We start from the raw sequence: 42,378 nt of genomic DNA, 5'->3' as shown, positions 1-42,378 counted from the left end.
TCTGTCCTTTTTCTTTTGTGTAAACCCAACACAATTTCCTTTAACAAGGATTAACGATGATTGAGACTTCTTCACTATTATATGCCCTACATTTGTACTGTAGATTTTTTTTCATAGATTTTGGATTTAGTTAACGAACTGATTAAGGGTAAGGACAGGTTTCTCAATCTGTCCTTTTTCTTTTCATAACTTTCCTTCAGTCCTTTCCTTTTTACGCAAAACTTTGTACCTTTTATCGTGTAACTAACCAAGACTGAACGATGGATAATCTGTTTTTGAAATACATGGGTACACGGGAAGGAAAGCAAGCCAAACCTGCTAAAAAGGTGGGGATACCGGGGCCTGTTATTACTATTTCGAGAGAATATGGTTGCCATGGTAAACGCATAGCCGAAAAGCTTTCTGAAATTCTAACCGATAAAAGCCATGCAAGCGGAGAAAACAAACAGTGGAGGTGGATTAGTAAAGAAATACTGGAGCAATCGGCCAAAGAGTTAAAACTGTCATCTTCCCTGGTGAAAGAGTTAAGTGACTACAAACACAGCAGTTTTTTTAAAGACCTGGCACTATTTTTCAGCGAAGACTTCTACCCTGGTAACGCCACCATCAAAAATACCATTGCCAAATATATTTATGACGAGGCCGAACAGGGCTACGTTATAATTGTTGGACGAGCCGGCGAAGCCATTACCAAAAGCATTGATCGCTCCTTTCATATTAAACTGGAAGCACCGCTGGACTGGCGGGCTAAAGTTGTGGCCGAAGAAGAGCACATGAGTTTAAGCGAAGCGAAAAAAGAATGCCTCATTCAAGACAAAAGGAGAGCGATGTTTCGTGACTATTTCGAAAAAGGCCGACAGGATGTTGACTTCTTTGATGCCAAATTGAATTGCCGCGCTTTAAGCGACGATGAAATACTCGAACTACTGGTTATTATAGCCGAAACCAGAAGGTTTGTATAAACCCATAAAGCACCAGTGGCCGTTCATAAATGAACGGCCACTGGTGCTTATTTCCATAGCAAACTTATTCATCTTTAAGCAGCGTTTTCTGTATAATATAAAACAATACCAAACTAGCGCCACCAAACAACAACATCATCGACAAAAACGCCATTTCTTCGGGCATGCCTGAATTCTGGCTAATGCTATTGCCTACAATGATACCCAACGCAACACCTACTAGTAACATACCATACTTTAAGCTTAAGTAATGTTTGGGCTTACCATAATCAAATATCGATGCCTCCTTGCCTGCTGCAATCAATGCTGTGCGTTCCATGCGCCTGTTTCGATAATACGACAAGGAAATAATAACGGCCGCAATACTTCCAAAAAAGACTAAGGGTACTAATACTTCTTCCATAATTGTATATTTTAACTATTTTACATTTTCAACTTCTCTCCCGGAGCGTTCACCTATTGGACGCCAACCATCGCCAAGCGGTTACAAAATTTTTTATTCACTCAATAAACACTGTAAAAAACTATATATCTTGCCATTAAAACCGAATAAGAGTAAATTACAAAACAAAGTGTAACCTACCGCTACACGGTGGCGTCTTATTTGATGAATGAGTGACCCAAGCGACATAAAACTAGTTAAGCTGATACGAGCTGGCGATGTTGGTGCCTTTTCGCAAGTGATAGATAAGTACCAGCACATGGCCTATACACTGGCTAACAGCATTGTTAAAAACCATCAGGAAGCTGAAGAAGTGGCTCAGGATGCGTTTTTTAAGGCCTACCGGTCACTCAACAAATACAAGGGAGATGCTGAATTCTCGACCTGGCTCTACCGGATTATCTATAACACGGCTATTTCTAAACTAAGGAGTCGAAAAGCCGAAACAAAATCACTGGATAGCCCGGAAGCAGATAAACAGAGCCTGTTGAACTTTAGCGATAACCTTAACCGACTAGAGCAGCAAGAGCGGAAGCTCATTTTGAAAAAAGCACTGAAATCTCTTAAGGAAGATGATGCCTTTGTTATTATTCTTTACTACTATAAAGAACTCAGTATTGACGAAATAGAAAAAGCGACGGGCCTGTCCAAGTCCAATGTGAAGATTAAGCTGCACAGAGGCAGAAAGCAATTACAAAGTGCATTGGAACGATTACTGAGTGAAGAATTGAAGTCGTTTATTTAGATGAGAGGTCATGAATAAAGAAAACAAACATAGCGCCGAAGAAACGGATAAGATGATTAAAAATCTGTTTAACGATTTTAGTCTAGAAGAAGCACCTGAATCTATCAAAACAGAAACAATGAACCGGGTGTTTAGCGATTGGACTGAAAATGCAATTGACTATCAGCCCATAATTAATAAGAACAACCGTTGGTGGATAATCGGGGGTTTTGCGGCCCTGCTGGCTATCAGTTTCTTATTCGATGCCTCGGTTATTATTAACTACTGGAACCAAATAAGCTCCAACAACTCCTTTATCGACTTCTCCCAGCTATCGGGCAACCTTGGGACAATAAGCACTGCCATGCAGAAGATGCCGTCCATCGTTTATTTTACAGCCGCCGGCATCATCATACTTATTGGCATTGATCGTTTCTTTAACCGGCTGGCCAATATTTAACAGATATACATCTAAAATAAAAGGGCGAATCGTGATGATTCGCCCTTTGCTATTAAAATATTTCGAACTGATTAAACTATTTGAAAATAACTTAGTAATACAAAAATGTAGTGAGCTGAAACACCGGCAAACAATCCTCCCACTGTGTGAGCCAATAGAGCCTTTGAGGTTAATTCACGAAACTTGAGTGTGTCGAGCATAGCGGTGTGCGTACTTAAGTAACCACTCCAACACATTCCCATCGCTGTGAATACGGCTATTTCGTTGCCACCTACAATACCCTGAGCAATAAAAGCTTTCACCATAGATAAAGCTGCACCCACAGCCCCCAATGAAGTAACAGGAAAAGCAATCAACTCTGGATACTCGAAGCCAAACAATGCTTCAAACAGCCAGTCGATAGAGCCAGCCAGTTTGGGCAAAATCGGCACTCCTTCATAGGCCAGGCCCTGGTAACCAATAGCCGCATCGGCCGGCTTAAAAGTAATAACCATTACCATGGTACTAATTACCAACACTCCGGGAATAATGGCCAGACCAAGATTTACACCTGATTTACCACCATCAAGCATAGCGTTTAGAAAACGCTGAAAAGTACTTCCTTTCGATTCAAAAGATATTTTTTCCTCATCGCCTTCCCCATCAATCGTTCTGTCTGGAGGGATACAGCCTTTTATGAGGTATTGCATCAGTCGGGTAGAAATGACTGCGCCTATCACTGCGCCAGCTAAACCAATCATCGCCCCCGAAAAATAGCCAAGTCCGGTCATAAAAGCCAGTACAATTAATCCCATTCCAAAAGCGGTTCCGAAATTTGTTAAAGAGATCAGTTCGTGCGTTTTAAAATACCGACTGAAGTTCTTGTCATTAGATAAACTGATGATAGCCGGGTTATCCGAGAAAAAAGTCATCAATCCCGCCAGCGCACTCACTCCAGGCAGATTAAAAAGTGGTCGCATCAGAGGAGCCAGCAACACTTCCAGCAATCGAACCACCCCAAACTCAATCATTAAACGCCCTAAAGCCCCGGTTAATACGGTAATCCCCATAATAAAAAACACCGTATTCATCAGCAAGTCGTGGGCTGTACGCATTAATGTATTAAGCAGGTTGGTCACACCCATTACATGACCAAGGTAGCCAAAAAAGGCTCCAAAGAATAATAAGAAGAAGAGCGCCTCGTAGCGGCGTCGTTCAAGATAACCTCGTTCCTTTAATTTTTTTAACGCACTCATTTTGTCTTGTTTTACCGTCCAAAAATAGACATGGGTTCAGCGCGAAAACAAGACGAAAATCACCATTTAAAGATTTTTTTCATGAAATAAATCAAGGTTTTTTAATGATTCATCCGCACTTTTTAACATTAAAACATGGGCGAGGCTACGCAAACTGCAGCATATCAATTAAATTTGCTGCTCACAAAAAAACTACAGAAGAGTACCAAATGCAAAACATTGAACCATTTAAACGCTGGGAAACACTTTATCAGGCTCATACCGATCCCCACTCGCTTTTCTATGGAGAGGTGTATGATGAGTTTTTATGTCGAAATACCATCTACAATCATTACATCCATCCTAATTGGGACGAGTTTGGGTCCAATACACTCTATCTGAAAGTACTATTTGTTAGCTACGAGAAACAGTTTGCCATTATTGAACTAATGGGCGAATGGAATGATTGTCTCTATAATGACATCATGCACCTCAAACGCACAGTGATCGAAAATATGGAAGCTTTGGGCATCAATAAGTTTATATTAATTGGTGAAAATGTGCTCAACTTTCATTATTCGGATGATTCCTATTACGAAGACTGGTTCAACGATCTTGATGATGGCTGGATAATGGCTGTTAATTTCAGGCAGCACGTACTGGAAGAGTTTGACAAAATAAACCTCAACTATTACATCTTGTATGGCGGAAAGCTCAACAGTGTAAAATGGCGCACACAATCCCCGCTAACCCTTTTTACAGCGCTTGAACAGTATGCAAACAGCGCTTTAAACCCCTGATTTCAATTTTCCAGTAAGGAATGCACAAAAAAAAGCCTGTCTGGGGAGACAGGCAAAGAAACATTCTAAGAAAAAAAATTCTAACCTAAACCTCACACACATCCGAATGTTTCTATATTTGGGGACCAGGAGAGCCGTGTAAATATTAGATTCGAAAGCTAAATTACACCCATAATAGCAGGGTGTCAAGTAGACAAGATGAAAAAAAAAGAATTTTAACACTTTTTTTTCAATTAAGTACTTATCTGCCACTGCTTCTTTCATAAAGCGAAGGTGTTTTGTTATTTTTGCACAAAATGAGAGAAGTGATATATCCGGATAGTTTCGAAGACAAAATAAAGTTTACCCGCATACGTGAACTGGTTAAAGAAAGCTGCATGAGCGGCTTAGGGCGTGAAGTGGTTGATGCTATGAACTTTAGTACCAATTTTGAGGAGATTGAACTCAACCAATTGCGCACCAACGAATTCAAGCGTGTCTGCCTGGAGGAAGATAATTTCCCCAGCGGCTATTTTATAGATGTCAGGGAACCGCTGAAACGGATACGGACAGAAGGGCGATTTATGGACGAAAGTGAACTGTTCGACCTGAAACGCTCCTTAAGCACTATCAATGATATTTGTCGATTCTTCAACAAAAAAGAAGAGGAAGACTACCCCAAGCTAAAGGAACTGGTAGCCGAAGTGGCCGTTTATCCGTTTATACAAGATAACATAGACGGTATACTCAACAAATTCGGAAAAATTAAAGACACCGCCTCTCCCGAGCTGGCCCGCATCCGTAAAGAGATATTTAACAAACAAAACAGCATATCGCGCAGGCTAAGCGCCATCCTGAAACGGGCCAAACAAGACGGCCTGGTGGATGCTGATGTAACCGTTTCTATTCGCGACGGACGAGCTGTTATACCTGTTCCGGCGGCAAACAAGCGCAAACTGGGAGGTATAGTACAAGATGAGTCGGCCACCGGTAAGACCTCTTTTATTGAGCCCGCCGAAGTGGTGGAGATCAACAACGAACTGCGCGAGCTCGAATATGCGGAGCGCAGAGAAATGACGCGCATTTTGATTGAAATGGCCAATGTGATTCGCCCATACATTGATGATTTACTGCAGTCCTACCAGTTTATGGGTACCATTGATTTCATCAGGGCTAAAGCGCGCTTTGCCATCAGCATTAATGCCCTGCTGCCCAACTATAAAAATCAGCAGAATTTTGACTGGCGAAATGCCGTGCATCCGCTCCTCTACCTGCAGCATAAAGCTGTTAATAAAGAAGTAGTGCCCTTAACTATTGAATTATCCGATCCCAAACAGCGTCTGCTGCTGATATCGGGGCCCAATGCGGGTGGTAAATCCGTTTGTTTGCAAACAGTGGGTCTGCTGCAGTACATGTTCCAGTGCGGCTTGCTGGTGCCGGTTGATGAAGGTTCTACAATGGGTATTTTCAAGCACCTGTTTATGGATATGGGGGATGAGCAGTCCATCGAAAACGACCTGAGTACCTACAGCTCCCACCTGTTTAACATGAAACTCTTTTTACGGTATAGCCAGCAGGAAACACTGATACTCATTGATGAGTTTGGTACCGGAACGGAACCCATGCTGGGTGGCGCCATTGCTGAAAGTGTGCTGGAGCAACTGAATAAACAGAAAGTATACGGTGTTATTACGACGCACTATACGAACCTGAAACACATGGCCTCGCTCACCGAAGGCATCGAAAACGGAGCCATGCTCTTCGACACCGGCCGGATAATGCCGTTGTATAAATTGCAAATTGCCCAACCGGGCTCCTCCTTTGCTTTTGAAATAGCCCGAAAAATAGGCCTACCCGAAAATATTTTATCCAGTGCCAAAGAGAAAATCGGGCAAGAACATGTGGACTACGACAAAAACTTGCGCGAGATTGTGCGCGACAAGCGCTACTGGGAGCAGAAACGGAACACCATCCGCATCAACGAAAAAAGACTGGCGGATGTATTGGAACGCTATCAGCTGGATTTGCAGAACATCAAAAACGAACGAAAAGAAATACTTGACCAGGCTAAAGCAGAAGCACAGCACCTGCTGTCGAACGCCAATAAGGAGATAGAAAATACCATCCGCACCATTAAAGAAACTCAGGCCAATAAGGAAAAAACCAGGCTGGCCCGTCAGAAACTGGAATCTTTTAAAGAGCTGGCAAGCGACAAAAAGCAGAAAGATGAGCAGATAGAGCGAAAAATTCGTCAGATTGAGGAGCGGGAAAAACGCAAGGCCAACCGCCAAAAGAATAAGGCAGATGAGGAAAAGGTAGCGGCCAAGCTGCGCCCTAAAAAGGTAGAAACGCCCATACAGGTGGGAGATAATGTGAAGCTCAAAGGCCAAAACACCCCGGGTGAGGTCATGAAAATTCAAGGTAACGAGGCTACAGTAGCCTTTGGCAGCTTGAGTACCACCGTCAAAATGAATCGCTTGGAGAAAGTAGCCGGTAATGCTGTTAAACGGGCAAACATTGCTAATCCGACCGCATCCATATCTAATGTAGGTGATAAAGTAAGAGAGCGCAAATTGAATTTTAAACCGGATATAGACGTGCGCGGCAAACGGGCGGAGGAAGCCATACAGATGGTTTTGAACCACCTGGACGAAGCGGTTATTTGCGAAGTGTCGGAGGTGAAAATACTGCATGGTAAAGGCAACGGCATCCTGCGCCTGATGATACGAGAGCAGCTGGATACACTGCCTTTTGTCAGCTCATTTCGCGATGAGCATGTGCAGTATGGAGGCAGTGGCATCACCATTGTTGAAATCGGGTAACGGGAGTTCTTAAGAAGGACGGTAGCCGCCTTTCATAAGGTAGGCAAGCAGGCCCCTCACCCGCCGGATGCTTTCTCACAGAATATCTGTATAATTCATCCCCCTTCGCCAAGGGGAAAATACACCTACTTGAAGGATTGAATTATACCTGATAATAATTATAGGCATTTATCATTGTTGATAAGTGCCTTTTTTTATTTCTTAGAGTTCAAATACTAAATCTGCTAAACTATGAAACATCTTCTTCCCCTCAGCCTGATGCTGATGCTATTGGCATTCGCGTCATCGGCCTTTAGCCAGAACACAACGCTTGAAAGCATTCTGCAAACCAATGATGAAAACCTGCGTCACCGGCTCGACCGACTTGAAAAAATGGTAGACGACCTGATGTGGCATGAGCGACTGGGCGACATTGCCTATGTTGATAAAGTGTACATGTATGGCCCGCCTAAATGGAAAGAGAAAAACCCCACAGCACTGGGTGCAGGCAATCCGGTAAAATTCTGGTCGTACCTCTTCTTCCCCAAAAATCTGGATACGAATAAAACATACCCGCTGATGGTACTACCCCATGGCGGCGTTCATGCCGATTTTACGACCTACTACACGCACATTGTGCGCGAGCTGGTAAGCCAGGGATATGTGGTGGTAGCCGCCGAATACCGCGGCAGTACAGGCTATGGTAAAGGCCACTACGAGAAGATTGATTATGGTGGACTGGAAGTAGAGGATGTATATTCCAGTAAAAACTACATGCTCGAAAACTATTCTTTTATCGACAAAAACCGGGTAGGTATTATGGGCTGGAGCCACGGTGGCTTAATCACCCTTTTCAATATTTTTGAGCACCCCAACGATTATGCGGTAGCTTATGCCGGCGTTCCGGTGAGCGACCTGGTAGCCCGCATGGGATATTACGACGACGAATACCGGGCCTTGTATGAGGCCGACTATCATATTGGCCAGTCGGCCCACCACAATGTGGAAGAATACCGCCGGCGCTCACCGGCCTGGAATACTCATAAGTTTAAAAACACCCCCTTGCTTATACACACCAACACCAACGATAACGATGTGCATGTGCTGGAGGTGGAGCACCTGATTAAATCGCTGAAAGCCGATAATAAACAGTTCGACTACGAAATATACCAGGCTGTGCCGGGCGGTCACTCGTTTGACCGAATGGATACCAAAAAAGCCAAGGAGATACGGGTGAAGATATACAAGCACATGAACCAGCACCTGAAGCCAGAGAAACCATTTAACAACCTGCAGGATATCCAAAAGGCCGGATACAAATTTTAAACAAGTAAGGGTTTCTCCATACAATGAAGGTTCTATGGGAAACCCTGCTCCTCGACCCTCTCAATGACCTTGCGCCAAGTTTTGCATTTCGCATAACGGTGGTCACCATGAACTTCAAAATAACATTTTAAATATTAACCTTAATCCATAGAAATGAAAGAGCTAAAAACAAAGTCAGAAGGCGTTAACCATTCAGCAGTTGATATAGGAAACCTGGATGACATTAAGGATTACACCTATATCCATCCGAAAACTCATCAAGAAATAAAAGGGAAAGTGTTTGTTGGCGAACAGTTAAACTCCAGCAGTGCCGAAATATCTTTCACCACCTTGCCTCCTCATGCTGAAATGCCCTTTTTTCATCAGCACAAAAACAATGAAGAAGTATATGTAATATTAAAAGGCTCAGGCCAATTTCAAGTGGACGATTCGGTTTTTGACGTCTCCGAAGGCACTGTCATACGAATTGCTCCCGAAGGAAAAAGAATTTATCGAAACAATTCTGATTCGCCACTATCCTTTCTTTGCATTCAGAATAAACAAGGATCGTTGGAGCAGTTTTGCGTTGAAGACGGCTTGCTGGCTGAGGGAACGAAGATGTGGACAGAATAAAACAATCAGATAGCTCCTGGTTTGACCGTTTGGGTAATTAAGCACCTGCTATGAAAACACAAGCCTAAAGTGCATAACTCACGTAAGCCATGCAACCTCTTGTTGCATGGTTCGTTCGCTACAAAACAAGAAAGCTGTTGAGCTAAATAAACTATTCAATGAAAAAAACCACAAAACTATGAAGCATAAAACACTACTGGTTAATGAAAAAGAAGTAAAAGGACACACCTGGTCGAAGGCCGAGGAAATAGAACATTGCAGAAAGAAATTAATTGATGCTGAGCACGTCAATAAGTTGTATTGCGATGTCTATGAAATCCCGCCCGGGAAAGCCAATTGGCCACTTCACTTTCATACTTGCAACGAAGAGGTTTTCTATATTACTGAGGGACATGGAGAGGTCGTAACAGAAAATGGCGTATCGAAGGTTAAGCCGGGCGACATTTTAAGGTTTCCGGCCGGAGAAAAGGGGGTGCATCAATTGAAGAATACCTCAGATAGTGAAACACTAAAATATTTAGACGTTGGAACAAATGTCTTTCCGGATGTTGTATTTATGCCCGCCGATAAGCAGATTGAGTTATTTGAAGGGACATCCGGACAGGATAAAATTTGGTCGTATAACGATTAGTAAAAAATAGCTACAGACCCTCTCCTTTCGTGTTTCTCCCTAAAGGTAGAATTATCGCACAGATTAACGGCCTCAGGAGAAAGCACCGAAGGCGATGGAGATATTTTTGCAGATACAGTCAATCAATCGTCACCTGCGCCCAAACAATCGCCTCCTGAACTCGAGCAATAACCATCTACACTGAAACAATGGCTGTTGACAGCCAAACAAACGGCATTTATATACAGGCAATGGCAGGCTACAATGGCACAATGACTATCTGCAGAGACGCAAACGGCCCTTACATTCCAACATAGCAAAAGCAGTATAACTGCTGAATAGGAAAATGGCAACTACCAAAACCTGATAACACTACCTCCCCTTTTGGTGTGTAAAGTGGAGTGTTTTTTCTGTTAATAACTTACCACCAAACAATAATCATGTTGTTAATTATTGTAACTTAAAGTGCTCATTAGAGCGAAATAAAGGATGGGATTGTTTATATGGCAGTTGCGATAATAGCGAACTAAGCTAGTTAAACAAGGTATGACACCATTAATTGCAGTTCCCATAGCTCTTTTGCCTATTCTCATTAATAACTTTAATAACATCAGAGCCATTCGAACTGAGATAAAATCAAGAGGTAATATGTAGCATGAAATAACGCTCACGTAATCCGGGTCAATACATCGGGCCTAACTGAAAAGCACTCCTACAATCCGTTAGAAAAATAGAATTAACGATGATAACTAAACTGACAAGGTTACTACTAATATTATTCTTTGGTCCAATGTTCAGTTATACTGCAACAGGACAATCAAAAATAAAAGGACGTGTTCAGTCTTCGATCTCACAATTAAGACCAATTACGGAAGTCTATATCAAAATACTCAATATAGATAGACCTGTTATCGACCGAATGGTAATGGCAGACAGTTTAGGATATTTCCAATTTGAAAATCTAGAACTGAATAAAACCTATAGACTTGAAATTTCTGCTTTTGGATATGATAGGCAACTATTGGAAGTTGAGACAACTAAAACAATCAATGATACAACATTAGTAATAGAAGCAAGTTGTGAATATAGCAAAGAACAAGCTGACAATGATTGGAAAAATGGGATGGCAAAATTACTAATTATCGGTTCTATTGCACCAATAGCAAATACACCTGAAGACAAATTATTTGAGAAGAAATATGGTGTAGAATTTTATGATTTTGGCTGTACACCACCTATTGATGAATGTATTAAGCTGTATAATGAGGGAATATTTGAATTATTGGACAAGAAATTTGAAACTAATTGGAGAAATAAAATCCGAACAGATGTAGAATATCTATAAAACATAACGCTTTACAACAATACTACATAAAGCCCTGCGTTCGCAAGCACCCACAAATAGGCACCATTAACTAATCAAAAACAAAAAGATGAATGAACCAGATTATAGAATAGAAAAAGATACAATGGGTGAAGTAAAGGTACCGGCTCAATGTTATTGGGGGGCTCAAACGGAACGTTCTCGCAATAACTTTAAAATAGGTCCGGAAGCCTCAATGCCCATCGAAATAATTCATGCCTTTGCTTATTTGAAAAAAGCAGCGGCGATAACAAATCATGAATTAGGTGTGTTGGCAGCCGATAAAAAAGAGCTGATAATAAATGTATGTGATGAAATTATTGCCGGCAAACATGATAATGAGTTTCCCCTAGTAATATGGCAAACCGGTTCGGGTACGCAATCCAATATGAACATAAACGAAGTGATTGCTAATCGGGCACACGTGTTGCTGGGTAATCATTTGGGCGAAGGTGTATTGTATATTCATCCCAATGATGATGTGAATAAATCACAATCGTCCAACGATGCTTTTTCATCTGCTATGCATATAGCGGCCTATAAGATGGTAATGGATCATACTATTCCGGCAATCCATGCACTGATGGATACATTGCACAGTAAGTCGCAAGCTTTTAAAAGCATTGTTAAAGTGGGACGTACACACTTTATGGATGCTACGCCTCTCACCTTAGGGCAAGAATTTTCAGGTTATGAACAGCAACTGATTAATAGTATCAGGGCCATTAAAAATGCGTTGCAAATGGTTCGTGAGTTAGCCTTGGGAGGAACCGCTGTTGGCACAGGTCTCAACACACCAAAAGGATATGATTTATTAGTGGTGCAAAAAATTGCTGAACTCACCGGTATCCCATTTATTAGTGCGCCAAATAAATTTGAAGCTATTGCCAGTCATGATGCGATGGTTGAGTTATCAGGCGCATTGAAACGTTGTGCGGTTTCGTTGATGAAAATAGGGAATGATATTCGTATGTTGAGCTCTGGTCCCAATTGCGGTATTGGTGAAATTATTATACCACAAAACGAACCGGGTTCATCTATTATGCCCGGAAAAGTTAATCCTACTCAAACTGAAGCCTTAACCATGGTGTGTGCCCAGGTAATGGGAAATGATGTGGCAGTTTCCATTGGTGGTTCAAACGGCCACTTTGAATTAAATGTTTTTAAACCGCTTATTGCCGCTAACGTATTGCAATCGGCCCGTTTGCTTGGTGATGTTTGCCTTTCGTTCAATAATAAGTGTGTAACAGGTATTCGTGCCAATACCCCTGTGATAAACAAACATCTTGAAAATTCCCTCATGCTTGTAACGGCTCTTAATTCACACATCGGTTATGAAAATGCCGCTAAAATTGCGAAGAAAGCACATGCGGAGCATAAAACATTACGGGAGGCAGCGATTGAACTTAACCTTTTAACCAATAAGCAATTTGATGAATGGGTGAAACCGGAAGATATGTGTGGAGCAATGGACTAATTGATGTTTTAACACTTAAGAATCACACTATATTTAGAAACAGGCAAAAATAAGCTTGTAACAATATCTAGTAATCAATTAGATTGCAGTAAATTAAAAGCTTTTTAGGCCCATTTTAACTTTCTGATAATTTAGAGGAAAAGGGCAACTCAGGCAACCACTATTCTTATACCAACCATTAGCGGCAATTCCCCAAATAAACCTATAGTATTGATTTCTGAAGCGAAGGTAAAAAAGAGGGATTAAGACAGGTGAAAGTAAAAAAGCATAACCCATTAAATAATGATATTTATTTTTAAATTAGTCAGCATTAAGTATTTAATAACCAACTATGAATAAAAATGTTATATCCCTTAAACCATAAATTATGAATAAAGCACAATTATTAGTCTTAACATTATTTCTTTTTGTAAATCCAATACACTCACAAGTTTCAGAAATTGAAAGAGAGGCGTTAATCGCATTATACAATTCTACAAATGGTTCAAATTGGAAACAAAATACAAACTGGAATACCATGGTACCTGTTTCTGAATGGTTTGGCATTACCGTGGTTGAGGATCATGTAACCGAAATTGATTTGCCCAATAATCTGTTAGAAGGCTCTATTCCATCTGAAATTGGAAACATTACAATGTTAAAGTCGTTAAATATTTGGAGAAATAAATTATCTGGTACTATCCCTCCTGAGTTGGGAAATTGCATCAACCTTACAGAGTTATTTCTTGACGAAAATGCATTAACTGGACAAGTTCCTTCTTCAATTGCAAATCTAACTTTAATGACCAATTTTTGGTTGGATAATAATAAACTTTCAGGAGACATCACTGACTTATTTTCGAGTTGGACTAATTTAATATATTTTGGTATTGGTGGAGGAAATAATTTTACAGGATCTCTAGACTTAAGTAATAATTCTTCCTTAATAGCATGTTGGGTAGACAATACAAATATCTCATTCTTAAATATTAAGAACGGAAATAATATTAATATACCAAATGATAGCTTTAAAGCCAATAATAACCCGAATCTGACTTGTGTTATTGTCGATGATATACAATTTAGTGCTTCAGCTTGGTTAAATATTGATGCAACATCATCTTTTAAAAGTAGCACTTCTGAATGCATTTCTACATCAATTGAAGGTAATCAAAAATTAAATGTGAAGGTATTTCCGAATCCTACATCTGCCATCTTGCACATTGAATCTTATGAAGATGTAAAAATGATAAAAGTTTATAATTCTCTCGGGAAACTAGTTATTGAGAGTAAAACATCAGATAAAATCAATCTTTCAAATTATACATCAGGCATTTATTTCGTCAAAATAATAAGGACTAATAATAGTTCAATTAATTTTAAAATAATAAGAAAATAAAAGCCCATACCAATATACATTATTCATAGTCACCCGTTGGGATGCTAACGCGTCATGCACTTAACGAATACCCGTATAAACCTATAGTATTGATATAAAACAGATGATCAATACTTTTGAAAACGCATTGATTTCTGCACCTAATGTAAAAAGAATCCATTAGGACAGGTGAAATTTGAAGAAAGCCTAAATTACTAAACCCTTAAGATGACGACGATTATATTAACCTTAGTCAGAATTAACATGAAGACGCCTTAACCATAATAATAAAAATGAAAGTAATAATACAATCAACGATAACATGCCCAAATTGCGGACACAAGAAAGAGGAAACAATGCCAAGGGATGCTTGTCACTTCTTTTGCGAGTGCGAGAACTGCAAAACAGTTTTAAAACCATTAGAAGGTGACTGTTGTGTATATTGCAGTTATGGAACAGTGAAATGTCCATCAAAACAAGGGAAAGAATGTTGCTAATACTAAAAAAGAAAGCGAATATACATTGAACACGGTCCACTCCATCCGACTGAACCGTTAGACACAACTTGGAAGGTATATAATTCATAACTATTTTTGATTATGAAACGAGTTCATTGTAGTAAGAAATTTGGAGATTATATTGGTACAATTGACAAGAACCTTCCTCCAGACAGTATGGAACTAAAATCAAACGATTGGAATGCTCATTTATTCTAGAAAGAAATATTTGATTTTCGTTCATGCCTTGACTCACTATACAGTCATTATAGATACAATAATGAAAAAAGACTTACAAAACATAAATTAAATTTTCGAAGAAAGGTTTAAAACACAATCAGCCTATGACAATTTGGAAATTGGAATTGATATGTACGAAATGCTTTCTATTGGACATAGACTAAAATTCTACAAAACAAACAACAACAGAAGAGTCATTGGCAGAATAAACGATTTTGCAGGAAACTTTAAATATCACAGCAAATATAAGTATGCAAGTATAAGTGATATGAATGTCATTTATGAAAATGGAATCATCAACACAACTCCAATTGAACTGACAATTAATAATAAGAGATTTTGGACTTCTCCAATTGAAGAAATGCGCAAAATACTAAAAACAGCATTATACAATTACTAATTGTCTATAGTAGCGTATCCATTGGTGCCTGCACTTTGGTTTCAATGGATAAAGACAGAACATCTGATTTATACCCTTCTAAACCAGTCACCTACACTGTTTTATTTTTTTCATGTCTCGCCCATAATCGAAACTCCTTTACACAAAGGTGTAGCAAGTCGCTACGCCGGGCGCGATATAAAATAGAACTATTTTTTGTATGACTTATTTGTTGAAATAATTTCGCAACGGACCGTGAACTGGACCTACTATCAATAATTGAATATTGCTAAATACTATTTTCATAACTTTGCCATGAAAAGATTCTATAATTATTAATTAAGCACACAACTATGTTAGACAGATTGTTTTTGAAATATTTAAGTAAAAAAGGCAAAATAGCCTACTGGGTGGGTCAGCTTTTGTTGGATGCACTTTGGGCTTTTTACCTTTTCGCCATTGCCGGTTTATCTATGGAAGAAGCAGAAAGCTTATTGTTTATTGGAATTATAGTGGTCCTCATAGCCTGGGGTGGTGTCTGTATCCTTGTCTGGAAAAAGGAGCAGGAACCCGTGTGATAATTACTATAATTCTACAGATTATCAGGCACACAGTCAATGAATATTTTTCTTAACAACCTGCATTCCTCATAATGAATCGTTACCTACTACTATTACTAAGCACAACACTCTGTTCACTTTCCGCCAACCTGTTGGCCCAGCAACATTTACCAGCATGGGAGTCTACCTTTTCTGAAAACAGAATTGGCTGCATTGAACTGGGAGATGATGCAGAATCGTCAATCAGTAAGCTGAAGCACTATTTTACGGTACAGCTCGACAGCATTCCTTTTGGCTCCTTCAACAATGGAAAGCATGAGCCAATCTATGTTGTGCGGGATGATCAGCAAAACATCCAATTTAAGTTTATAGTTGGGAAACAATCCCACAAAATTGACTACCTGGAGTTATGTTGCCCATCCTATACTTCAAAAAATGGTTTAAAGGTTGGATGTACAGTACAAATGGTTAAAGAAATATACAAGAAACTTAAGACTACCTACTTCTACGACTATGGCTTACATATCTATCCGAACAAAACCAACTATGCATTAAAGATCAATGACGATAGTTGGTTAAAGTTAGGTTATGAGCCGTTTACTTATGAAAATGCTACAATGGACTCCATCCCCAACGAGTTGGTTATTGACCGGATTGCGATACTTGATAAAAGCACTCGTAGCAAAAAACGAAAATCAAATAAAAAGTCACAAGAATAATGGTGATTCTTAAAAACAGCTAACTGCCAACTATGGCATGAAGGCATGTACATAAAAATCGCACCTCTTTTGGCAAGCCATTAATGAGGTGCGATTTTTATATTTCTGCTTTAGAGGTTTAGTTAATTAGCTCATCAATGCTCACCTTACGTTTCGTATGGTCGGTGTCATAATCAAAAACCATTTCGCCATTGGGTGCCAAGGCAATCGAATTTAAATCGTACCATACAATGGCCTTACCTACCTGCACCCCATTCAGGCACTTTACGAGATAAGAATTGGCCTGCGGCTGGGTAATCTGCAGGTTGCTGTTGTTTTTTATCTTCATGGAAAATAATGAAACATTACGCCCCTTATAGGTTTCAACTTTTACCACTCCACCATCATTCACAACAAACTGCATACTTAGTAAACCTTTGTAGACCTCAGGATTGTTTTTATAGAATTCAGGATTGTACTTATTCATCAGGTTGCGAACTGTTAACCCCGAGATGCGCCCACCATTTTGCGCCAGCAACTGCAAGGTAGAAAACAGGGCCACCATGTGGCGATTCACATCCAGCTGCTGGTAGTTTCGCATGTTCGCCTCAATTTGATCTTCGGCACTAAAGTTGGCATTCGACAGCATGATGGGTACCTCCTTGGTAAGACCTTCTATCTCTCCGACTACTCCGCGTACAACCACTTCATTTTTGCTATCCACCGTAATACGAGGCTCAAAATTCACCTTATCAGTCGGAAAAGAAAGCAGGTCAATCTTGGTTCCATCGGCCTTGTATTTACCATAAAAAGCCAGCTTCTTGCCTTCCGGAGCTTCAAAGGTGAGGTTTTCGCTGAGAATAGGCTGAGCATTTTTAGATAGTCCCAGAATAAGGTGTGCAGCTTTCGGACTGCGAGCCAGCTCCCGTCTGTTCATATTTACAGAGCCGGTGTAATTAATCAAGGCATACACATTTCCTTCTTTACCAACATTAAACGCCTGAGTAAACAGATTATCGCTACAGCTAACAGGCTGAAACCATTCCAAGGAGCCCCCCTGATCGAAGGTGGCAAACCACAAATCGCGCGTTCCACCAAAGGCTGCATAGTCACGGTTGCCGATAGTAATGGCCTCTGTAAACCAGCCCGACAGCATAAACTTGCCATTATCGGCCACCGTGCGATCGGCGATAAAAATCTTGCCTTCATTGCCCTTCTCCACTGAGCGGGCTATCATCTGCCAGATATTATTCAGGCGACTATCATTATTGATCTTAATGGCCAGCGGCGTGTACTTTTCGTACTCGGGCATTACCGAACCAATGGGTGCATTGATGTAGGTTGGATCGGTAATGGTATACCGGCGTCCGTCCACCATTACTGAGTAGCCTTCAACAGGCTCTGAAAAAGCTACAGCTGCCGCCATGTGACTGAAGTAGGTCAACGCCACGGCATCGAGCCCCAGTAGCTCATTTACGAGGCGCGTAAACAGCACAGTGCGGTCTTCACAGTCGGAATAGGGATAATAGAACAACTCATCAGGAAAAAACATCTTTTCCCGATTGAACTGGTCGCGATCGGTTTTATACTCGAATGCATGCAAATAATTCAAAAGGTAGGTAACCGCCTGTGTTTCGCTTTTACCTTCGAGCCGGGGAGTTATGTACTCATACAATGCTTCCTTCACCGAGGCCGACATGGCCGCATTCAAATACACTGTATTAACCGTTTGCGGATAGCTATCCAAAAAGGCCATTACCGTTTTATCCATGTTCAGCTGCAAAGGCTCCTTTTCGTTGGGCAGTGTTGTCTTTCGCACCACTGTATTCGACTCATCAGTATAATTAAGAGCAAATGGCAGGTGCAGGTCTATTTTTTTGGTGGCACCTCCAAAGTTTTCAGTGTAGGTCATCATATTGGCAATGCCCTTCTTATGGCTCATCAGGTAAAAGTTACTGCCATCAATGCTGTAGTATGGGTGCTCGTATACTTCCTGCATAAAAGGTAGCAAGAGGTATACTGAACTACCGGCATAGCCAATTTTCGCCTGATACCCCGCCTGGTTGAGCATGGCCCAACACCACATAGCGCGGCTATTTCTGGCATTAAATAACTGACTGGCTGTTTGTTCCACCAACTTATAGACGCCCCAGTCATTCAGATTCTTATCTTCGGCATAGCTGACCAACGATTCGATATACACCTGGTAATAAGTGGCCGTAAAATCGTCCCAGTAAGCAGCAAAAGCGGTTGGCTTAACTGCTGATATGGATAAGTTGCGCATGCGCTTATCAATCGCTAATGGGGCCTTACTGCCAAAAAAATCAACACTAATAGCTGATGCATAAGCTTCCGCTTCTTCGGGAATGCGAAAAATAGGTGTAATCGAATGAGCGGCGGCTTCGGCAATGACCACCTCTGGTTTTACCGGGGCAGGCGGTGCCACCGGTTCCAGTTTATCACTGGGTTTCACCGGCGTGATATCGGGTTTGAATTCGGGCTGCTCAATGGGCTTGGGCACCTCAATCGGCTTTACTTCTGCAGGTGTAGGGTCTACCTCTGTAAATCCCTTCTTCAGGTAGCGCTTAAACGCCATGTTCATCTGTTTAAGATGTGCATCATACTCTTCCTGCATCCGTTTAAGCGTCGCTTCATAATCCTGGTTCATTTGTTGAAGACGAGCATTGTATTGCTCATCCATTTTTTTAAACGGATCGTTCTTATCAATCTGTCCGGTAACACTATTCAGAGCACATATAAGCACACCTACTAACAGCAATAATCGTTTCATAGCATTGTATTTGATGGTTAGAACCTTCACCCTGCCGGGAGTTGCAAAGTTAAGCGAATCAAAAACTGTTCCAAGAACTATTTTTTTATCATACCTGATATTCCGGTTTCATTCATCATTTTTCGTTGTTCATTGTTACAGTATTAAACACACAAAAAAAGATGCCTCATCTTTACGTGACAGTCATGTACAAAAACCAAATTAAAAAAATATAAACACTACTATGAATAGAAAAGGAGTTTCTTTGGCTATTGCTATTGTCATTATTATTATAGCAGTTGTATTTGTTAAGGCCATAACTTCGTCAAAAGACAAGGTTAGTAAGGCAAGTGCCGAAAAGGCCGGCTTGCTGGTTGATGTGATGTATCCTGAACCAGAAACCATTGAGCAATTTTACACAGGCACTGGCAAACTTAGAGCCGTCGATCGCTTTGAGATTGTAGCCCAGGTAGAAGGACAACTTTTGCCATCGGCCCGCAGTTTTAAAGAAGGAAACAGCTATCGAAAAGGCGATCTGATGCTGGAGATTGATCAGCAAGAGTTTTACATGAACCTGTTGGCTCAGAAAAGTGAATTTATTACCCTCACCACGTCTATTCTGCCCGACCTCAAATCGGACTATCCGGATGCTTATCCCTTATGGAAAACATATGTTTCTTCAATCGACGTTAATGCACCACTGGCTAAGATGCCAAAGGCACAGAGCGAACAGGAACATTTTTACCTGTCGGGCAAAGGCATCTTAAGTAAATACTACTCGGTTAAATCGGGTGAAGAAAAACTGGCAAAATACAGCATCCGAGCACCATTTACGGGAGTGGTAACAGCGGTAAAGGCAGAAGCTGGTAAAGCCGTGCGCCCGGGCTCCGAACTGGGAACCATGATTAGTACAGCCAATTACGATTTGGAAATTACCATTCCGCTAAGCAGTATGCAACAGATAAAAGTGGGAACAGTGGCCCACCTGAGCTCATCGGATATAGCCGGCAGCTGGACCGGCAAAGTCGTGCGAATAAGTGGCGATATTGACGAACAGTCGCAAAGCGTCAAAGTATTTATCCGCACACAAGGCCAGGAGCTAAAAGAAGGCATGTACCTGAATGCCGAGATAGCTCAAAAACCCCTGGAAAATGCCATCAAGATTCCGCGTAAAATGGTGGATGACAATAACCGTTTATTCATTGTCGAAAACAACGCTTTAAAAAGTATCCGGGTTAACGTGATAACACGACAGAGCGACTATGCGATTGTTACAGGTTTACCAACTGACACGCCTGTTTTGGCAACTGTTGTAAAAAGTGCCTATGATGGCATGCCGGTGCGAGTAAATGAGTAAAAACTGCTAAGTAGTGGCTGTCGGCTGGTCACATGGCTCACTCTGTTCTCTGCCAAAGTAAGCGCTAGCTGAGAGCGCACAGCAAGAGCCCATTAGTAACTAATGACTAACAACTACTGACAAATAAATTAAAGCGAATGAAAAATCTTATAGCCTACTTTATGAAATTCCCGGTAGCAGTCAACCTCATCATGGTGATGGTCCTGTTATTTGGTACTTTCTCATTAATTGGCATCCAAAAGAATTTTTTTCCGAACATTGCCCAGCGCTACATCTATGTAGACATTGTGTATCCGGGGGCCTCGCCCGAAGAGGTTGAAGAAGGTGCTATTCTTAAAATTGAAGAAAACGTAAAAGGCCTCGAGGGGATGGAGCGCATCACGTCTGTGTCGCGCGAAAACAGTGGCACAGTGACCATCGAAATGCTAAAAGGCACCGACATGGACGAAGCGCTGATAAAAGTCAAAAACGAGGTGGAACGCATCGCTTCTTTTCCGGTGGGTATCGAGTCGGTAGTCACCTACAAGCACGACGATGTTAACTTCTCCATTAACTATGTTATAACATCCAACGAAGGGAAACAGGTCAGCCTCAAACAACTCAAATCTACGGCCCGCCAAATGGAACATGACCTGCTACGCAAAGAAGGCATTTCAAAGGTGACCATTGGCGGCTACCCCGATGAAGAAATTGCCATTCTGCTAAAAGAAGATGCACTCGAAGCATATAGCATTACTTTTACAGAGATAGCCCGTGCGGTAGCAAAAACCAACCTGCTGATGACGGGCGGCAGCATTAAAGATGGTGAAGAAGAACTCTTTATCCGGGTGCGTAACCGCGAGTATAAAAGCGAAGGCCTGGAAGACATCGTCATTCGCAACACAGCTGAAGGAGGCATTATTCGCCTTAAGGATGTAGCAACCATTAAAGACCAATGGGCCGATGCACCCTCCGAAGTCTATTTCAATGCAAAGCAAAGTGTTGTCATCACTATTCAAAGTACCTTCTCCGAAGATGTCATCACCGCTACCGATGCGGTTAAAGAATACATCGAAACATTTAACTCCAGTCAGGATTTATACACCGCCACTGTAATACGCGATTCCAGCGACCTTTTGAACCAACGTATTAACCTACTGGTAAAGAATGGTGTTATTGGCATCCTGCTGGTATTACTGTTCCTCTCCCTGTTCTTGAATCCCCGAATTGCATTTTGGGTGGCTATAGGTATCCCCTTTTCCATTTTAGGTATGTTTATCATTATTCCGGCTACCTCAGTCACCATTAATATGCTGTCGCTCTTTGGATTGATATTAGTTCTGGGGATTCTGGTTGATGATGCCATTGTTGTTGCCGAAAATATTTACCGGCACTGGCAAATGGGCAAAACACCAATACGTGCCGCTGTTGATGGCACGCTGGAGGTAACACCCGCAGTAGTGTCTGGTGTTCTAACCACCATGATGGCCTTTTCTGCCTTTATCTTTTTGGATGGGCGCATGGGCGATATGTTCAAAGAGATTTCCATTGTAGTAATAGCCATTCTGTTTGTTTCACTGATAGAAGGACTTATAATTTTGCCCGCACACATTGCTCACTCCAAAGCCTTGAAAAAGGGCTACAAAAGCAAATGGGTAAAGTACATGGGCTGGGCCGAAACAGGGCTGCTTAAACTGCGCGACATCACCTATAAGCCAGTGGTTGAAAAAGCCATTCAGTACAAAACCATCACCTTTGCCGTGTTTACGGCCCTCTTTATTATTTCAATCGGCATGGTATCGGCACGCTGGGTCAATGTCACGTTCTTTCCACAGGTCGATGGCGATAACATTACCGTGAGCTTAACCATGCCATCAGGTACCGATGAGTCGGTTACACAAAAGCAGGTTGATAAAATAACCAAGGCCATCTGGCAGGTGAATGAAGAGATGCGTCCTTTGCAACCCAACAATCAGAACATTATCAAGCAAACTTTTCAGCAGTTTCAGGGCATGGGTAGTAAAGCCACCGTACAGATTACCCTGCTGGATGGCGAATCGCGTAACTCCACCACCGACGATGTAGTGTTGCGCCTGCGCGAAAAAGTAGGCGATATCCCCGGGGCTGAAGCCCTACTGTTTGAAGGTTTTAATCCTTTTGGTAAAGCACTGGTGATTTCGTTGCTGGGCGATGATAATGAGGTACTACGTGCCGCCAAAGAGGAACTGAAACGTGGACTTAATGCAATGCCTGAAGTCACCGATGTGTCAGATAACACACCTATTGGTTACCGTGAAGTGGAAATTGAGCTAAAAGAAAAAGCTCATCATTTGGGCATCAGCCTGCAGGATGTTATCGGGCAAGTACGAGAAGCCTTTTGGGGAAATGAAGCGCAACGTTTACAGCGCGGAAAAGATGAAGTAAAAGTTTGGGTGAAATACGCCGAAGACAACCGTCGTTCGATAGGGCAACTGGAAGATATGAAAATAAGGCTGGGCAACGGAGCCGCCTATCCGCTATCTGAACTGGCTACTTTAAAAACAGTTAATGGCTTTTCCAACATCCAGCACCTCGATTTTGAGCGTGAAGTACAGGTTGAGGCCAACCAGTCGAACCCAAACGCATCCTTACCCGATGTGATCAGTAAAATTGAGTCGGAAATCCTTGAGCCAATCTATGCCAAATACCCCGGCGTAAAAGCCGATTACGAAGGACAGAAACGCGAAAGTGCCAAGGTGGGTAGCTCCATGCGAAAAGTGATGCCCATCATTCTGCTGCTTATGTTCTGTGTGGTTATACTCACCCTTCGGTCTGTCACCCAATCGATACTGGTTTACATGATGATTCCTTTAAGCCTGGTCGGAGTGATTGTAGGGCACTGGATTCATGGCATGTCCTTAAGCCTTATGTCGGGCATGGGTGTCATTGCTCTTATCGGGGTAATGATTAACGACGCACTGGTGCTGATTAACGCCTTAAACATCAACCTTAAGGAAGGCATGAACTATGAAAAGGCCTTATTGGATGCAGCCATGTCGCGCTTCCGCCCCATTTTATTAACTACGCTGACTACCATTGCCGGTATGGCGCCCATGCTGCTCGAAACCAGTATGCAGGCCCGCTTCCTGATACCAATGGCTATTTCAGTCAGCTATGGCATGGCCATGGCCACCACCACAACCCTCATTTTGCTCCCTGTAATGCTGCTCATTGCCAATGGTACCAAATTAAAATGGCAACAGCTACTCGGCAGAAAAGTGACACGGGAAGAAATTGAACCTGCAATCAAGGAAATGAAATACATCGAAGAATATGAAGACTAAATACATCACACTAATATTATTATTACTGGCTTACCTGTGCACTAATGCACAGGAAGTGCCAGACACCAGTCAGCAGCTAACTTTGCAAAAAGCGATAGAAATTGCTCTGGTCAATAATTACGACATAAAAATTGCCAGTGGTGAATTACAGAAAGCCAAAAACCTGAATTCGATTGGCAATGCCGGACTATTGCCCTCGGTGAGCCTGAATGGAGGAGCCGACTATTCAAACAAAGACACCGAAATAGAGCTGTTGAGTCAGGGCAGTGACGGAGCACCCTCGAAGGTGGTGATTGAGCAGGACAATGCAGGGTCAGCCACATACAATGCCAATGCCCGCATTGATTATACCTTGTTTGATGGCTTTGGAAACATCTACACTTACAAAAAACTGCAGAGTGCCGACGCCTTGCAGGAAACCATTTTCAAACAGCAAACCGAAGCAACCATAGTACAGGTAGCCCAACAATATTATCAGCTTTGCCGGGCCCAGCAAAACCTGTATCTGGCCAAGGAATCGATGCGTATTTCACGGGAACGCTGGCAAAAAGCCATGGATAAAAAAGCCTACGGGCAGGCAACACAGCTCGACATACTCAATGCCGAGGTGGATATGAACAATGACAGCACCATAGTTTTGCAAACAGAACAGTCCGCCATCCAAAGTATGAAAGACCTTAATTTACTGCTGGGAGTTCCTATTCAGAATACTTACGCAGTTGATAACTCCATCTCCTTTCGCAATGATTTTACTTCGGAAGAGATTCTCGCCGCTGCATTGTTGCATAATTCCAGACTCCTTACCCAGCAGCAGCAAGAACACATCAGCAGCCTGGATGTAAAACTTGCGAATGCCGGAAAATACCCGACCCTTTCGGCCTATGGACAGTATGGCTATTTCAGGCAGGATAATGATGCCGGCCAGCTGCTTTACAACCAAAACATGGGCACCACAGCTGGCATCAGTTTAAAATTTAATGTTTTTAACGGGCGTCAGCAACGTACACGCGAAAAAAATGCCCGCCTCGATTACATGAGTGCTCAGGAACGCACCTCGCAGGTAAAATCGGAAATTGAACGGGATGCATCCAATGCATATACTGACTATATTTATAAGCGAAAAATTGTTGAACTACAAAAGAGTAGTTTGGAACAAGCCCGATTAAATTTTGGGCAAACCAAAGAGCTGTTTCAGCTGGGACGAGTCACTTCCATTGAGTTTCGAACCGCCCAGCAAAATTTATTACGCGTGGCCGCTGATTACAACGATGCCCAATACCAGGCCAAAACAGCTGAATTTTACCTGTTACAATTAACCGGCCAGCTCATTCAATAGTTAAAGCATGATGATTCGGAATATTCAATTTAGAAACAAGCGCCTTAAACTGCTGCTAACACCATTTATTCTGTTAGGCATCATCCTGATAGCGATGACGCTCACTGTTGTTTTTCAATACAGAACGCTGGAGGAAATCAGTCAAATGCCCTTTGAGAGGATGCTGGTTGGCTTTATTGAATCATTAGGACTCGTATTTCTGTATAACTACATCGTACGGAAATTGAATGTGAGCTACCCCTGGAAGCGCAACTGGCTCATCCGCTCCATTATCGACTTTGGGGTCACCCTCATTATTCCAATTATCATCATTGGTAGCATCAATTTTGCAATTAACGAAGGTTGGATGCCCAAACATCACGAAGAAGAACAGTTCCGGCTCATTGTATTTATCATGCCGCTAATGGTTAGTGCCTTGTTAATGATTGTGGTTGAAATGATTGTTGCAACCGAAGAAAGAAATCAACTGGAGTTTAAACTGACTCAACTGGAGAAAGAACAGATTAGCACCAAATACACCGCTTTGAAGGAGCAACTCGACCATCATTTCTTATTCAACAACCTCAGTGTTTTATCGTCGTTGATTTATGAAAGCACCGAAAAAGCAGATAAATTCATTCAGGATTTTGCAGCTATATACCGCTATGTGCTCTCCATTAATAAGCAAGATTTGGTGACTTTAAAAGAGGAACTGGATTTTATCCGAACCTACCTGAACCTCTATAAATACCGGTACGAGGAAGGGCTGAACTTTCGGGTAAACATCGACGATCAGCTCGAAAACAGACTTCTTCCTCCACTCTCGTTACAGGTAGTAATAGAAAATGTACTGAAACACAATGTTGTATCAAGGCAGCGTCCGCTAACCATCACTATTGAAACTAAAACGAACAGCCTGCTTATTAAAAACAATATACAGCCAAAAACTGAAAAATATGAATCGACCCACACCGGCCAGCAAAATCTCATAGAAAAATTTAAATTGCTGCATGGTGAATTACCGAACTTTACCAGCGACGGAAAGCATTACGTTTCGCAAATTCCATTAATACCACCAACTCATGACTGATGTTTTAATAGTTGAAGATGAGATGCCATCGGCACGTAAATTACAGGCCATGCTCAGTACGCTTGCCCCTGACTTTAGGGTTGTTCAAATTCTGGATTCTGTAGAAGCCACGGTTGACTTTTTACAATCGAACACCGTCGACCTCATTTTTCTGGATATCCACCTGGCCGATGGCAATAGCTTTCAGATATTTGAACAACAAAATATTACGAGTCCCATCATCTTTACCACGGCTTATGACCAATATGCCATTCAGGCCTTTGATCACAACAGTATTGGCTACCTTCTAAAACCATTTGGAAAGGATAAGCTACAAATTGCCATTGACAAATACTTAAGTCGTGTTCAGCAAACCAATGAAACAACAATAGACTACCAGTTATTGGGCCAGGCTATTGCCCGGCAACAAACTCAACCAGAATACAGAGAACGATTTTTGGTGCATTACCGGGGCAAATTAAAGACCATCCCGGTTAATGAGGTGGCCTATATTTATGCCGAAAACAGAGGCGTATTTATTTGCACCCACGAAGGCCGTGTATTTGACATCAACCTAACGCTTGAGCAATTGAACGATGAGTTGAACCCTAGGCAATTTTTCAGGGCCAACCGCAAGTTCATCGTCAGCGTACTGTCCATTCTGGAGGCCCATATCTACTCTAAAAGTAAGCTCAAACTGGAGTTGCGTCCCAAAGCCAATTGCGATGTTATAATATCCAGCGAGAAAGCCTCTAAATTTAAGCAATGGCTGGCTAAATAAGCAAACATTTTATGGTGGTGCTTGTTAATTAGAGCAAGGCTTTATGTACATACAAGCCTTCTGTTTTTAACAATTAATGCACATCATATATGGGATTCTTCAGTGCCTTACTAAAGAAAAAAGAAAAGCCTTTAAACCTGTCTATTAAAACAGGCATAACATGTCCGCCGGTTACAATCTTGTATGGAACCAAAACCGGCAATGCGCAACTGGTGGCCCAACAAGCCCACAAATACTATCACCAGTGTGGCATTGAAAGCGAATGCCTTAACATGGAGAAATACGACGTAGGCCGATTACCTGCTGAAAAACAACTTCTAATAGTGGTTAGTACCGATGGTGAAGGTGAACTGCCACCTAACGCCCGACAGTTTTATGCCTTGCTGCAACACGAAGAAATGCCGTTGTTACCGAATCTGCGCTATGCTGTGTGCGGACTTGGCGACTCCAGCTACGACAATTTTTGTGGCGCTGGTAAAACCATCGAAAAGCAACTGCAAAAATTGGGAGCCCAACCAATTATTAATCGGGTAGACTGCGATCTGGACTTTAAAAAACCCGCTCTTCAATGGATACAAAATAGCTATGAAACCATAGCCGGTGTTAAAAAAGAAACAGAAATCCTATCGAAAGCAGAGTTAGCTGTCCCTGATTTTATTTCGACCACGCTAACCACACGCATTCAACTCACTAAAGGCGAAACACAACAAGCGGTCTACCATGTCGAGTTGGATAATGCCAACAGTAAAGTAGCTTATGCGGCCGGCGACTGCATTGAAATTGTTCCAACCAACCCGCTTAAACTTGTCAATCAGATTATTGAAGTGCTCAATTTAAGCAAATCGCAGGAGCTTATCACCTACAACCACAGTTTGGAGTATGCACTATTGTATCAATTTGAGATCACACGCTTGACCCGACCCGTTATCAGGCGTTTTCTAAAAATAAACAGTTCCGCTCAACTAAAAGAGCTCTACAACAACAAGGAGGCACTCCGCTCCTACATCGCCACATCAGATGTGCTTGATTTAATAAAGGACTACCCATGTACAATGGACGCGGATGAGTTCGTCGGCATCCTTCAGCCCATCCATTCCCGGTACTATTCAATTGCATCGGGAGCTATCGCTCAACCAAATCAGATAGATCTAACGGTCAAAACCATTCGCTTCACGCAAAAAGAAAGAGACTACGAAGGAGCAGCTTCAACTTATGTCAATGAGGGATTGGCTGAAGGAGCTACCATTAACTTTCGCCTGGTGAGCAACCCCTCCTTTCACCTGCCTGAAAACCCCGAAACCCCAATAATTATGATAGGCGTTGGAACGGGCATTGCGCCCTACAGAGCCTTCCTGCAAGATTTATCAGCTCGGGGAATAAAAAATAAAGCCTGGTTAATCTGGGGAGATAAGCACCAGACCAGTGACTTTTTGTACGAAGATGAGATCATCGATTTTTATAAGGATGAAACACTGGCCTTTATTAACACAGCATTTTCCCGCGATCAGGCACAGAAGGAGTATGTGCAGCAGCGCTTACTTGAGTACAAAGAAAGGCTGCTGGAGTGGCTGGATAAGGGGGCAATTATCTACCTCTGTGGTCATAACCGAATGGGCGATCAGGTGAAAACCACTCTGCTGCAAATATACAGGACCGAAAAAAATATGACTGAAGAAGCAGCCAAAGCCCTGCTGAAGCAGCAGCGTGATCAAAATATAATCCGCGAAGACCTTTATTAAAACGGCACATCACTATTAAAACCAGGACCTTCTGGAAATTCGGGGAGCTGATGGCCACCTAGCTGGGCAGCACTCTCCGACTCCACAGCCTGATTCATTTTTGAGCCAAAGGTTTGTGACGGTGTGCTTTGTCCAAAGCCGTTATCCTCAAAATCAACATCCTCTACATCCTGGAAACGAGCTAACTCAGCACGGAAACGCAGACGCACATCGGCCGTTGGTCCGGCACGGTGCTTGGCAATAATAATCTCTGCCAACCCTATCAGGGAGTTACCTTGTTCATCCTCTGTTATTCGGTAGTATTCAGGTCGGTGAATAAAGCATACCATATCGGCATCCTGCTCAATGGCACCCGATTCACGGAGGTCAGAAAGCTGCGGTCGCTTACCTTCAGCACCGGCACGTCCTTCAACACCCCTGTTTAACTGTGACAGCGCAATAATTGGCACATCCAGCTCTTTGGCCAGTCCTTTAAGGTTTCGGGAGATTAAACTCACCTCTTCCTGACGCGAGCCCGGATTCATACCGCTGGCATTCATCAGCTGCAGGTAGTCAATAATCACACACTTAATATCGTGCTGCTTCTTTAAACGACGACATTTAGCACGTAATTCAAAGACCGACAAACCGGCCGTATCATCTACAAATATTGGCGCATCAATGAGGTTTTGAATTTTATGGTCGAGCTGCTCCCACTCATATGGGGCCAGATTCCCCTTCTTAATTTTGTCGGCCGACAACTCAGTTTCCGATACGATTAAACGGTTAACGAGTTCCACATTCGACATCTCCAAAGAGAATATAGCCACCGGAATCTTATGGTTTAAAGCCATTTGCCTTGTCATGGATAATACAAAAGCCGTTTTACCCATGGCCGGACGAGCAGCAATAATGATCAATGCTGAGCCCTGCCATCCGGATGTAACCCGGTCCAAAGCTGTGAAACCAGAAGGTACACCACTTAAACCATCAGTACGCTCCGAGGCCGCTTTAATACGGTCAATCGCATCCTGGATAACCGGGTTGATTTGCATCGCATCGCGCTTCATACTGCCTTGCGACAGCATAAAAAAGGTGCTCTCAGCCTCTTCCAGCAAGTCGTTTACATCAATGCCATCATCGTAAGCCTTACTCTGTAAGTCACTGGATATATGAATCATCTGACGCTGCAAATATTTTTGCCAGATGATGCGAGCATGGTATTCGATGTGCGCTGCCGATGCCACCTTACTGGTTAGCTGAGTAATATAGAAGGCACCACCCACCTCTTCGAGCTTTCCCATCTTCTTTAGTTGCTGGGTCACTGTGAGCATATCCACCGGCTGCTCGTGCGCTTCCAAATCCATAATGGCCTTGTAAATATGCTGGTGCGCCTCCTTGTAAAAATGGTCGGGCTTTAACAGCTCAGATACATTTAAAAAGGCCTCTTTTTCCAACAATAATGCACCCAAAACCGCTTCCTCCAAGTCTGTTACCTGAGGTGGTAGTTTACCCATTTCAATACCTGCAATCGGTTTTTTGCGATTCGAATACCTGTTATCTGCCATAGCTTAATTTGGAAAAATTCAGAGCCACAAAGATACAAATTGCATCTTAACAAGCTGCATTTTTACCTCAATTCATCATGCCATGAATTGGCATTGGGTGAGGTTTGAAAAAGGTAAATCAGCGGCAAAGCCTGCAGCTACAAGCAATAATCAAGGTAACAACAACATTTTATAAACACCCGTTTTTTTTCTCAGGTGGAACTAGTTTCTTTGTATAAAATGCATTTGACATGATTTGTTATCCCAACGCCAAAATTAATATTGGTCTTAACGTAGTTGAGAAAAGACAGGATGGCTACCACAACCTGGAGACCATCTTCTATCCGATTCCTTTAATGGATGCCCTGGAAGTCGTTACAAATATTGAAACAACGGAGCCCTATATATTTAGTTCCTCAGGCATTAACATTGATGCACCGCCAGCTGATAACATTTGCATCAAAGCATTTGAGCTGCTAAAAAAAGACTATGATCTCCCTCCGCTAAAAATTCATCTGCATAAAATGGTCCCCTTTGGTGCTGGTTTAGGCGGTGGATCGGCTGATGGAGCTTTTATGCTCACACTGCTTAACAAAGAATTCAAGCTCGGCATTGATGAGTCTCGCTTAGTAACAATAGCTGCTCAATTAGGCGCCGACTGCCCCTTTTTCATCAAGAATACACCAGCTTTTGCCACGGGCATCGGCGACATGCTTCATCCCATTCAGCTTGATTTAACAGGATACTACATCGCCCTGATTAAACCTCCCGTTCATGTTTCAACACCAGAAGCCTACCGTGGTGTGAGTGCTCGTCCATCGACTGCCGCGCTGAGCGAATTAGTTCGCCTGCCAATAGAACAATGGAAGCACCATATAAAAAATGACTTTGAACCATCGGTATTCACAAAGTACCCGGAAATAGGGAAGCTTAAGATGGCTTTGTACGAAGCCGGGGCAAGCTATGCCAGCATGAGTGGCAGTGGCTCAAGTGTGTTTGGCCTCTTTAAAGACGAACCTCATATCGATACTCCTGCATCCCATTTTAAATGGATCAAGAAACTATAAAAAAGTAAGGGCTGCATGTGCAGCCCTTACTTTTTTACTCGATTACAACCATTAAATGGTTCTTTGGAATCTTATCTCCTTGTGTCACTTCTATTGAAACCACCTTACCATCGTGTGGCATGGTTATCTGGTTACGCATTTTCATGGCTTCCTGTATCAACAGTGATTCACCTTCTTTAACTTTCTGGCCCTCTTTCACAAACACTTCACAAATTGTACCTGGAATATAGGACACAATGTGGTTTGGATTTGGCGCCTCATATTGAACGCGGTTCTCGAATTTTTTAGTCAATTTTGTTTTATACTTCATACTGAGTATAGCGAAATCGACTAATCCTTCTGTTTTTTTTGTACTCATAAACGCACCTATTAAAATGGAGGAATACCATGCTTTTTAGCAGGGCGATGATCATCTTTACCAGCCGAAACTTCAATAGCATGCAGCAATAATGCACGCGTTTCATTAGGTTCAATTACAGAATCGATATAACCTTTTGCTGCGGCCACATATGGATTAGCAAATTTCTCTTTATACTCTTCCACTTTAGCAGCACGCATAGCGTCTTTATCTTCTGCCTCATCAATCTCTTTCTTGAAGATGATGTTAGCCGCACCTTCTGGTCCCATCACGGCAATTTCAGCCATTGGCCAGGCAAACATAAAGTCGGCTCCCAGGTGACGTGAGTTCATGGCAATGTAACCACCACCATAGGCTTTACGCAAGATAACAGTTACTTTCGGCACCGTTGCCTCAGAATAAGCATAAAGCACCTTAGCACCGTGACGGATTACACCCGCGTGTTCCTGATCCACTCCTGGCAGGTAACCTGGCATATCCTCAAGGGTGATAATAGGCACATTAAAGGCATCACAGTAACGGATAAAACGCGCTGCTTTATCAGAGCTATCACAGTCGAGCACCCCGGCCAATACCATCGGCTGGTTAGCCACAAATCCTACTGTTTCACCATTCAAACGACCAAAACCAATCACAATGTTTGCCGCCCAAAGCTCCTGAATTTCGAAGAAATCAGAATCATCAACAATTGCTTTGATAACGTCACGTACATCGTAAGGTGTTTTTGGATCCGATGGAATAATATCCTCAATATTACCTTTGAACTTAGGTGGTTTTGGAGGAAATGCTTTCGCTTTTTTACTATTGTTCCAAGGAATAAATGTAATCAGCTTCTTAATCTGGTCGAAACATTCAACTTCACTGTTAGAGAAGAAGTGGGCATTACCGGTAATTTCAGCATGAACGCGCGCACCACCAAGGTCCTCCATCGAAATCTTTTCTCCCAGAACAGATTCGATCACACCAGGACCAGTAATAAACATCTTAGAAATATTCTCAACAACAAAAACGAAGTCAGTCAACGCTGGTGAATATACCGCACCGCCCGCACATGGGCCTAGAATAACAGACAGCTGAGGAATAACCCCAGAAGCCAATGTGTTGCGATAAAAGATCTCGCCATACCCTGCCAGAGAGTTTACTCCCTCCTGAATACGGGCACCACCAGAATCGTTAATTCCGATTAAGGGCACACGCATTTTCAAGGCATGATCCATAATCTTGGTAATTTTACGGGCATGCATTAATCCTAACGATCCCCCGGCTACAGTAAAATCCTGCGCAAAGATACAGATTGGTGCACCATAAATGGTACCTGTACCAATAATAACCCCATCACCATGCAACTGCTTTTTGTCCATTCCAAAATCGCGAGCCGTATGCTCAACAAAAAGGTCGTATTCGGTGAAAGAATCTTTGTCAACGAGTGCCAGGATTCGTTCGCGAGCCGTCATTTTACCCATGGCAGCTTGCTTTTCAATGGCTTTGTCGCCACCACCCTTTTGCACTTGTTCCTTTCTTTTCCGAAGGTCAAGGATGTGTTTTTTCAATGACATAATCCAAAAATTTGATTTAACCTATATTAATCAAAATATATATTAAACAATCTGATTAATAATTTTTCAGACTGCATAATTACTAATTTATTTTTTTTAACGAAAGGAATAAGGTCAGATAGTCTTCATTTCAAATAACCGAACAACCCAGGTAAATAGTCAGTTACTCAGATTACTTGGGCGCCTTGATGTACAAATAAAATGCAATAGCAGTAAATACAATGTTAGGCAACCAAACTGCTAACATCGGGTTCATATTCCCATTGACAGCAAAAGTGGTTGAAATGGTCATGAACAAAATATACGAAAAACTCAACGCGATGCCAACTCCAATATGCAAGCCCATTCCACCCCGTACCTTTCGGGATGCCAGGGAAACGCCGATTAAAGTTAAAATAAAGGCACTAAACGGCGAGGCTATGCGTTTATACTTTTCAATTAAAAACTCTTCGAGATTGCCAACACCGCGGGCTCGCTGTGCTTCAATATAGGCGTCGAGCTCAGTATTGGTCATCATCTCAAAATACTTACGCTCCTCTTTAAAGTCTTTGGGTGTAACATTAGGTATCAAGGTATCCACTTTAGAACCGGCACTGATTTTATGCTCCACCCCATCACTAAATTCACGTAAAACATAGTCCCTTAAACCCCATTTACCAGAGGTGGAGTCAAACTCGGCATAACGGGCCGACAGCTTTGAAACCAATTCTTTACCATCATACTTTTCCATAGAGAAGTAATCCCCTCTCCCACTGTAAGTCCGGTATTTATCCATGTAAACAAATACACCTGGCTCAATCTGCATATGAATTTTTTCGAGCCCCCTAGCCGGCTTATTTTTAACATACACATTTTCGAACTGAATACGTGTTTGATTGGCCGGAGGAATCACATAGCCGCCTAACAAAAATGAAAACAAGCCAATGATAGCTGCACCCAAAAAGTAGGGAAACATCATCCGCCTAAAACTCACCCCACTCGAAAGAATGGCAATAATTTCGGTTTGATACGCCATTTTTGAGGTGAAGAAAATTACTGCAATAAAAACAAACAGTGGCGTAAATAAATTGGCAAAATAGGGAACAAAATTCTTGTAGTAATCAAAAACAATGGCCTTTAACGGGGCCCCATGTTCAAAAAAGTTATCAATTTTTTCGGTTACATCAAACACTACTGAAATACTAATAATCAGCAATATGGCAAAGAAGAATGTTCCCAGGAACTTCCTGAGTATATATAAGTCCAGTTTCTTCAAAACTATCTGTTTAGTTAATCTTGTCAGTTACAAAAGAACGAAAAAATAGTTATAAGCTAAACCAGCGTGCTCATAAACTACCCGTGTATTATAGACAACCGTGTGCCTCTATACACTCATTAAACTACAAACGCGTGGTTAGTTTTTTCACCATCACATCTTTCCATTGAGCAAAATCACCTTCTAAAATATGCTTACGGGCTTCACGCACCAACCAAAGATAAAAGGTGAGGTTATGCATACTGCCTATTTGGGCGGCCAGCATTTCTTTGGACACATATAAATGCCTAAGGTAAGCCTTTGTATAATGATGGTCAACAAATGAAGTCCCATTGGGATCAACCGGTGAAAAGTCATTCTTCCACTTTTCGTTGCGCATATTAAGAATGCCTTCTGAAGTAAATAACATGCCATTCCGCCCGTTTCGCGTTGGCATTACACAATCAAACATATCAACTCCAAGGGCGATATTCTCGAGTAAGTTGGCCGGTGTACCAACGCCCATCAGGTAGCGGGGTTTATCCTTGGGTAAAATACCATTCACCAGTTCTACCATTTCATACATCACCTCGGTAGGTTCGCCAACAGCCAGGCCTCCAATGGCATTGCCTTCGCGATTTTGCGAAGCAATAAATTCGGCCGACTGCGTTCTTAAGTCGCGATAGCCAGCGCCTTGCACAATCGGAAAGAAGGTTTGCGAATGTCCGTAAAGGGGTTCTGTCTGATCAAAATGATCCACACCTCGCTTTAACCAACGGTGCGTCAGCTCCATCGATTTTTTTGCATAGGCATATTCAGCATCGCCTGGAGGACACTCATCCAGGGCCATAATAATATCAGCACCAATCACGCGCTGGATATCCACCACATTTTCGGGCGTAAATAAATGCTTTGAACCATCTAAATGCGAACGAAAAACAGCCCCTTCTTCAGTCAACTTCCGGTTATCACTCAACGAAAAAACCTGGTATCCGCCGCTATCGGTCAACATGGGCTTATCCCAACCATTAAATTTATGGAGCCCACCGGCGGCTTTTAACACTTCTAATCCAGGGCGCAGGTATAAATGATAGGTATTACCCAAAATAATTTGCGCCTTTACGTCATCTTCCAAATCCCTGAAATGAACTCCTTTTACTGAGCCTACAGTACCTACAGGCATAAAAATGGGAGTCTCTATTTCGCCATGGTCAGTGGTTATTTTTCCAACACGCGCACTACTTTTGGCATCAGTATATTGAAGTTCAAATTTCATCGTTATATCCAGAAATAAATAATTTACAATCAGCCTGCCATCCATTTTATTGAGGCAGCTTGCAAATATACAACAGCTGAGCTATTAAATAAAATGACTGCCCATTGTTCTGTTCACAAACAGTTTTTCAGTATTTTTTGTAACCGTGGATAAAAATGAAAGTAAAACAGCGCATATTAATAAAAATATGTTGCACTTTTGGCAAAAAATTCAAATCAGTGGAAGTATCGATTTTATATAGCGCTATAGGCATTTACCTGGCCTCGTGGCTTTTCCAGACTTTTTACCATTTATTTTTCCTTTTAAAACCATCGCAGTTTAAGCCGCTGGCACCTCAACAGGAGCCGATGCCACTTTCTGTAATTATTTGTGCAAAGAACGAAGCCCAGAACTTAAAAAAATTCATTCCTGAAATTTGCCAGCAGGATTATCCGCAGTACCAAGTAATTGTGGTTAACGACTGCTCAAGCGATGAGACCGAAATGGTTTTGGCCCAATTAAAAACCCAGTTCAACAACCTGTATTACACCAATATCCCCTTAAACAAACAGCATTACCAAGGCAAAAAGTTAGCCATAACAATTGGAGTTAAGGCTGCCCAATATGAGCACCTTGTGTTTACCGATGCAGATTGTCGCCCCGCCTCAAAGCTGTGGCTAAAATCCATCAGCAGCCAGTTTACCTCTGAAAAGCAGATAATTATAGGCCATGGCCGTTTCGAAAAGCAAAAAACACTATTTAACCTCTTTTTGCGCTACGAAACATTTTTCAATGCGGTGCAGTACATGGGTTTTGCTTTACGGGGCAAACCATTTATGGCAGTTGGACGCAACATGGCCTACACCAAGTCGCTGTTTGAAAACAATCAAGTTTTTAAGCCCTATTTAAATATGGCTTCGGGCGATGATGACCTTTTTATTCGCAGTTGTGCAAATAAACATAACACTACCGTTCAGCTAAATTATGATAGCCAAACAATCTCCTTAGCCCCCAGAAGCTTTAGCGAGTGGGTAGAACGAAAATCAAGGCACCTCACAACAGCACCGGTCTACAAATTTGGCACAAAATGCTGGCTGATTAGCGAACCATTAACTCGTCAAATATTGTGGCTACTAACACTTTGTTCACTTTTTTTTCCTACTTTTGCTCCCGTAGCATTGGTGTTATTTTCTGTCCGACTGCTGACTTTGCACATCCTACTTGCCAAAGCAGCTAAAAAAATGGGAGAAAGTAAATTGTATTGGGCGACCATTCTCTTTGATTTTATAACACCATGGTTAGTTGGGAGTGTTTGGGTAATTAATATGTTTAGCGCAAAGAAGAAGAAATGGAAGTAAATCCGAATCTATCTGATAAGGCAAAATACGATTTAGAATTAGTAGAAACAGCAGTGAAAGGCGATCAAAAAGCATACGCCGAACTGATGGGCCGCTACAGAGACGCTATTTACTTTATGCTCCTCAAAATGGTGAATAACAAAAGTGATGCTGAGGACTTAACCATAGAAGCATTTGGTAAAGCATTTAAAAACATTCACCAGTATTCACCCAATTATGCATTTAGCACCTGGCTGTTTAAGATTGCTTCAAACAACTGCATCGATTTCCTGAGAAAAAAACGCAATAACATTGTCTCTATCGACGGAGGCATGAGCGATGATAAGGAAAACGATCAGCCCATTCATCTCAAAGACGAAACACCCGACCCGGAAGAAAACCTGATTAAACAGCAAAAGAAAATTTTAATGCGTACCGTGGTCAAAAAACTCAAACCGCGTTACCGCATTTTGATTGAGCTACGCTATTTCAAAGAATTTTCATACGAAGAAATAGCCGAAGAGCTGGATTTACCTCTAGGAACTGTAAAAGCACAGCTTTTTAGAGCCCGAGAGCTCCTCTTCAACACCCTGAAAAACTCAGATATCAAAATAACTTAGTCCGTATTTTTTAACCTTAAGTGTTCAGAGGAAATAATCCTCTGCTAATTTTATCATGGAGTTAATAAAAAAATACTTTCCAAATCTTGAGCCTGCGGCTGAAGAAAAGCTAAGTAAATTGGGAGATTTATATGCTGATTGGAATTCGAAAATCAATGTGATATCACGAAAAGACATGGATCATTTTTATGAACGCCATGTTCTGCACTCGTTAGGCATTGCCGCATTTATACAGTTTGAAAAAGATACCCAAATACTGGATGTCGGATGTGGTGGTGGCTTCCCTGGAATTCCGCTGGCCATTATGAACCCCGATAGTAAGTTTCACCTGATCGATTCAATTGGGAAAAAAATTAAAGTTGTAAAAGGTGTTGCCGAAGCACTTGGACTTAACAACCTGACTGCCGAGCAAGTGCGCGTCGAAAACCATCCGAAACAATACGACTTTATTATCAGCCGCGCAGTGACAGCTTTTCCCGATTTTGTGAAGCTCTGCCATAATAAGTTCCTGCCCGAAAATAAAAATGCCATCACTAATGGTATCATCTATCTAAAAGGAGGCGACTTTGAAGCTGAAGTGAATGAGTTCAAAAACAGAATTTCAGTAACGCCACTAACCAACTACTTTGAGGAACCTTTTTTTGAAACCAAAAAGATCATACATCTGTCGATGTAAGCAACAGAAGAATAAACATTAACCAATGCCAAAAAAGCATTGATTTTTTTTTGGAAGATAAAAAAAACGTGTATTTTTGCAGTCCGAAAAGTTAAGGTATTGACTTAATCAAAACACTCTGAAAGAATGAGGCTCCCGAACCAGTTCTTTTGGAAGGTTACAATCAAAGAAAAATAAAAAAATTACATAGTAATGAAAAGGACATTTCAACCATCGAACAGAAAGAGAAGAAACAAGCATGGTTTCCGCTCAAGAATGGCCACTGCTAATGGTCGTAAGGTTTTAGCTTCAAGAAGAGCCAAAGGACGTAGAAAACTTAGTGTTTCTAGCGAAAAAAGACATAAAGCTTAATTGAAAGCTTTCAGCATAAAAAAAAGTAAAGAATCCAATATGGGTTCTTTACTTTTTTTATGCCCCTAACTCTGATAGCAGAAGTTTTACTATTTTTGACAAGCTGTTAGAAACCGGCCTAAAAAAACAGGACGGATAAAACCAAAATGCATATGTCAATCTTAAAAAAAATACTGAGCAATGTGTTTATTAAAAACATCTTATTAGCCATTGCTGTAGTAACACTGGTTCTTATTGCCACTTTTGTCAGTTTAAACATCTACACCAATCATGGCGAATACTACCCGGTTCCCGACTTTAGGGGACTCACGGAAGATCAGGTTAGTCAACTAATCGAAGAAAAAGGCTTTCGTTATAACATTATTGACTCAGTACATATTGATGAATATTTGCCAGGCGCCGTTATTGAACAAATACCAGCCCCAGGCAGCATGGTGAAAGAAAATAGAAATATCCATTTCACAATTAAAGCCATTGCTCCTGAAAAAGTACAAATACCGAACCTGGTGGATTATTCTTTACGAAACGCCAAAGTTATCTTGGAATCCTATGGCCTGGTAATTGGTGAACTCATCTATGTGCCCAGCGAATACCGAAATCTGGTAATTCAACAGCTCTACAGAGGTAAACCTGTTGAGCCCGGAACAGTTGTTTTAAAAGGCTCGGTTATCGACCTACACATTGGTAAAGGTTTGAGCACGGAGCAAACAAATGTACCAGACCTTAAAGCGCTGACCCTTGACGAGGCACAGAGTTATTCCAACTCGGTATCGCTTAATATTGGTGCCATTATTTATGATGAATCGGTACTGACAGCCGAAGATTCTACATCAGCTTTTATATGGAAGCAGCAGCCATCGGCCGAAACAGGCGAACGAATTCCGCTTGGTTCATCCATAGATATTTGGCTGAGTGTTGACACCGCTAAAGTAAATTATTAAAAGTATTTATCCTTACACATACAGTATGGCAGACGAGCACATGCAAGATGAATTTGATGAGTTGGAGGAGCTGGATGATAACACCAATCCGGACGAAAGTAATGAGTTGTATGAGCACTATCGGTTTATAGCCGATGCCGGCCAAAAACCGCTGCGCATTGACAAGTTTCTGGTGAACCGGATAGAGAATGCATCGCGCAATAAGATACAGGATGCGGCGGCAGCCGGAAATATCCGGGTGGATGACAAACCGGTTAAATCCAACTATAAAATAAAGGCCAATGATGTCATAACCATTGTAATGTCCTTTCCACGCCGGGAACTGAAAATCATTGCACAAGATATTCCCTTGGACATTGCCCACGAAGATGACGACTTAATCATTATCAATAAACAACCGGGCATGGTGGTGCATCCCGGCCACGGCAACTATACCGGCACATTGGTCAATGCTCTGGCCTGGCACCTGAAAGATCTGCCCTTATTTCACTCAGAAGATCCCCGACCGGGTTTGGTGCATCGCATCGACAAAGACACCTCGGGGCTGCTTGTAGTGGCAAAAACTGAAGAAGCCAAAAACTTTTTGGCCCGCCAGTTTTTCGACAAAAGCTCAACCCGCACCTACGTGGCACTGGTATGGGGCCAACCAGCAGAAGATGAAGGCACCATTGTGGGAAACATAGGCCGCAGCCTGCAAGATCGCAAGCAAATGGCGGTTTTTCCTGATGGCGATAGAGGCAAGCATGCCGTTACCCATTATAAAGTATTGGAGCGACTGGGCTATGTTTCGCTTGTTGAATGTCGCTTAGAGACCGGACGCACCCACCAGATCAGGGCCCACATGAAGTACATCGGTCATCCGCTGTTTAATGACGAGCGCTATGGAGGCGACCAGATATTAAAAGGCACGACTTTTACCAAGTATAAACAGTTTGTGCAGAACTGCTTTAAAATACTGCCACGTCAGGCTTTACATGCCAAAACCCTGGGCTTTATTCATCCGAGCACAAAGGAATACATCGATTTTAATTCGGAGATTCCTGAGGACATGATGCAAGCCATCGAAAAATGGAGAGGCTATATTGCAGGACGAGAAAACGACTAAATCACAAACATACAATACCATCATTAACTATAATGAAAAACATCGGTGTAATATACGGCGGCTACTCATCAGAAATTATTGTTTCTGAAAAAAGTAAAGACGGAGTGATGTCTTTTATAGACGCCACCAACTACCATCGCTATCCCATTTTAATCACTAAAGAAAAATGGTGTGCAATAGTTGATAATGAAGAATATCCGGTTGATAAAAATGATTTTTCGTTTACCATTAATGACCAAAAAATCACAATCGACTTTGCCTACATAACCATCCATGGTACGCCTGGCGAAGACGGCTTGCTGCAAGGTTACTTTAATATGCTGGGAATCCCACATAGCACCTGCGATGTGCAGGCAGCCTCAATCAGCTTTAATAAATTTACCTGCAACACCTACCTGAAAGGCTTTGGTGTAGCCATAGCCGATTCGGTACTGCTGCGCAAGGGCAATACCTTTAATAATGACGACATTATTAAACAACTTGGTCTGCCCTGCTTTGTGAAGCCCAATGCAGGAGGTTCGAGTTTTGGCATTACAAAGGTTAAAGAGGCCAGTGAATTAACAGCGGCTATTGAAAAAGCGTTTACCGAGAGTAATGAGGTAATTATTGAACAGTTCATTAGCGGAACAGAAGTAACCTGCGGTTTATATAAAACCAGTAACAAACAAGTGGTGTTTCCGTTAACAGAAGTGGTGAGTAAGAATGAGTTTTTTGACTTTGAGGCTAAATACACAGCCAGCAAGGTGGAAGAGATTACGCCAGCACGAATTGAAGACAGTGCCAGAGACCGTATCCAATCCATCTCGTCGCTCATCTATGATATTTTAGGCTGCAAAGGCATTATTCGTGTTGATTACATCATAAGCGACAATAAAATATTCCTGCTGGAAGTAAACACGACACCGGGCATGACCGTTACCAGCTTTATTCCCCAACAGATTGAAGCGGCTGGCTTAAATATTCAGGCGGTATTTAGCGAGATCATTGAGGATAGCACCTTACGAGCTCAGCAAGGATAAAACAAGGTAAAAAACGGCTCTTTAGAAGCCTAAATCCGGCAAAGATACTGGAATCAACCATGAAACATTAGTTCATTCGAACTAAATGAATGTACAACAATACGCTACGGCACTTGAGAATACAAAAAAGCCTGATAACTAAAAGAAGTTATCAGGCTTTTAAATTTATTGCGATTTGCTTTTAATCTTCAATGTAACTTTCGATTGGTTCGCAGGCACACACTAAATTGCGATCGCCATAAGCATCGTCTACACGGGCTACATCAATCCAGAACTTATTCTCGCGGATGAAAGGCAAAGGATAGGCCGCTTTTTCGCGTCCGTAAGAGTGATTCCACTCATCGGCCACCACTTTATAAGCCGGGTGAGGCGCGTTCTTCAACACGTTATCTTCCCTGTCAACCGTGCCGTTCTCAATCTCTTGGATCTCAGCATAAATCGATTTCATAGCGGCGATAAAACGGTCCAGCTCCTGAAGCGATTCACTTTCGGTTGGCTC

37 protein-coding genes and 1 pseudogene (1 of these 38 running past the window's edge) are annotated in these 42,378 nt (G+C 42.0%); 29 read left to right on the top strand and 9 right to left on the bottom strand.

Translation table 11 applies throughout. The annotated features are described in order from the left end of the window. The first annotated feature begins 260 nt into the window (after positions 1-260). On the top strand, positions 261-962 hold the full coding sequence (locus ACSX1H_RS11780; protein ID WP_439184170.1) for a cytidylate kinase-like family protein: 702 nt from the start codon (positions 261-263) through the stop codon (positions 960-962). Positions 963-1,026: 64 nt separating this feature from the next. On the opposite strand, the gene ACSX1H_RS11775 is transcribed toward ACSX1H_RS11780, so the two are convergent. Further along, on the bottom strand, positions 1,027-1,365 hold the full coding sequence (locus tag ACSX1H_RS11775; protein WP_439184169.1) for a DUF6249 domain-containing protein: 339 nt from the start codon (positions 1,363-1,365) through the stop codon (positions 1,027-1,029). A gap of 208 nt (positions 1,366-1,573) precedes the next feature. Here ACSX1H_RS11775 and ACSX1H_RS11770 point away from each other — a divergent pair, with 208 nt between their 5' ends. Both ACSX1H_RS11770 and ACSX1H_RS11765 read left to right on the top strand, forming a co-directional pair. After that, positions 1,574-2,149, top strand: coding sequence for an RNA polymerase sigma factor (locus ACSX1H_RS11770; protein WP_439184168.1), 576 nt, complete (start codon positions 1,574-1,576; stop codon positions 2,147-2,149). Between the two features lie 10 nt (positions 2,150-2,159). After that, complete coding sequence (locus ACSX1H_RS11765) at positions 2,160-2,588, top strand: hypothetical protein (RefSeq protein WP_439184166.1); 429 nt, start codon at positions 2,160-2,162, stop codon at positions 2,586-2,588. A 71-nt stretch (positions 2,589-2,659) separates the two neighbouring features. On the opposite strand, the gene ACSX1H_RS11760 is transcribed toward ACSX1H_RS11765, so the two are convergent. Then, positions 2,660-3,823 (bottom strand): CD0519/CD1768 family membrane protein, encoded by a 1,164-nt coding sequence (locus ACSX1H_RS11760; RefSeq protein ID WP_439184164.1) that lies wholly within the window; start codon positions 3,821-3,823, stop codon positions 2,660-2,662. A 209-nt stretch (positions 3,824-4,032) separates the two neighbouring features. On the opposite strand from ACSX1H_RS11760, the gene ACSX1H_RS11755 reads away from it, so the two are divergent. The 12 genes and pseudogenes from ACSX1H_RS11755 to ACSX1H_RS11700 all read left to right on the top strand — a co-directional run bounded on the left by ACSX1H_RS11755 (position 4,033) and on the right by ACSX1H_RS11700 (position 16,522). Continuing rightward, positions 4,033-4,602: a hypothetical protein gene (locus ACSX1H_RS11755; RefSeq protein WP_439184163.1), complete on the top strand. Its 570-nt coding sequence runs from the start codon at positions 4,033-4,035 to the stop codon at positions 4,600-4,602. 296 nt (positions 4,603-4,898) lie between these two features. Further along, positions 4,899-7,403 (top strand): endonuclease MutS2, encoded by a 2,505-nt coding sequence (locus ACSX1H_RS11750; protein WP_439184161.1) that lies wholly within the window; start codon positions 4,899-4,901, stop codon positions 7,401-7,403. Positions 7,404-7,634: 231 nt separating this feature from the next. Beyond that, positions 7,635-8,708, top strand: a complete 1,074-nt coding sequence (locus tag ACSX1H_RS11745; protein WP_439184159.1) for an alpha/beta hydrolase family protein — start codon at positions 7,635-7,637, stop codon at positions 8,706-8,708. Positions 8,709-8,861: 153 nt separating this feature from the next. Beyond that, a complete protein-coding gene (locus ACSX1H_RS11740; RefSeq protein ID WP_439184157.1) occupies positions 8,862-9,320 on the top strand; it encodes a cupin domain-containing protein in 459 nt (152 codons plus the stop codon). 178 nt (positions 9,321-9,498) lie between these two features. Further along, positions 9,499-9,951: a cupin domain-containing protein gene (locus tag ACSX1H_RS11735; RefSeq protein WP_439184155.1), complete on the top strand. Its 453-nt coding sequence runs from the start codon at positions 9,499-9,501 to the stop codon at positions 9,949-9,951. A 721-nt stretch (positions 9,952-10,672) separates the two neighbouring features. Then, complete coding sequence (locus ACSX1H_RS11730) at positions 10,673-11,275, top strand: carboxypeptidase-like regulatory domain-containing protein (RefSeq protein WP_439184153.1); 603 nt, start codon at positions 10,673-10,675, stop codon at positions 11,273-11,275. Positions 11,276-11,363: 88 nt separating this feature from the next. Beyond that, the gene (fumC, locus tag ACSX1H_RS11725) at positions 11,364-12,770 is read left to right on the top strand and encodes a class II fumarate hydratase (RefSeq protein ID WP_439184152.1); all 1,407 of its coding nucleotides are present in this window, start codon (positions 11,364-11,366) and stop codon (positions 12,768-12,770) included. Positions 12,771-13,137: 367 nt separating this feature from the next. Further along, on the top strand, positions 13,138-14,148 hold the full coding sequence (locus ACSX1H_RS11720; RefSeq protein ID WP_439184150.1) for a T9SS type A sorting domain-containing protein: 1,011 nt from the start codon (positions 13,138-13,140) through the stop codon (positions 14,146-14,148). A 272-nt stretch (positions 14,149-14,420) separates the two neighbouring features. After that, the gene (locus ACSX1H_RS11715) at positions 14,421-14,624 is read left to right on the top strand and encodes a GDCCVxC domain-containing (seleno)protein (protein WP_439184148.1); all 204 of its coding nucleotides are present in this window, start codon (positions 14,421-14,423) and stop codon (positions 14,622-14,624) included. 202 nt (positions 14,625-14,826) lie between these two features. Beyond that, positions 14,827-15,264 (top strand): annotated as a pseudogene (locus tag ACSX1H_RS11710) (DUF6933 domain-containing protein). A gap of 332 nt (positions 15,265-15,596) precedes the next feature. Beyond that, entirely contained in the window at positions 15,597-15,821 is a 225-nt protein-coding gene (locus tag ACSX1H_RS11705) for a hypothetical protein (RefSeq protein ID WP_439184147.1), read from the top strand. Between the two features lie 74 nt (positions 15,822-15,895). Next, positions 15,896-16,522: a hypothetical protein gene (locus ACSX1H_RS11700; RefSeq protein ID WP_439184145.1), complete on the top strand. Its 627-nt coding sequence runs from the start codon at positions 15,896-15,898 to the stop codon at positions 16,520-16,522. A 118-nt stretch (positions 16,523-16,640) separates the two neighbouring features. Here ACSX1H_RS11700 and ACSX1H_RS11695 read toward each other — a convergent pair whose 3' ends face one another. Beyond that, positions 16,641-19,292, bottom strand: a complete 2,652-nt coding sequence (locus ACSX1H_RS11695) for a hypothetical protein (RefSeq protein ID WP_439184144.1) — start codon at positions 19,290-19,292, stop codon at positions 16,641-16,643. A 223-nt stretch (positions 19,293-19,515) separates the two neighbouring features. On the opposite strand from ACSX1H_RS11695, the gene ACSX1H_RS11690 reads away from it, so the two are divergent. The 6 genes from ACSX1H_RS11690 (at position 19,516) to ACSX1H_RS11665 (ending at position 28,834) form a co-directional block, all read left to right on the top strand. Beyond that, positions 19,516-20,628, top strand: coding sequence for an efflux RND transporter periplasmic adaptor subunit (locus ACSX1H_RS11690; protein WP_439184142.1), 1,113 nt, complete (start codon positions 19,516-19,518; stop codon positions 20,626-20,628). A gap of 137 nt (positions 20,629-20,765) precedes the next feature. Beyond that, the gene (locus ACSX1H_RS11685) at positions 20,766-23,930 is read left to right on the top strand and encodes an efflux RND transporter permease subunit (protein ID WP_439184140.1); all 3,165 of its coding nucleotides are present in this window, start codon (positions 20,766-20,768) and stop codon (positions 23,928-23,930) included. Then, entirely contained in the window at positions 23,920-25,266 is a 1,347-nt protein-coding gene (locus ACSX1H_RS11680) for a TolC family protein (RefSeq protein ID WP_439184138.1), read from the top strand. The genes ACSX1H_RS11685 and ACSX1H_RS11680 overlap by 11 nt, the downstream gene beginning before the upstream one ends. Before the next feature lie 7 nt (positions 25,267-25,273). Beyond that, a complete protein-coding gene (locus ACSX1H_RS11675; protein ID WP_439184136.1) occupies positions 25,274-26,335 on the top strand; it encodes a sensor histidine kinase in 1,062 nt (353 codons plus the stop codon). Further along, positions 26,328-27,095, top strand: coding sequence for a LytR/AlgR family response regulator transcription factor (locus ACSX1H_RS11670; RefSeq protein ID WP_439184134.1), 768 nt, complete (start codon positions 26,328-26,330; stop codon positions 27,093-27,095). Before ACSX1H_RS11675 ends, ACSX1H_RS11670 begins: the two co-directional genes overlap by 8 nt. An 89-nt stretch (positions 27,096-27,184) precedes the next feature. Continuing rightward, a complete protein-coding gene (locus ACSX1H_RS11665) occupies positions 27,185-28,834 on the top strand; it encodes a diflavin oxidoreductase (protein ID WP_439184133.1) in 1,650 nt (549 codons plus the stop codon). Here ACSX1H_RS11665 and dnaB read toward each other — a convergent pair. Continuing rightward, complete coding sequence (gene dnaB, locus ACSX1H_RS11660) at positions 28,831-30,381, bottom strand: replicative DNA helicase (RefSeq protein WP_439184132.1); 1,551 nt, start codon at positions 30,379-30,381, stop codon at positions 28,831-28,833. The two genes, ACSX1H_RS11665 and dnaB, sit on opposite strands and share 4 nt — an antisense overlap. 230 nt (positions 30,382-30,611) lie before the next feature. Between dnaB and ispE the strand changes: the two genes are divergently transcribed. Next, on the top strand, positions 30,612-31,427 hold the full coding sequence (gene ispE / locus ACSX1H_RS11655) for a 4-(cytidine 5'-diphospho)-2-C-methyl-D-erythritol kinase (RefSeq protein WP_439184130.1): 816 nt from the start codon (positions 30,612-30,614) through the stop codon (positions 31,425-31,427). A 34-nt stretch (positions 31,428-31,461) separates the two neighbouring features. Here the strand turns inward: ispE and ACSX1H_RS11650 are convergent, their stop codons facing one another. The 4 genes from ACSX1H_RS11650 to tgt all read right to left on the bottom strand — a co-directional run bounded on the left by ACSX1H_RS11650 (position 31,462) and on the right by tgt (position 35,851). Then, the gene (locus tag ACSX1H_RS11650; RefSeq protein WP_439184128.1) at positions 31,462-31,785 is read right to left on the bottom strand and encodes a biotin/lipoyl-containing protein; all 324 of its coding nucleotides are present in this window, start codon (positions 31,783-31,785) and stop codon (positions 31,462-31,464) included. Between the two features lie 11 nt (positions 31,786-31,796). Continuing rightward, entirely contained in the window at positions 31,797-33,341 is a 1,545-nt protein-coding gene (locus ACSX1H_RS11645; protein ID WP_439184127.1) for an acyl-CoA carboxylase subunit beta, read from the bottom strand. A 172-nt stretch (positions 33,342-33,513) separates the two neighbouring features. Next, entirely contained in the window at positions 33,514-34,596 is a 1,083-nt protein-coding gene (locus ACSX1H_RS11640) for an LptF/LptG family permease (protein ID WP_439184124.1), read from the bottom strand. A gap of 124 nt (positions 34,597-34,720) precedes the next feature. Continuing rightward, on the bottom strand, positions 34,721-35,851 hold the full coding sequence (gene tgt / locus ACSX1H_RS11635) for a tRNA guanosine(34) transglycosylase Tgt (protein ID WP_439184122.1): 1,131 nt from the start codon (positions 35,849-35,851) through the stop codon (positions 34,721-34,723). A gap of 218 nt (positions 35,852-36,069) precedes the next feature. On the opposite strand from tgt, the gene ACSX1H_RS11630 reads away from it, so the two are divergent. From ACSX1H_RS11630 to ACSX1H_RS11600, 7 genes are all read left to right on the top strand, one after another. After that, entirely contained in the window at positions 36,070-37,188 is a 1,119-nt protein-coding gene (locus tag ACSX1H_RS11630) for a glycosyltransferase (protein WP_439184120.1), read from the top strand. Next, the gene (locus ACSX1H_RS11625; RefSeq protein ID WP_439184118.1) at positions 37,179-37,787 is read left to right on the top strand and encodes an RNA polymerase sigma factor; all 609 of its coding nucleotides are present in this window, start codon (positions 37,179-37,181) and stop codon (positions 37,785-37,787) included. Before ACSX1H_RS11630 ends, ACSX1H_RS11625 begins: the two co-directional genes overlap by 10 nt. Positions 37,788-37,842: 55 nt before the next feature. Then, positions 37,843-38,463, top strand: coding sequence for a 16S rRNA (guanine(527)-N(7))-methyltransferase RsmG (gene rsmG, locus ACSX1H_RS11620; protein WP_439184117.1), 621 nt, complete (start codon positions 37,843-37,845; stop codon positions 38,461-38,463). A 192-nt stretch (positions 38,464-38,655) separates the two neighbouring features. Further along, complete coding sequence (gene rpmH, locus ACSX1H_RS11615) at positions 38,656-38,814, top strand: 50S ribosomal protein L34 (protein ID WP_439184115.1); 159 nt, start codon at positions 38,656-38,658, stop codon at positions 38,812-38,814. 152 nt (positions 38,815-38,966) lie between these two features. Further along, a complete protein-coding gene (locus tag ACSX1H_RS11610; protein WP_439184114.1) occupies positions 38,967-39,755 on the top strand; it encodes a PASTA domain-containing protein in 789 nt (262 codons plus the stop codon). A 25-nt stretch (positions 39,756-39,780) separates the two neighbouring features. Further along, the gene (locus ACSX1H_RS11605; RefSeq protein ID WP_439184112.1) at positions 39,781-40,860 is read left to right on the top strand and encodes an RluA family pseudouridine synthase; all 1,080 of its coding nucleotides are present in this window, start codon (positions 39,781-39,783) and stop codon (positions 40,858-40,860) included. Between the two features lie 32 nt (positions 40,861-40,892). Continuing rightward, on the top strand, positions 40,893-41,879 hold the full coding sequence (locus ACSX1H_RS11600; protein ID WP_439184110.1) for a D-alanine--D-alanine ligase: 987 nt from the start codon (positions 40,893-40,895) through the stop codon (positions 41,877-41,879). 181 nt (positions 41,880-42,060) lie between these two features. Here the strand turns inward: ACSX1H_RS11600 and gcvP are convergent, their stop codons facing one another. Continuing rightward, positions 42,061-42,378, bottom strand: partial view of an aminomethyl-transferring glycine dehydrogenase gene (gcvP, locus tag ACSX1H_RS11595; RefSeq protein WP_439184108.1) — the final stretch only. It continues 2,553 nt past the right edge of the window; the window shows 318 of its 2,871 coding nt (coding positions 2,554-2,871); its start codon lies off the right edge, out of view; its stop codon occupies positions 42,061-42,063.

The sequence above is a fragment of the Carboxylicivirga taeanensis genome, from assembly GCF_051851475.1.
In the GTDB taxonomy this organism is placed as follows: Bacteria; Bacteroidota; Bacteroidia; order Bacteroidales; family Marinilabiliaceae; genus Carboxylicivirga; species Carboxylicivirga taeanensis.
The sequence above is the reverse complement of the archived record's forward strand: the minus strand, read 5'-3'. Positions and strand labels throughout refer to the sequence as shown.

Bases quoted from the DNA above. Each gene is read 5' to 3' on its own strand.
- rpmH (WP_439184115.1), top strand. From the start codon at position 38,656: ATGAAAAGGACATTTCAACCATCGAACAGAAAGAGAAGAAACAAGCAT.
- ACSX1H_RS11685 (WP_439184140.1), top strand. From the start codon at position 20,766: ATGAAAAATCTTATAGCCTACTTTATGAAATTCCCGGTAGCAGTCAAC.
- ACSX1H_RS11750 (WP_439184161.1), top strand. From the start codon at position 4,899: ATGAGAGAAGTGATATATCCGGATAGTTTCGAAGACAAAATAAAGTTT.
- ACSX1H_RS11730 (WP_439184153.1), top strand. From the start codon at position 10,673: ATGATAACTAAACTGACAAGGTTACTACTAATATTATTCTTTGGTCCA.
- ACSX1H_RS11690 (WP_439184142.1), top strand. From the start codon at position 19,516: ATGAATAGAAAAGGAGTTTCTTTGGCTATTGCTATTGTCATTATTATT.
- ACSX1H_RS11735 (WP_439184155.1), top strand. From the start codon at position 9,499: ATGAAGCATAAAACACTACTGGTTAATGAAAAAGAAGTAAAAGGACAC.
- ACSX1H_RS11745 (WP_439184159.1), top strand. From the start codon at position 7,635: ATGAAACATCTTCTTCCCCTCAGCCTGATGCTGATGCTATTGGCATTC.
- ACSX1H_RS11680 (WP_439184138.1), top strand. From the start codon at position 23,920: ATGAAGACTAAATACATCACACTAATATTATTATTACTGGCTTACCTG.
- ACSX1H_RS11675 (WP_439184136.1), top strand. From the start codon at position 25,274: ATGATGATTCGGAATATTCAATTTAGAAACAAGCGCCTTAAACTGCTG.
- ACSX1H_RS11605 (WP_439184112.1), top strand. From the start codon at position 39,781: ATGGCAGACGAGCACATGCAAGATGAATTTGATGAGTTGGAGGAGCTG.
- ACSX1H_RS11765 (WP_439184166.1), top strand. From the start codon at position 2,160: ATGAATAAAGAAAACAAACATAGCGCCGAAGAAACGGATAAGATGATT.
- ACSX1H_RS11715 (WP_439184148.1), top strand. From the start codon at position 14,421: ATGAAAGTAATAATACAATCAACGATAACATGCCCAAATTGCGGACAC.
- fumC (WP_439184152.1), top strand. From the start codon at position 11,364: ATGAATGAACCAGATTATAGAATAGAAAAAGATACAATGGGTGAAGTA.
- ACSX1H_RS11720 (WP_439184150.1), top strand. From the start codon at position 13,138: ATGAATAAAGCACAATTATTAGTCTTAACATTATTTCTTTTTGTAAAT.
- ACSX1H_RS11775 (WP_439184169.1), bottom strand. From the start codon at position 1,365: ATGGAAGAAGTATTAGTACCCTTAGTCTTTTTTGGAAGTATTGCGGCC.
- ACSX1H_RS11700 (WP_439184145.1), top strand. From the start codon at position 15,896: ATGAATCGTTACCTACTACTATTACTAAGCACAACACTCTGTTCACTT.
- ACSX1H_RS11755 (WP_439184163.1), top strand. From the start codon at position 4,033: ATGCAAAACATTGAACCATTTAAACGCTGGGAAACACTTTATCAGGCT.
- ACSX1H_RS11770 (WP_439184168.1), top strand. From the start codon at position 1,574: ATGAGTGACCCAAGCGACATAAAACTAGTTAAGCTGATACGAGCTGGC.
- ACSX1H_RS11650 (WP_439184128.1), bottom strand. From the start codon at position 31,785: ATGAGTACAAAAAAAACAGAAGGATTAGTCGATTTCGCTATACTCAGT.
- ACSX1H_RS11645 (WP_439184127.1), bottom strand. From the start codon at position 33,341: ATGTCATTGAAAAAACACATCCTTGACCTTCGGAAAAGAAAGGAACAA.
- ACSX1H_RS11760 (WP_439184164.1), bottom strand. From the start codon at position 3,823: ATGAGTGCGTTAAAAAAATTAAAGGAACGAGGTTATCTTGAACGACGC.
- ACSX1H_RS11740 (WP_439184157.1), top strand. From the start codon at position 8,862: ATGAAAGAGCTAAAAACAAAGTCAGAAGGCGTTAACCATTCAGCAGTT.
- ispE (WP_439184130.1), top strand. From the start codon at position 30,612: ATGATTTGTTATCCCAACGCCAAAATTAATATTGGTCTTAACGTAGTT.
- ACSX1H_RS11625 (WP_439184118.1), top strand. From the start codon at position 37,179: ATGGAAGTAAATCCGAATCTATCTGATAAGGCAAAATACGATTTAGAA.
- ACSX1H_RS11600 (WP_439184110.1), top strand. From the start codon at position 40,893: ATGAAAAACATCGGTGTAATATACGGCGGCTACTCATCAGAAATTATT.
- tgt (WP_439184122.1), bottom strand. From the start codon at position 35,851: ATGAAATTTGAACTTCAATATACTGATGCCAAAAGTAGTGCGCGTGTT.
- dnaB (WP_439184132.1), bottom strand. From the start codon at position 30,381: ATGGCAGATAACAGGTATTCGAATCGCAAAAAACCGATTGCAGGTATT.
- rsmG (WP_439184117.1), top strand. From the start codon at position 37,843: ATGGAGTTAATAAAAAAATACTTTCCAAATCTTGAGCCTGCGGCTGAA.
- ACSX1H_RS11705 (WP_439184147.1), top strand. From the start codon at position 15,597: ATGTTAGACAGATTGTTTTTGAAATATTTAAGTAAAAAAGGCAAAATA.
- ACSX1H_RS11610 (WP_439184114.1), top strand. From the start codon at position 38,967: ATGTCAATCTTAAAAAAAATACTGAGCAATGTGTTTATTAAAAACATC.
- ACSX1H_RS11665 (WP_439184133.1), top strand. From the start codon at position 27,185: ATGGGATTCTTCAGTGCCTTACTAAAGAAAAAAGAAAAGCCTTTAAAC.
- ACSX1H_RS11695 (WP_439184144.1), bottom strand. From the start codon at position 19,292: ATGAAACGATTATTGCTGTTAGTAGGTGTGCTTATATGTGCTCTGAAT.
- ACSX1H_RS11670 (WP_439184134.1), top strand. From the start codon at position 26,328: ATGACTGATGTTTTAATAGTTGAAGATGAGATGCCATCGGCACGTAAA.
- ACSX1H_RS11780 (WP_439184170.1), top strand. From the start codon at position 261: ATGGATAATCTGTTTTTGAAATACATGGGTACACGGGAAGGAAAGCAA.